Genomic DNA, 56117 nt, shown 5'->3' on the forward strand with positions numbered 1-56117 from the left:
CGCGAGCGCCTTCGCGTCGCTGCCGACGGCGACCTCGAGATCGTTGCCGAACGCGCGGCGCACTTCGGCGCGCTGCTTGCGCGGGATGGCGGCGAGTTCGGCCTCCTCAGTCGCGGCCAGCGGGCGGGCGAAGCCGACATAGGTCTGGTCGTCACCCGCCCAGCCGCTCGGGCCGGGGCCGCCGCGCAGCTCCACGGAGGGGCAGCCGAGCCGTCGCGCGAGCGCCCAAGCGGCGTCCGCGAGCTCCTCGACGCCCTCTCCTAACACGCCGCCGCCGACGCCGAAGGCGGTCGAGACCAGCGCACGGCCGAACAGGGGCGAGCGCATCTCGGTGAGCGGCAGGACGCCCGTGATCGCGCCACCGCGCGCGGCGAGAAGGTAGCGGGCGCGTTGCTTGCAGCCGGCTTCTACCGCGCGGCTCCAGCCGGTGAGGTGGAATGGGGTGGCGCCAGGGCTTCTACGGACGAAGGCATCAAGACGCGCGGCTTCGCTAACGTCCCGGAGGTTCCCTTCGCGGATGATGGCCGGAGCGGTGATCGGCTGGTGGATCACGCCGCCTCTTTCCGCTTCCCCGGCGAAGGCCGGGGCCCAGTTGCTACGAACTCGGTTGGTGGGGTTTGCCCTTCGTCACTCGGAAGCTCGCGACTGGGCCCCGGCGTTCGCCGGGGAAACGCCTGAGGCCGGGGAAGGTCGGCAACAACCTCGTCCACCCTGCCCCATTCATGGCGGGCGATCAGTTCACGCAGCTTGCCGGCCATCGCACCCAGCCGGGCATAATGGCGCAGGCGCGACTTGAGCGGCGCGTTCGTGACGCGCGGCTGGCCGGGGTCGATCTCCCATGGGTGAAAGTAGAACACCGCCGGCTGCCCCTCGCGGTTGACCTGACGCACCGCAAAGTCGGTCAGCGCCGCCGGGAGCAGGCGGAAGAAGCCGCCGCCCGTCGCCATGCGCCGCGCGCCGAACTGCGCCACCGTGACCGGTAACTCGATCAACTCCGCATCGGCGAGCGGCCGAAAAGCGTAGCGGGGCGCCTCCGGCCAGCCATAGTGGTCGTGGGCGAGCGGCGCGACGCTCGAGGAGTAGCGATAGCCCGCCGCCGCCAGCTCTGCGAAGGCCCAGGGGGTGCGCGCGTCTATTGAGAAGCTTGGCGCGCGATAGCCGGTCACGGCAACGCCGCCGGCATCCTCCAGCGCGGTGCGCGCACGCGCCAGGTCGGCGCGGAACTCGGGGGCGGTCATGGTGAAGACGCGCTGGTGGTCCCAGCCGTGGCTGGCGATCTCGTGGCCCGCATCGACGATGCGGCGGATCAGCGCCGGATAGCGGTGCGCCACCCAACCGAGCGTGAAGAAAGTCGCCTTCACGCCCGACCCGGCGAACAGCGCCAGGACCAGGTCGGTGTTGCGCTCGACGCGCGGCGTCAGGCTGTCCCAATCTGCCTTGTCGAGCGTGCGCTCGAACGCGCCGACCTGGAACCAGTCCTCGACGTCGACGGAAAGACCGTTGCGGACCGGATCAGGCGGCATGAAGCTTGGGCGCGTTGCCGGGGTCGGCCTCGACCCAGTCGACCAGCAGGGTTAGCACGCGGCGCAAGGCCGCATCCTGTTCCTCCAGGCGGGCCTCGAGCTCTGCGAGCCGCTCGGCCGTTTCCACGTCCGGAGCGGCGTGCCCTTCGGCGAGCTCAGCGCGGGCGGAGCTTTTGGCTTCTACCCTGCCCGGCAGGTCCGACGCTAGATCGGCTTCCACCGCGCGGACGACGTCACCGTCGATCAGGTCGGCGCCCGTCACCGCCGCATGGAGCATGACGCGGGCGGCAAGCAGGTTGAGCCGCCGCGGCACGCCGGCGCTGGCGGCGTAGAGCGCGGTGAAGGCGTTGTCGGCGAAATCCGGGCGCCCCTGCCAGCCGACCAGCTGCAGCCGATGCGCGATGTAATCTTCAACCTCGTCCTCGCTCATCGGATCGAGGTGATGGATGGCAACGATCCGCTGGCGCAACTGCTCCAGCGACTCGGTGCCGTTCAGCCGGTCGCGGAACTCGGGCTGGCCGAGCAGCACGATCTGCAACAGCGCGTGGCCGCCGGTCTGGAAGTTAGACAGCATCCGCAGCTCTTCTAGGCTGCCGACCGGCAGCGCCTGCGCCTCGTCGACCACCAGCAGCGTGCGCTTGGCGGTGCGCGCGACCGCGTGCAGCCCGCGTTCGATCGCGACCAGCAGCTGCGCCTTCTCCAGCCCGGCGGTGTCGACGCCGAGCTGCGACGCGACGACGCGCAGCAGGTCGGCGGGCTCGATCGCGGTGGAGACGATCTGGACGACGTGGAACGGAGTGCGGTCCATCGTCTCGAGCAGATGCCCGATCAGCGTCGTCTTGCCGGCCCCGATATCGCCGGTGATGACGATGAAGCCCTCTCCCTGCGCCAGACCATAGCCGAGATAGGCCATCGCCTTGCGGTGGGTCGCGGTTTCGAACCAGAAATACGGGTCCGGCGTCAGCTGGAACGGCTTGGCCGTGAAGCCGAAATGGGCCTCGATCACCGGGTCGTTCCTCCAAAGCTGTAGCGCGCGCCGAGCAGCGCCTGGGCGCGCCACGACGTGTCGATGCCGTCGCCGACGCGGAAATGATAGATGCCGAGCGAGGCGTTGGTGCTCAGCCGGCCGAACTGATGGCCATAGCTGGCGGTCGCGCCGGCCGAGAACACGTCCTCCGATCCGGCGAGGCCTGGCTCATAATAGTCGGCGAACGCCTGGACGTCGAAGCTCGATACCGGGCTCAGCGCGCGGCTGAAGAACGCCTGGGCGTAATAGCTGTCGTCCTCCAGCCCATAGATGGTGATCCCGGGGCGGTTGGGCGCGAACAGCTTCCGGTTGGCATACCCGGCGCCCACCCCGAACGACGTCGCGCCGCGGGTAGCGGAGACGACGGCATCGAGCCCGCGTGCGCGGTAGCTGGCCGTCGTCACGGCCTGGAACACGCCGTCGAGGCAGCCGCCGGGCGCGGAGCTGCTGGTGCCGAAGGTGCAGCCGTTGAACGCCTGAGCAAATTGGTCGCGCGTCGAGATGAAGCTGGTCGGCAGGTTGGCGATACCCTGTCGCAGCTGACGGCCGAAGGTGGTGACGGTGTCATAGACGCCGACCTGCACGCCGACGTCGGGGCGCGGCGCCCAGCTCGCGACGCCGGTGAAGCTGGTCGAGCCATAGCGCCGCCCGATATGCGCCTCCACCGAGGTGCGGCGGCTGGGACGCCAGACCACGCCGGCGTCGTAGTACACACCGTCGGTGCGATAGGTGACGCGACGCGCCGAGGTCTCGTCGAGGACGAAGCGGCCATTGGCATCGAGCACCGGTGCGCCGGTGGCGGTCAGCTGTGGCGCGCGCTCGCTGGTCTTGACCTCCTCATAACCCAAGCCCGCGGTCAGCGCGAGGTTGGGCGAGACCGGGAACAGCACGTCGTCGCGGACGAACCAGCTCTCATATCGCTGCCGCAAGGCGCCAGAGGTTTCGCGTTCCCACCCGGCGCTGCTGGTGAGCCCGACCGGGAGCTCGGTGCCCGGTGCCAGCGACGCGGTCAGGCCCGCAATCTGGCCGAGCGAGCTGTCGTAGAGGTCCAGGCGCGGCTGGCCGGCGACGATCGGCGAGAAGCCCGGCGTCTCCACCTTGGTGTAGCCGATCCGATAAAGGCCGCTGACTGCGACCGGGCCGAGCTGTTTGGACAGGGTCGGGCCGGCATACAAGCTATAGACCTGGCTGACATTGCTGTCCTCGGTGCCGAACACGCCGGGTGCCTCGCCGCGGATGTCGTAGCGGGTGCGGGTCGCGAGCGCGCCGCCCTCCAGCGACACGCCGGGCGTGACCCGGACCGTCGCCCGCGCCAGCCCCGAATGGATGCTGTCGTCGCCGTAATCGTCGTCCCAGCTGAAGCGATGCTCGTAGCGGTAGGATAGCTGCGCCGACGCCCGCGCGGTGTCGACGCTCACGTCCACCCCGGCGGCGGCCGACGTGTAAGTCAGCACGTCGCCGTTCTCGAGATCGGCGTCGAAGGTCTGGCTGACCTCGATATAGGGCTGCACCGTCGTGCGCGCGCGCTCCTGGGCGTGCGCGGGCGCGGCCAGCGCGGCAAGCGCGCAGCCGGCGAGGAGAGCTGGGTACTTCATGGGGTCAACTCCTGACCATAATAACTGCCAAAGCGGTGGCGATCGGGGACGAAGCTCACCGCGTTGAGGACGAGGCCGATATGTTCGCAGCCGTCGAGCAGCGCGACCGCGGCCGACACCTCGCTTTCCGGCGTCCGATCGGCGCGGACGACCAGCATCACCTGCCCGACCAGCATCGCCAGCACGGCCGCCGGCGACGCCGCGAGCGCCGGCGGTGAGTCGAAGATGACGATCCGGCGCGGATCCGCGGCGAGCAGCCGCGCGACGACGTCGCGGGTGCGGGCGCTGGCGAGCAGCTCGGTGTCCATCGCGGTCTTCTCGCCCGACGACAGCACCGACAGATGCGGCACGTCGGTGCGGACAACCAGCGCCTCGGGATCGATGCTGGCGTCGTACAAGGCGTCGAGCAGCCCGGGACCGGCCGGCAGCCCCAGGCGACGGCAGACGTCGGGCTTGGCGACGTCGGCGTCGACCAGCAACACCTCGGTATCGCGCTCGGCCGCCATCGAAAGCGCGAGATTGATCGCGCAGAAGGTCTTGCCGTCCCCGGGCCTGGCCGAGCAGACGAGCAAGGTGCGGCTCTTGTCGCGCTCGCCGCCCTGCTCCAGCCGGCGCCGGGTAACGAAGAGCTGGCGCTTGACCAGGCGAAACTCCTCGGCGAGCGGGCCGATCGGCGCGCCGGGCACGATCATGCCGGCCTCGGCCAACCGGCCACGGTCGATGATCGCCTCGTCCGGATTGGCGGGCGGCGGGGTAAAGTCGTCCGGATCGTCGCTACCGGCCAGGAACTGGGGCGGGATGGCGGCGAGCGTGTCCTGCCCTCCCCTCCCTGCAAGGAAGGGATCGGGGGTGGGTAGGTCCATGGGAACTCTGTCGTGAGTCACAGGACCCACCCCCAACCCGTTCCTTGCAGGCAGGGGAGCAGGAGGCGCGAACAGCGCCGCGCGCTCGAGCAGGCTCAACTCGCGCTTGGGTTTGGGATGAGAGCTCATATCGTTCACGCGGCGATCCCACGCTGGAGGAGCTCGACGCCGAGCAGCAGCGCGTACGCCGCGGCGAGGCCGCCGACGCCGCCGGCGAACAGCTTCAGCTTGCGCTGGCGCCGGTCGGCCTGGACGCGCGTGACCATCTCGCCGATCGCGCCCAGCACCGGCATCGCGGCGGCGCGCTCCAGCTTCAGGGTCGTCGCGAAGGTCGGGCGCAGCTGCCCCATCGCGAACGCGGCGCCGACGCCGGCGGCGATGCCCAACAGCAACACGCCGGACAGCAGCAGCATCCGATTGGGGGCGGCAGGCGTGCGCGGCGTGGTCGGCGGGTCGATCACGGAGAAGCGGACCTGCCCGGTCTGCGACTGCGCCGCGCCGCGCAGGTTGATCTGTTCGCGCTGTGTCAGCAGCTGGTCGTACTGATCCTTGAGCACTTGATAGTCGCGCTCGATCCGGCCCTGTTCGGCCGCGACCTGCGGGTCGATCGAGAGCTTGGCGTTGAGCTGGTCGAGGTCGCTCTGCAGCTGCGCCCGGCGGATGCGGAGCGACGCGACGGCGGCCTCCTTCTCGGCGCGCATCGTCTGCAGCGACATGTACATCGGGTTGGGCGTGCCGACGCCGGCGCCACCGCCGGTCAGCGGCTCGCCGCGCGCGGCGGCGTTGGCGGCGGCGAGTTGGCCGCGCAGGGCGATCACGTCGGGATGGTTCTCAGTGTAGCCGCGCGTACGCGCGTCGGCGAGCTGGCCGTTGATCGCCTGTAGCCGCGCGCGTGCCGGGCCGATGCCGGCGGCAGTGCCGGCGCCAGCAATCGTAGCGGGAGTGGATGCCATCTGACCCTGCACCGCCGCCAGCGCGGAAGACGCGGCGGCGAGATCGCCATCCACGACGCCGAGCTGCTGACGCGCCGCGCCGATCCGGTCGGCGACGGAGCCGGTGCCGGGCAGCGAGCCGAGATAGCGGTTCTGGAAATCGGCGCGCTTGGCCTCCGCATCGGCGAGCGCCTTTTGCCGCTGCTCCAGCTGCGCGTCGAGGAAGCGCAGCGACGACGCGGTCTGCGTCCGGTCACCGGCGAGGTTCGCCTCGACGAAGACGTCGATCAGCTTCTGCGTGACGGTGCGCGCCAGCTTGGGGCTGGTCTGGGTGGTGGTGATCTCGAACAGATTGTCCTGCTGCGGCGTCACCTTGATGTTGAGCATTAGCGCGGCGACCCGGTCAGCGACGTCGCGCTCGCTGGCGACGGTCGCGGCGAGATCGGTGCCGCGCACCACCTTTTCGAGGTTGACCGCGCTCACCAGCGTCTGGCGGATCTGGTCGCCGCCGTTGGATTGCGTCGGCATGCCGTTCATGGTCGGCGGCAGCAGCTGCTGCGACTGCACGAAAATACGCGCGCGGCTCTCATATTTGCTGGGGATCTGCGACACGATCAGCCAGCCGAGCAGGCAAACGCCCCACGCGACCGCCAGCGCCAGCCAGCGCCGCGTCCAGATGGAGTGCAGCGCCAGCCGCACCTCGTCATAGATGTTCCCCACTGGGCGTTATTCCTCAGAACATCGATTCGGGGATGATGATGACGTCGCCCGGCTCGAGGCGGACGTTCGCCTTGGAATCGCCCTTCTTCAGCAGGCGACCGACCTGGATCTGATACTCACGCTGCTTGCCGGTGTCGCGGTCGTAGCGGACCAGCTTCGCCTTGTTACCTGCCGCATATTGGGACAGTCCGCCGACCGCGATCATCGCGTCGAGCAGCGTCATGTTGGCGCGGAACGGGATCGAGGCGGGCTTTTCGGTGGCGCCGACGATGCGAACCTGCTGGCTGAAAGTGCCGGAGAAATTCTCCACGATCACCTGGACGATCGGATCCTTGATATATTCGCCCAGCGCCTTCTTCATGTCGTCGGCGAGCATCGCGGGCGTCTTGCCGACCGCAGGCATGTCCGCGATCAGCGGCGTGGTGATGCGGCCGTCGGGACGGACCTGGACCTTCGACGACAGCTCCGGATTGCGCCACACGAAGATGTTGAGCTGATCCAGCGGGCCGATCACATATTCCTCGCCCGGCCGCTCCTGACCCGCGACGTAGGACGCGGGCGGCAGCTCGGTGCGGCCACCGCTGGTGCAGGCGCTCAGCGCCGTCGCGGCGAGGCCGAGGATGAGGGCGGACCGGGCAACACGCATTCTTGACCTCCTCGCGGCCCCGAATGGGACCGACAGAACAGGCTCCCCTCTTGCGCGGGAGAGGTGAAGATCGGGTTAGCTTTGCCGCAGGAGGAAGCTCAGACACCTGAGGCTTCGTCACCCTGAACTTGTTGCAGGGTCCATGCGCGACACCCTCGACACGGGGCCGCCGTGAAAGGAGCGTACGTCGCGCATGGATGCTGAAACGAGTTCGGCATGACGGATGCTAACTAGCCAGAAACTCCACCGCCGGGGGATGCCCGAGGAACGTCGCCGGACTCGCGGTCGCGCCATAGGCCCCGGCCAGGAACACCGCGATCAGATCACCGGCCTCCGCCTTCGGCAGGCCAACATGGTCGCCCAGCCGGTCTAGCGGCGTGCACAGCGGCCCGACCACCGACACCTCCTCCGCCGCCGGCTCGCCCATCGCGCGGGCGAGCGCGAGCGGGTAGTTGCGGCGCACAACGGTGCCGAAATTGCCGGTGGCGGCGAGCTGGTGGTGGAGGCCGCCGTCGCAGACCAGGAATGTCTCCCCGCCCGACTCCTTCCGGTCGACGACGCGGGTCAGGTACACGCCCGCCTCGGCGACCAGCCACCGGCCGAGCTCGATCGCATAACGCGCCGGCCGGCCGGCGAGCGCGGCAGTCAGCGCGGCGCCGATTCGTTCGACGTCGAGCGGCGTGTCGCCGGCGAAGTAGGGCACGCCGAACCCGCCGCCCAGATTGACCAGCGGCGCGGGCGCCCCCGCCTCGTCCGACAGCCGGTCGGTCAGCGTCAGCGTCGCCCCGTGCGTGTCGATGATCGCCTGCGCGTCGAGCGCCTGGCTGCCGGCATAGACGTGCCAGCCGCGCCACTGTGCCCCCGCCGCGATAACACGCCGCGCCAACGCGCCGGCGCGCGCGGCATCGACCCCGAACGGCGACGGCCGCCCGCCCATCCGCATCCCCGAGCCGCGCAGCTCCACGTCGGGATTGATGCGGATCGCCAGGTGTGGGGTGACGCCCACGCGCGCGGCGGCTGCCAGCGCGCGATCCGCCTCGCCCTCCGACTCTAGGTTGAGCGTCGCGCCGGCCTCGATGGCGGCGGCCAGCTCCGCGTCGCGCTTGCCGGGGCCGGCGAAGCTGATCGCCGCCGCCGGCTTGACGTCGAGCGCGCGCCTCAGTTCGCCGGCGGAGGCGACGTCGAGACCATCGACCAGCGGCGTAATTGCCGCGAGCAGCGGCGGGAACGGATTTGCCTTGATGGCGAAGTGAAGATCGACGGAAGGGAACGCCTCGCGGAACCGGGCGATACGAGCAGCGACGACCGCCGGGTCGTAAACGAAGCAGGGAGCGCCGGCCTGCTCCGCCCAATGCGACGCAGAGCGCCCGGCGATGTGGAGCTCGCCCTGCTGGTGCGCAAACTCCGGCGGAATGGGGCCGGTGGGTTTCACGCGCTCTTCCGCGGCGAAGGCCGGGGTCCAGTTTCCGGATGCCGGGTTAGAATGTCCTCGCTCTTCAGGTCCATGGCAGCTGCGCCTTGGCCTTCGCCGGGGAGGAGCTTCGCGACGACTTCGTCCCGGATTGCCGCCCGATCGAGCTTGCCGTTGGCATTCCGCGGCAACGCCTCGCGCCACTCATATCGCTGCGGCTGCTGATAGCTCGGCAGCTCCGTCCGCAGCCGCGCGCGCAGGTCCACCTCGCGCGCCGCGTCGCCCGTCACCACCACCACGACCGCCTGCCCCAGCCGCTCATCCGGCACCCCCAGCGCCACCGCCTCGCGCACCTCGCCGCCCGCGAGCACGGCCTCCTCGATCTCCTGCGGACTGATGCGATTGCCGGCGGACTTGATCATCTCGTCGTCGCGACCGACGAAGCGGATCAGCCGGTCCGCGCCCGCGACGACCGTATCGCCTGACCACGCGGCCAAGCCGCCTGAAGCAGACCAAGCAGGCGCGGGGCGAAAGCGTTGGGCAGTCCGCTCCGCGTCCTGCCAGTAACCCTGCGCCACCAGCGGCCCGGCATGGACCAGCTCGCCCGGCTCGCCCGCGCCCGCCCGCTCGCCGTCGGCGCGCACCACCATCACCTCGGCGAACGGAATGGCGGTGCCGATCGATTCGGGATTGGCGTCGATCAGCGCGGGCGGAAGGTAGGTCGAGCGGAACGCCTCGGTCAGGCCATACATCGCGAAGAGATCAGCCTGCGGAAACCGGCTGCGCAAACTCCGCACCAGGCGTGGCGTCAAGGCACCACCCGTGTTGGTCAGCCGTCGCAACCGTGCCGCCGTGGCAGTCGGCCACTCCGCCTCCAACAGCTGTACCCATAGCGGCGGCACACCCGCCAGCGTCGTGGCTTCATACCGGTCCACCGCCTTAACCACGTCGCGCGGCGTCATATAGTCGAGCGGTGCCACGCTCGCGCCCGCGTACCAGGTCGAGAGCAGCTGACTCTGCCCATAATCGAAGGAGAGCGGCAGGACGGCGAGCACCCGGTCGGCCGGTGTCAGCTGCAGGTAATGGGCGACCGATACCGCCCCGAGCCAGAGATTGGCATGCGACAGCATCACCCCCTTGGGGCGACCGGTGGAGCCGGACGTATAGAGAATGGCCGCGAGGGATGCGGGATCGGCCGAGGACTTGGCCATACAACCCTGCCCCTCCATCCACCCCCGCAAAGGCGGGGGCTCAGTTGCGACGTCCTCTGAAGCGTCGCGCGCCCTCGCCAGCGCATCGCTCCTGGACCCCCGCCCCCACGGGGGTGGAAGTTGTGCTTCATCGACGACCGAACACCCGGTCGGCACATCGCCCGCCTCCATCGTCGCCGCCCGCGCGTCCTGTGTCACCACCAGCCCTGCGCCGCTGTCGCCGAGGATATGCGCCACCTGCGCGCGACGCAGCGCCGGGTTGACCGGCACATGCACCAGCCCCGCCCGCGCCGCCGCCAGTGGCATCAGGCAGGCGACCCGCGTCTTGGGCAGCCAGGTCGCGACGCGGTCGCCCGGCGCGAGCCTCGCCGCAAGCCACGCCGCCATTGCGCCGACCGCCGCCTCACCTTGCGCGAAGGTCATCGTGCCCTCGCGATCGATTAGCGCCACGTCATCCGCCGCGCCGCGCAGGACGTGGTCGAGCGGCCAGGGTGTCGGATCGAGCGGGACCATCGCACCCACCCATAGCGCGCAAGCGTTGCCCATTTCACCCCCGCCCGATAGAGCCGCGCGCACTTTCCCCGTCGAGGACGCGCCGCTTGATCCCTGAAGGTTCGCAAGAGGTCGCCGCCGCCGTGCGCGCGGTGCTGGGCGATGTCCTCGGCCTGTCGCCGGAGCGCACCGCCGCGTTTACCGCCACCACGCCGCTGTTCGGCGCGCTGCCGGAGCTCGATTCGATGGCCGTGGCGGGCGTGCTGACCGAGCTGGAGGATCGCCTGGGCATCACCATCGAGGACGACGAGGTCGATGGCGAGATGCTGGAGACGTTCGGCGCGCTGACCGCCTTTGCCGCGCGCAAGGCGCTGGTCTAACCTCGCGCCGGTGAGCGCCGGCCCCCGCATCGACAGCTATCAATGGAGCGGCGGCCGCGAGGCGATGCTGCGCTTCGGGCCGGAAAGCGGGCCGATGGTAGTGGCGGCGCTGCCGCTGCTCGAAGAGGCGAACCGGACACGCGCATTCGTGGTGACGATCCTGCGCCTGCTCGCGGAGGAGGGGATCGGCGGCGTGTTGCCCGACCTGCCGGGCACGGGCGAGAGCCTTGTCCCGACCGAGCGGATGCGCCTGCCCGACCTGCGAGCTGCGTTCGCGGCGGCGGCACACGCGGCTGGAGAGGGGGTGTTCGGTGTCGCGGTCCGTAGTGGTGCGCTGCTCGATGCGGATGCCGATCTTCTGGGTCGCTGGTGCCTCTCGCCGCAGTCGGGCAAGGAACTGCTGCGGGAATGGCGACGCGTCGCCGGCCGCGCCCTAGATGCCGAGCTAGTCGAAATTGGCGGCAATCTGCTCAGTTATCCACTTGTGGAGGACTTCGCCGGCATCCACCCGCGCGAAGGCCGGGGTCCAGGATCGGCGCACTCTGAGGGAAGCACGCCCTCCCCGATCCCATCGCAACTGGCCCCCGGCCCACGCCGGCTTGGGACCACACGGGTAGTGCGGTTCTCCAGCGATCCGCGCGACGCGGACCTGAAGGTGGACGGCTCACCGCTTTGGCGTCGCGGGGAGCCGGAGAACGATTTTCCTCTTGCCCAGGCACTTGCGGCCGATATCGCACGATGGATCGCAACATGCGGCGGCTGATTGCCTTCGACAGCAGCGGCGAAACGTTGATCGGAACGCTGGACCTCCCCGAGCAGCTCCCCACGATCGGCGTGCTGATCGTCTCCGGCGGCAACGAGGTCCGGCAGGGCGCGCATCGCGGCATGGCGATGCTGGCCGCAGAGCTGTCGTCGGCGGGGCTCGCCGTGCTCCGCTTCGATCGGGCCGGCATCGGCGACTCGACCGGCGAGAATGGCGGCTGGGCGGCCGGCGCGCCTGACATCATCGCCGCCGGCCGGCTGCTGACGACGGAGGCCGGGGTCGCGCGCGTGCTCGGCGTCGGCAATTGCGACGCCGCAGCCGCGCTGGCGACGTTCGGACGCCGGCTGGGCATCGACGCGGTGGTCCTCACCAATCCGTGGCTCGGATCGGAGGCCGACAGCCTGCCGCCGGCCGCCGCGATCCGGGCGCGCTATCGGGAAAGGCTGGTCGATCCCGATGCTTGGCGCCGTCTGCTTAGAGGGAAGGTTAGCCTGCGCAAGCTCGTCGCAGGGATCGGCAAGCTGGCCCGCAAGCCGCCGAGGCCCGAGCTCGCCGCGCGCATTCTCGACGGCATCGCCGCCTGGGGAGACGACGCCACGATCGTGCTGGCCAGCGGCGACGCCACCGCCATCGCCTTTGCCGACGCGGCGGCCACCCGGCCGTTCCGGACCCACCGGCTCGATACCGCGTCACACAGCTTCGCGGGGGCGGACAGCCGCGTGCACCTCTTGGGGATCGTCACGTCGGAAGCGTACCGGCTGCGCGCGGCCCGCATCGCCTAGCGGGTTACCAGGTCGCCTCGGCGTTCTCTTTCGGGCGCGCAGGCGCCGCGGCCGCGGCCTTGTCCGACTCATATTCGGCGTGCGCGAGGAACCGCTCCGCGTCGAGCGCGGCCATGCAGCCCGTCCCCGCCGCGGTCACCGCCTGGCGATAGATCTTGTCGGCCACGTCGCCGCACGCGAACACGCCGGGGACGCTGGTCCGGGTCGAGCCCGCTTCGACCGCGATATAGCCGTCCGCGTCGAGCGCCAGATGGCCGTCGAACAGCGCCGTCGCCGGATGGTGGCCGATCGCGACGAAGCCGCCGTCCACGTCAAGTCGGCTATGTTCGCCGGTCACCGTATCCTCCAGATCGAGCGCGACCAGTCCCGCCGTGCCGCCGCCGTCCACGAACTCGCGCACTTCCTTGTTCCACAGCACCGTGATGCCGGGATGCGCGTGCAGCCGCTCCTGCAGGATGCGCTCGGCGCGCAGCGTGTCGCGACGGTGGATCAGCGTCACGTCAGGCGAGTGGTTGGTCAGGTACAGCGCCTCCTCGACCGCGGTGTTGCCGCCGCCGATCACCGCGACCTTCTTGCCGCGATAGAAGAACCCGTCGCAAGTGGCACAGGCGGAAACACCTTTACCTTTCATCGCCTCCTCGGACTCGAGCCCCAGCCACTTCGCCTGCGCACCGGTGGCGATCACCAGCACCTCGCCCTCGTAGGCGTCGCCGCCGTCCCCGGTCAGGCGGAACGGGCGGCGCGAGAGGTCGACTTCGGTGATCGTATCCCACGTCATCGTCGTGCCGACATGCTCCGCCTGCTGCTGCATCTGCTCCATCAGCCACGGACCCTGGATGACGTCGGCGAAGCCCGGATAATTCTCGACGTCGGTGGTGGTGGTGAGCTGCCCGCCCGGCTGGATGCCCTGCACCACGATCGGCTTCAGCCCGGCGCGCGCGCCATAGATCGCGGCGGACAGCCCGGCGGGGCCCGAGCCGAGGATGAGCATGCGGGTCGTGTGAATGGTCATGCCGACGATCTAGGCTACGCGGCTGCGCTTTTCCATGGCACGGTTCCCGCCTGCCATCGTTGGAAAGCGTCATGAGCGATAAGGTCGAGATCAAGCCCTATACCGGTCCGGCGGGCGGCTGGGGCTCGGTGAAGAGCCTCGCCAAGATCGGCCTGCGCGAGCAGTCCGGGCCCGAGGTGCTGAAGGAGCTGACCCGGCAGAACAAACCGGACGGCTTCATGTGCGTCAGCTGCGCCTGGGGGAAGCCCGCGCATCACCACCCCGCGGAGTTCTGCGAGAACGGCGCCAAGGCGACGGCGTGGGAGCTGGCGCGCTTCCGGGTAACGCCGATCTTCTTTCAGAAGCACACGGTGCGCGAGCTGACGGCGTGGCGCGACCATGATCTGGAACAGGCCGGCCGGCTGACCCAGCCGATGCGATACGATGCGAGCAGCGACCGCTATGTCGCTGTCTCCTGGGAAGAGGCATTCGTGGACATCGGCGCGAAGCTCAAAGGCTACGACCCGGCCAAGGTGGTCTTCTACACCTCCGGCCGCGCCAGTCTCGAGACCAGCTATATGTGGCAGCTGCTCGCGCGCATGTACGGCAGCCACAATCTGCCCGACTCTTCGAACATGTGTCACGAGACCACATCGGTGGGGCTGAAGGCGTGCATCGGCTCGGCGGTCGGGACGATCCACCTCGAAGACTACGACCATTGCGACGCGATCTTCTATTTCGGGCAGAACCCCGCCACCAACAGCCCGCGCTTCCTCCACAATTTGCGGTCCTGCGCAAAACGCGGTGTGCAGATCGTCGTGTTTAACCCGCTCAGGGAGCGCGGGCTGGAGCGGTTCACCGATCCGCAGAATCCGATCGAGATGGCGACCGGCGGCGAGACCCGGATCGCGACGCAATATCATCAGGTCAAGGCCGGCGGCGACATCGCCGCGATGCTGGGGATCATCAAGCACGTCGTCCGGCTCGACGACGAGAGCGGCGGCGCGGTGTTGGACCATGCCTTTATTGCGCAGCATACCAATGGCTTCGGGGCTGTTGCGGACAAGGCGCGTGAAACCGACTGGGACGAGATCGAGCGCGAATCTGGCCTGACCCAAGGGGCGCTCGAGGCCGCCGGCGCGGTATATGCGCGATCGAAGGCGGTGATCTGCGTCTATGGGATGGGCCTGACGCAGCACCGTCACGGCATCACCAACATCCAGATGCTGGTCAACCTGATGCTGCTGCGCGGCAATGTCGGCAAGCCCGGCGCGGGCTTTGGTCCGGTGCGCGGCCACTCCAACGTCCAGGGCCAGCGTACCGTCGGCATCACCGAGAAGCCCGAGCTGATGCCGCTCGACCGCCTGGCGCGCCAGTTCGACTTCGAACCGCCGCGCGAACTCGGCTGGGACACGGTCGCGACCTGCGAAGCGGTGGTAAGTCGCGAGGCCAAGGCGTTCCTGGGATTGGGCGGCAATTTTGCCCGCGCAGCGCCGGACACCGACACCATCGAAGCCGCGTGGCAGGATCTCGACCTGGTCGTGAACATCGCCACCAAGCTCAACCGCACGCATCTATGGCCCGGCGAGACGACCTATCTCCTGCCCTGCCTTGGCCGCATCGAGCTCGACCGGCAGGCGACCGGCGCGCAGCTGGTGACGATGGAGGACTCTTTCAGCCGCATCTACCCGTCCCGCGGCCGGGCGACGCCCGCGGCCGAGACGCTGCTGAGCGAGCCCGCGATCGTCGCCGGGATCGCCAAGGCGACGCTGCCGCCGAACCCGCACGTCGACTGGGACGGCTGGGTCGGTGATTACGGGCTGGTCCGCGACGCGATCGAGGCGACCTTTCCGGACCTGTTCGCCCGCTTTAACGAACGCCTGGATATACCGGGGGGCTTTTGGAAGGGCGTCCCGGCGGCGCATCGCGAATGGCGCACCGACAGCGGCCGGGCGGAGTTCAACGTGCCCGAGGTGATGAACGCGACCGGCTTCGACGAGGTTGAGGGCCGGTTCCGGCTGGTGACGCTGCGCTCCAACGATCAGTTCAACACCACCGTCTATGGCTATGACGACCGGTTCCGCGGCATCAAAGGGACGCGCCACGTCGCGATGATGAACCGGCGCGACATGGCGGCGCTCGGCGTCCGCGACGGCGAGATGGTCAGCCTGGTGGGCGACTATCGCGGCGAGGGCGGCGACAATGCTGACAAGCGCATCGCCGGCCTGCGCGTTGTCGCCTATGACATCCCGCGCGGGTGCATCGCCGGCTATTATCCGGAGCTAAATCCGCTGATCCCGATCGCGCACCACGCGCTGGAGAGCCATGTGTTGGCCGCGAAGAGCATCCCCGTGCGGGTGGAGAAGGCCGCGTGATCCTCGGTGCGGTATTGATCGGCGGCCGCTCCTCCCGCTTCGGCTCGGACAAGGCACGGGCCGAGTGGAACGGGCGCGCGCTCGCCGATCATGCCGCGGCGGTGATCGGACAGCATGTCGATCGAGTCGTGCTGGTCGGCGGGGATAGCCTGCCCGACCTGCCGCGCCCGCACCTCGGCCCGCTCGGCGGCATCGCCGGCGCGCTCGACCATGCCGCGAGCCACGGCTTCGCGTCCGTACTGACGATCGGCTGCGACATGCCGAGTGTCTCGTCGGAACTGCTGACGGCTTTATTGCGCCGGGCACCCGCCTTCTGCGGCGACGCCCCCGTGCTCGGTCACTGGCCGGCGGCGCTCGGCGCGCAGCTGCTCGCCTGGGTCGAGGGCGAGGACCGCTCGGTGCGGGGCTGGGCCCGCCAGATCGGCGCCTTGCCGATCGCGTCCGAGGTTCCGATCGGCAACGTGAACCGGCCCGCGGACCTGATGGCGCTATGACGTCGTCGCGGGTCGAGCCCGCGCTGACGCTGCGGCCCGGCAGCACGGTCGAGGGAGAGCGACGGCTCGCGGTCGAAGCGGCGGTCGCGATCGAGGTGGACGGGCTCGGCTATGCGGTGATGATGATGACCCCCACCGACCTGGGCGCCTTCGCGGTCGGGTTCATGCTGACCGAGCGGCTCGCCGACACGGCTGTCGACGTGATCGACGTCGACGTCTTCGAGGGTGAAGACGGGTGGATCGTCCGGGTGACGCTGGCGAAACGCTGCGCCGGCCGCATCCACGATCGCGTCCGCCATCGCACCAGCGACACGAGCTGCGGGCTGTGCGGCATCGCCGGGTTGGAGCAGCTGCGCCGGCCGGTCCGCGCCCGCCCTCCCGCTCCGCAGGCGACTTCTGCCGCGCTGTTCGCCGCGCTGGGGCGATTGCGCGGGCACCAGCCGCTCAACGCGGAGACCGGTGCCGTCCATGCCGCCGCGGCATGCGATGCGGACGGCCACATCCTGCTCGCCTGCGAGGATGTCGGCCGCCACAACGCGCTCGATAAGCTGATCGGGACGCTGGCGCTGTCGGCGACGGCAGCAGACTTCCTCCTCGTGACCTCGCGGCTCAGCTTTGAGATGGTCGACAAGGCGCTGGTCGGGGGTGTGCCGATGCTGGTCGGGGTATCCGCGCCGACCACGCTGGCGGTGGAGCATGCGCGCGAACATTGCCTGACGCTGGTGGCGCTCGCCCGCGATGACGCCATGCTGGTGATGCATGATCCGTGGGCTCTTTTCGGCTAGAAAGCGGCGATGATTCGACTCGCCCTCGTCGCCCTCGCGCAGGTCTTTCCGACCATGCCCGCCCCTGCTCCCACTACCACGGTTGCCCCCGCGCCTAAGCCCGCGACCGTCCGCGTCGCGCTGACCACGACGCTCGGCCGCATCGTGCTGGAGCTGGAAAAGGAGCGCGCGCCGATCACCACTTCCAACTTCCTGCGCTATGTCGACGGCAAGCGACTGGACGGTATCACCTTCTACCGCACGGTAAAGGTACAGCCCGACTTCGGCTTCATCCAGTTTGGGGTGCAGAACGCGCCCAAGCGCGTGCTGCCGCCGATCAAGCACGAGCCGACCACGCAAACCGGTGTGCAGCATGTTGACGGCGCGATCTCGCTGGCGCGGCTGGCGCCGGGCACAGGGGCGGGCGACTTCACGATCAGCGTTGGCGACCAGCGGCCTTCGCTCGACGCCGATCCGAAGCGGCCTGGCGACAACCTCGGCTATGCGGCGTTCGGGCGCGTGGTGGAGGGCATGGAGGTGGTGAAGCGCATCCTCGACGCCCCCGTGGCGACCGGTGGGCACTTCAAGGGCGAGCAGATCGCGCAGCCGGTGGTGGTGACGAGCGTACGGCGGGTGGCGATGACGGCGTCGCCGGTGCCGGCCGCCGCGATCACTCCGGCTGCCGCATCCACCCCGGCGAAGGCCGGGGGCCAGGCACCACCCAGCCGGTAAGGGCGCGAGTACCTAAGTTACGCCGCGGCCCGAAACTGGACCGCGGCCGTTGCCGGGGTGGATGCTGCTGGCATCGCCGAGACCTTCTCCGCGTTGACATGGCATGCCAACCGCCGCTCCGCTCTCCCCGTCCCGCCTCTGGCTCCCCAAACGTCTGCTGGCCACCAAGTCCGCGCTGACCTGGGACCACGGCCGGGCCATGGCGGACCGGGCCGGCGCGCTCGGGGTGGACGTGGTCGAACTTCCCACCGACCGCCTCAACCTCGCCGTCTCCGACGACCCCCGCCGCGCCTATGCCGAAGCGAAGCGGACACTGGCGCTAGTGGTCGCCCCGCCGTCCAAGCGCCGCCTGCAGCCGATCGCCCCGTCCGCCGACTGGCGCGTCGATCTGGCGGAGGGGTGCCCGGCGCATTGCAGCTATTGCTACCTCGCCGGCAGCCTGAAGGGACCGCCGATCACGCGCGTTTACGCCAACTTGCCCGAGATTGTTGAGGAGCTGCCGAAGCATCTGGGTCTCGGTAAGGTCACCTCGCGGTCGCGTACGCGCGCACACGAGGGCACGACCTTCGAGGCGAGCTGCTACACCGACCCGCTCGGGATCGAGCATCTGACCGGCAGCCTTGCGGCGCTGATCGGCTTCATGGGCGCTTGGAACGCGGACGCGCAGCTTCGCTTCACCAGCAAGTTCGACGCCGTCGAGCCGTTGCTGGCGCTTCCGCACGGCGGCCGCACCCGGATGCGCGCCTCGGTCAATCCGCCACGCTTTGCTCGGTTCGAGGGGGGTACCAGCCCGGTGGCGCGGCGGCTGGCGGCGCTGCGTCGCATGGCACAGGCGGGGTACCCGGTCGGGCTGACGATAGCGCCGATCATTGCCGCCGAGGGTTGGGAGGACGCGTACGGGCAGCTGATCGTCGACGCCGGCAGCGCGCTCAACGACGTGCCGGGACTGGACCTGACTGTCGAGCTCATCACCCACCGCTTCACGCCGGGATCGAAGGCGGTGCTCGACAGCTGGTATCCGGGCTCCGCGTTGGAGATGGACCCCGCCGCACGGACAGAAAAGCGCACCAAGTTTGGCGGCGTCAAGCACGTCTATGACGCCGACATGATGCGGACGCTGCGCCGCTTTTTAGAGGCGGAGATCGTAAAGGCGCTGTCGACCGCGCGCATCCTCTACTGGACTTGAAGCTACGGCAGCAGCACCGTACTCCCCTGCGTACCGCCCTTCTCCAGCGCACGATGCGCCTCCGCCGCCTCCTTCAAAGCAAAGGTCTGGCCGATCTCCGGCCGGATCGCGCCGTGCGCCAGCATCGCGAACACGCGGTCGGCCAGCGCCTGCCGCTCCGCCGGCGTCACCGCATAGTCGAACAGCGTCGGGCGGGTGACGAACAGCGACCCGTGGCGGGCCAGGATACCGAGGTTGACGCCCGCCACCGGCCCGCTGGCATTGCCATAGCTGACGATCAGTCCCCGCCGCGAGGCACTCGCCAGCGCCGCCGGCCAGGTCGCCTGGCCGACACCGTCGAGCACGACGGGCACACCCGCGCCGCCGGTGATCTCGCGCACCCGCGCCGCGATGTCCTCGCCGCTCAGCAGCACATGGTCGGCCCCCGCCGCCTGTACGCGCAGCGCCTTGGCCTCGGTGCTGACCGTGCCGATCACGGTCGCGCCCGCTGCCTTAAGCCAGCCGACCAGCAGATGCCCGACCCCGCCGGCCGCGGCCGTCACCAGCACCGTCTGCCCAGGCCGGACGCGCGCGCACTGCTCGACGAGGAACGCCGCCGTCGCGCCCTTGAGCATGAACGCCGCCGCCGTGCGATCGTCCACCGCCTCCGGCAGGCGCACCAGCTGCTCCGCCGCGACGTTGCGCGCGGTGGCATAGGCGCCAAGCGCCCCGCTAAACACGCCCGCGCGATCGCCCAGGCGCCAGTCCGCCACGCCCTCACCCACCGCCTCGATCGTGCCCGCCGCCTCGATCCCCAGCCCGCTCGGCAGCTTGAGCGGATACAGCCCGCCCCGATGATAGGTGTCGATGAAGTTCAGCCCGACGGCGCCGTGCCGCAACCGTACGTCGCCTGGGCCGGGCGGCGACAGGTCCACCTCGTCCCAGCCGATCACCTCCGGCCCGCCGGTCCGGTCGATGCGTGCGACGTGCTCCATCGGCATACTCCGTTTCCGGTTGCAACGCTTCGGTGTGCAACGCATGGCGCTCCCAAACAAGGTTGGAGAGCGAGCATGAACAGCTACCTCAAGCACTATATCGCTGGCCAGTGGGTCGAAAGCGACGGCGGCCGGACATACCAGGTCATCAATCCCGCGACCGAGCAGCCGGTGACCGAGATCACCTTCGGCAGCGCCGCCGATGTCGACAAGGCCGTCGCAGCGGCGCGCGCTGCATTTGAGAGCTTCTCGCAGACGACGGTCGCCGAGCGCGCCGCGCTGCTCGGCCGCATCATCGAGGAGTACAAGGCGCGCATCCCCGACCTTGCCAAGGCGGTCAGCGAGGAGATGGGCGCGCCGATCGGCTTCGCGCAGGCGGCACAGGTGCCTGCGGGGCTGGGCTATTTCATGACCACGCTGAAGGCGCTGGGCGAGTTCCAGTGGGAGGAACGCGTCGGCAAGGCGCGCGTCGTGCACGAGCCGATCGGCGTCGTGGCGATGATCACGCCCTGGAACTGGCCGCTCAACCAGATTTGCGCCAAGGTCGCTCCGGCGATTGCGGCCGGCAACACGATGATCCTAAAACCGTCGGAGGAATGTCCCTCCTGCGCGGTGATCCTGGCGGAGATCATGGACAAGGCGGGCGTCCCCGCGGGCGTGTTCAACCTCGTCAACGGCGACGGGCCCACCGTCGGCGCGGCGCTGTCGGCACACAAGGATGTCGACATGGTCAGCTTCACCGGCTCGACCCGCGCGGGCGTCGCGGTGGCGCAGGCCGCCGCGCCGACCGTCAAGCGCGTCCATCAGGAGCTGGGCGGCAAGGCACCGAATCTGGTGCTGGAAGGTGCGGACCTGGCGCAGGTACTGCCGCCGACGGTGCAGGGCGTGCTCGCCAATTCGGGCCAGAGCTGCATCGCCCCCACCCGCCTGCTGGTCCATGCCAGCCAGCTCGATCAGGCGACTGCGGTGGTCAAGCAGATCATGGAAGCCGCACCCGTCGGGGACCCCTCCGAGATGGGCGCGCATATCGGCCCGGTCGTCAACAAAGCGCAGTTCGACAAGATCCAGGAGCTGATCCAGTCGGCGATCGACCAGGGCGCGACGCTCGTCACCGGCGGCCCCGGCCGCCCGGAGGGCCGCAATGCCGGTTACTACATCAAGCCGACCGTGTTGGGCGACGTGACGCCACAGATGCGGATCTGGCGCGAGGAGACGTTCGGCCCGGTGGCGACGATCACCCGCTACGACGGCGCGGACGAGGCGGTGCGGCTCGCCAACGACACCGACTATGGCCTGTCGGCCACCATCTCCGGCGATCCCGCCGAGGCGGCGAAGGTCGCGCCCAAGCTGCGCGCGGGACTGGTGTCGATCAACAGCTGGTCGGGCGGCGGCGGTACCCCGTTCGGCGGCTACAAGCAGTCGGGCAACGGCCGCGAGGGCGGGAAGTACGGCCTCGCCGATTTCTGCGAGCTGAAGACGATCGTGGGCGAGCCGGCCTGACGTTGCACGCCTCCGTGCTCACGCGTATATACGGGGGGGGGGCACGGAGGTCACGGCGATGGGCATTCACATCGATACGCGAACGTTCAAGAGCGGAAACAGCGTAGCCGTGCGTCTGCCTCGAGAACTCGGTTTTGAGGCCGACGTGGCGGTCCGATTGGAGAAGGTCGGCCGCAACATTCATGTGAAGCCGTTGCTCGATCCCGTCGAGGAGAAGCGACGCCTGCATCGGATGGTAGAACGGCTGCGGGCGATTGGACCACCTGATCCAAGCGGACCGCGTGAACCCATCGAGTTCCCGGATCGACCCGGCCTGTACGATTGACATACCTGCTCGACACGAGCGTCGCTATCCATCTGCGCGATCGGGAGCCGGGCACGCTAGACCGCCTGCTCGCGGGCGGTTCGGTGCCTTACGTTTCGCTCTTGACCTTGGTCGAGCTAGAAGGTGGTGTCACGGGAGCGGAGGATGAACAGGCCCGTAGAAGGACCAGCCTTGATGCGTTGGCGCTAGAATTGAGGATTATCGGTTTCGATGCAGAGGTCGTCGGTGCCTATCGAGAGATCATCGGTGCGATCGGGTTCTCCCGCCGTCGCGTCATCGATCGATTGATCGCAGCCACCGCGCTCGTTCACGACCTTACTATCATTACGATGAACGGTGCCGACTTCCGCGACGTGCCCGACCTCAAGCTGGAAATCTGGCCCGCGCCCGGTCAATAATCCCGTGACACCCGGACGTTGGCGCTCTGCCGCCCTAGGGTCGAGATGCTCGACAGCAGCGACAGCCAGCGGGTGACCTGGAACTCGACTCGGGTTGCGGAATAGCCCTGACCGTCGGTGACGATCTCCGCGTACAGGCGGCGCGTGATGTATTTGCCGGCCGCGATCGACGTCCCCTGCCCGGTCTGCGGATCGGCGGGCAGGATGCGCAGCCGGTCCAGCCCCGCCGCCCGCCGGACAGCGTTGATCGGGTTCAAGCCCTCGCCGCCATTCTGCAGCGCGGCGACCGCTGCGGCGAGCTGCAACGCCTCGGGCGCCGACAGGTTGGTGATCGAGGTGCCGAACAGCAGGCGCGACAACAGCTCGTCCTCGGGCAGCGCGGGGATGCTGCTGAAGCCGATCTCCGGCTTCAGCGCGTTGCCGGTGACGCGGATCGCGGCACTGATGCCGTTGCCGTCGGCATTGGCCTGGATGTCGAGCGCCGGGTTAGCGGGCACGTCGCCGGTGAAGCGGATGATGCCGCGTTCCAACTCGAAATCACGGCCGGCGAATTCATAGTCGCCCCGGACCAGCGTCGCGCGGCCGGTGATCGCCGGGTTGCGCGGCTCGCCGCCGATCTCCAGGTCGGCGGCCCATTCGCTCGACAGGCCAAGCCCGCTGACCATGACGCCAGTGGCCGCGCGCGCCCGCAAGGCCAGCCGCCAGGGCACGCGTGGCGCCAGATCTTCCTCGCCGCCGTCGGGCAGGTTGATCTCGCGGACGCGCAGGCGCGGCACGGCGGTCGCGGCCGTCGCCTGGCCGAGGCGATAGCGCGCGCGGTCGAGTACCACCTCACCGCCGATCGTGCCCCCGCGCCCGTCCGAGCGGAAGGTGAGCGGGCCGGTGACGGTCGCGCCGATATCGTCGCGGTTGATCATCACCGCGTTCCTGGCATCGACGCGAAGGTCGATGCCGATGCCGACGCCGCTGCGAGGCGCGAAGTCGAACTCGCCCGCGCCCGACACGCTACCGCCGCGCCCCGCTTGTGCCGCAAAGCGGTCGATCACCAGCCGCGAGCCGCCAAAACGGCCGGTCGCCTCGACGCCGGTGAGCACGGTGCCGCTGGTGGCGCTTTCGATCCGCGCGTTCTGCGCCCGCACCGCGCCGCGGATGACGGGTGCGGCAAGGGTGCCGTTCAGGTCCGCGCCGATCGCGACCGGCCCGGACAGGTCGAACAGCTCCACCCCCGTCAGCCGCCACAGCGTGTCCGCGGGCCCGGAATAGCGCAACTGCGCACGCATCGGCGCCTGGCGTAGCCGGGTGACGAGATCGCCACCGGCGAGCGGCGTCAGCAGCCCCTGCGCTCGCCCGATCGTCTTGCCCCCGGACGCGATCACCGCGCGCATGCCCAGCCGGTCGGCCGAGAGTACGCCGGCGATGCCGAGATCGACCGGTTGCGAGGTCAGCACCAGCCCCGAGCGGGACAGCCCGCGCACGGTCATGTCGAGCCGCCCGGTCGGCGCGGCGCCGGTCGCGGTCAGATAGCTGAGCGTGCCCGACGCCGTGCCTCCCAGCCCAAGCCCGGGATAGCCGATGTCGAGGATCGCGAGCGGCATCCGCGTCAGGCCGGCGTCGATCGCGGAGCGCTGGCCGGTGAAGCGCCCGCCGACCCGCGCCTCGCCGCCGGCGAAGCTCAGCCGCGTCGGCGACAGCCGCCAGCCGTCACCCTCCCGCGCGAACACCGCCGGTTCGAGCAGACGCAGCGGCCGGCGGTCGAGCGTGCCTTGCGCGGAGACCGCGTAGCGATCGGGGCCGACCTGCGTCACCGACTGTATGACGAACGCGCGCCCGCGCGTGCCCGCGACCGCCGCGCGCACCTCGCCGACACCGCTGACCAGCCGCGCATTGCCGGAGAAACGCGCGAGCCGCAGTGCCCCCCGCGCCAGGCCGGAGCCGGTCGCGGTCGCCTCCAGCCGGGTGCCGGCGGGGTCGAGCAGGGCGGTCAGCTCCAGCCGCCCGCGTCTGAGCGTCGCGGCCTCCCCGAGCCGCGCATCGGTCGCGTCGAGGCGCAGCTGCACCTGCTGCAACGCGCCCACCGGCTGCAGCTGCACCATCCCGGCAAGCCCGCCGCCGGCGACCTGCAGCCGCCCGTCGAAGCCGCCCGGCACGATCGCGAGCATGCCCGAGGCGCGGGTGCCGCTGACGTTGAGCGCGGCAATGTTGACCGCCGCCTGCCCGCCACGCGGCAGCAGGATCGCGCCACCGGCGGTGAACGGCCCTAGCCGCGAGCCGCCGGCCGCGCGAAAGGCGAAGCCCTCGGGCATCGGATCGAGATGCGCCCGCACGTCGCTCAAGCCCAGCGCCGCATTCGGCCGCGCGAAGCGAAGGTCGAGTGTCGGCCGCTCGATGCGGCCGTCGAGTACCAGCGTCAGCGGGCCATAACTCCGCTGCGTGCCGCCGCCCTCGAAGTGGAACGTCCCGTCGCGGCGCCGATAGCCGTCGCCGGTCAGACGCAGCGCGGGCGCGGTCAGCACCAGGTTGCGGAAGTGGAGAATACCGTCCGGCGTCCGCTCCAGCGCCGTCTCGATCCGCGGCAGGCCCCCGGCGAGGGTGCGGAAGAAGGCGTTGTCGAGCCGCAGCACCTGCGCGGTGCCGCGCCCGATGACGCGCGTGCCTCGTCCCGCCGGGTTGGGCACGATGCGCAAGGTGGAGCGCACGTCGACGATGCCGAGGCGGGGGATGAGATAGCGGTTGAGACCGCCGTTGAGATCGACCTGATAGCGGCCGGTGCGCAGGTCGACCTCCAGGTTCAACGTCCCGCTCAGCTTGTCCGAACTGAAGCGCAAGCCGTTGCCGATCGCCTGCGCCGCGGTGACCTTCAGCGCACCGTCCACGTTCAGGTTGCGCAGGATGCCGCCCGCGACGTCGCCGACGCCGGTCACCCGCGCGGCATTGAAGCGGACCGGCACCGTCACCGGCGCGCGCGACAGCCGCCCCCTGCCGCTGGCGAAGGCGTTCTCGAATCCCGTCTTGTCGAAGGCGAACCGCTCTGCCTCCAATCGGTAATCGAACCGCGCGGTCGCAAATGCGCCGTCGAGCACCATCCGCCCCCGCAGGTTGCGCGCGGTCATGTTGCCGAACAGCGCCGGCGGTTGCAGCAGGCTCGCACGCACCCGGACGTTGCGATAGGCCGACGTGGCGAGGTCGAGCGCACCTACCGCATCGAGCGCGATCGATGGCGTGCGCAGCTTCAGCGTGCCGTCGAGCCTGCGGTTCGCCAGTCCCGCTTCGCCATCGACCAGGATGCGCGGGGCGGTCAGCCGCTGGAGCTTGCCGCGCAGCAGCGTGGTCGGCGCGACCTGCCCGGTGAGCCGATAGCGTCCCGAGGTCGCGGCGAGCGCCAGGTCGATCACCGGCCGCCCGCCGAGCCGGCCCGTAGCGGTGCCGGCCCATTTGGTCCAACCCCCGTCACCGCGAATGTCGAGCGCCACCGGTCGCCCGAAGCCGGTCAGCTTCGCCAGCGCGCCGTCCGCGGCGCCGCGTGCGGCGACGTCGATGTCGAAGCTGTTGCGGTCGGGCTCCGCATCCAGCTTGACCCGCAGCCGGTCGCTGCCCGCCACGACGGCGGCGAGATCGACCAGCGCACGCCCGCTGCGGATGTCGGCGCGACCCTCCACCCGCGCGACCCGCTCGGTGCCGAGCACCGGCTTCGCCAGCACCAGTCGCCCGACGCTCAGGCGCCCGATGCGGACGTCGAAGCCCGGCAGGATCGGGCCGGGCTTGGCCGGCGGGCGGGTGCGCGGCGCTCGCAGCAGTGTCGCCTCGCCGATCTCCAGCACGCGCAGATCAAGTCGGTTACTCGCCCACGCAAAGGGCGACCAGTCGAGCCGTGCCCTAGGCGTATGGAAGACCAGCCCGCCCAGGTCGTACACGCGCACATCGGTGAGCGTCGCGTCACCATAGATCGAGCCGTCGATCCGCCCGATCGTGATCCGCAGCCCACTGTTCGTCTCCAACTGCGCGATGCGATCGGCGAGCCAGCGATGGCCCGGCCCGGTGTCCACCCCGACCAGCGCGGCGGCGATCAACAGCACCAGCGCCAGCAGTCCGCCCAGCAGCCACCGTAACGCTCGCCTCAAAACGCCTGTCCCAGCGAGACATAGACCGCCACGCGCGCGACGCCGGGCTGCGGGTTGATGGGCGTGCCGATGTCGACGCGGATCGGGCCGAAGCTGGAATAATAGCGCACCCCGACCCCAGCGCCATAACGCAGCCCCGACAGCTTCGGCAGTACGCCGGTGGCGATGTTGCCGGCGTCCAGGAACGGCACCACGCCGAACGCGCCGAAGGTCTTGACCCGCGCCTCGATCGAGAACTCGACCAGACTGCGGCCGCCGATCGGATCGCCGTTCACGTCGCGCGGTCCGATGTCCTGATAGCCATAGCCGCGCACCGACGCGCCGCCTCCGGCATAGTAGCGTCGCGAGGGCGCCACCTGATCGCGCGGTGCGCCCAGGATCGAGCCGACCCGCGTCCGTGCCGCCAGCACCGTACTGCCGAACGGCTGGTACACGCTGGCGTCGATCTGCGCGCGGGTATAGCCGAACGCCGAGCCCTGCAGCGACAGCTCGGGGCTGAGCCGCCCGCCCAGCCGAAAGCCGCGCTGCGGATTGAGCAGGTCGTCGGAGCCGTCATAGGTGAGGCTGGTCGGCAGCGCCCCGATCAGGAACGTCCGCCGCCGGCCTGCGCCGGTCGACACCACGACGTCACGTTCGTCGGACGCCAGCAGTTCGGCGCCCAGCGACCAGGTCCAGGTCTTCTGGAAGAAGATATTGGTCTGCCGCTCGAGCGACGCGCCGATCGACAGCGTGTCCGCCTTAAAGGCGTCGCGCTCCAGATGCGCGGCGGCGATCTGCGCGGTCAGCACCCGGTCGCGCCCCCGGAAATTGGCGCGGCGCAGGACGAGGCTGCCGAGCTGCTCGCGGGTGCCGAGCACCCCGCGCACAGTCAGCGCGCCTTCGGGCGGGAACAGGTTGCGGTGGGTCCAGCTCAGCTCCGCGCGCGCGCCCTCGCCGGTGCCGTAGCCGAGCTCGCCCGCAATCGTGCGCGGCGGCGCGGGCTCCAGCTTGACCGCGATGTCGACCGTGTCGGCGGTGGCGCCGGGCACGGGCGTGACCTCGACCGAGGAAACGAGGCTGGTCTGGATCAACGCGCGGCGCAGGTCGAGCAGGGCGGTGTCGTCATAGGGCTGGCCGGGGCGGAAGCGAGCGATGTCGGCGACGTGATCGGCGCCGAACACCCCGTTATCGGGATTGGTCGTGATCCGCCCGAACCGCCGCGCGCCGCCCGGCGCGACGGAGAGCGCCAGCGTCGCGGTGCGCGCGGCGCGATCGACGACGATCTCCGGCTCGCCCACGCGCGCGAAGGGAAAGCCCTCGCGCCCGATCGCGGCCCGCAGTGCCGCCTCGCCGTTCGCGACCGCATCGGCATTGACCGGATCGTCGACGCCGATCCCGAACGCGCCGCGCAGCGTCGCCGCCTTGTCGCCGGCCGCCTCGACCCCGGCGAGCGTCACGCCGTTGAAGCGATACAGCGCGCCCGGCGTCGCCTCCAGGACCACCAGCGGCCGCGCGTTCGCGGGCGTCGGCGGCTCGATCCGCGTCGCCACGCGCGCGTCGTAATAGCCTTCGGCACGCAGCAGGGTGGTGAGCAGCTCGGCGTCCTCCCGCGCGCGCCGGTCGAGCTGTGCTGCGTTCGCCTCGTCGCCGTCATTCGCGTTGAGCGCGGAGAACTGGTCGAAACGCTGGCGCAGCACGTCGCCCGCGATCCCGTCGACGCCCTCTAGCCGCCAGGCGTAGCGGCGCTCGGCGGCCGCGTCGGTCTGCGCGTCGGCGGGGGTGGCGGGTTCCGCGGACAGGTCCGGCCAGTCGACGCCGATGCCGGGCAGCTCGGCCAGCGGCGCGGCCGGGTCGAGCGGCGCTTCGGGCGCGGGCGCGGTTTGAGCCAGCGCCGGCTGGGTCATGAGGACAAGCAAGGACGCAGCGGCCGCCGTCGCGGGCCGCCCCACGCGGTACACCATTACAGGTGCTTAGCCGCGCTTGCGCGCGCGCGACAGGGGCTAGTGGATGGTGCCCGTGACGCTGGTGCAATCCAGCGCACTCAGCAACCGGCCGACCTGACGCCACCTGCAGAAGTGAAGGTGATTGCCGACCCGGCGGCTCTGCTCCGCGCGCGCGGCGGCCTCGGCTCCGGCGGTAGTACCGAAGGCGGTCAGGAGGTGTGCCGCGTCATCGTGCGGGCGGGTGTCGGCGAGATAGGGGATCGATGTCACTCGCAAGGCCCTAGCCGAACGATCCGCCATTTTCGCCAACGGAGAAGGTAAACCGGACGACAGCCTTGTTTCGCGCCGTTGCCGACGCTGGCGCCGCGGGCCCGGACATGGCACGGCGGCGCACATGCCCGCCCACCGTCCCACTGCCGCCGGCGGCGCTCCGCTCGCGCTCGGCGCGCTCGGCGGCGCCGCGGTCGGCTTCGCCATCGGTCAGCCAACGATCTGTTTCCTGATCGGCTTGACGCTCGGCATCGTCGCGGCGCTGCTGATCTGGTGGCGCAGCCGCTGAGCTGACCGGGCGCTAGACCGGCTTGCGCATCTGCCAGACCGCGCGGCCGACGATTGCGGTCGGGCCGTCCGGCACCGGCGCTGCGTCGGGATTGTCGCTGCTCACGCACAGTCGCTTGCCGTTCACGCGCACCCGCTTGACCATCAGCGCGCCGTCCAGCCGTAGGACATAGACGCCGCCCCGCGCGTCCGGGGCACGGCTGGCCTGGTCGATCAGCAGCCGGTCGCCGTCGAGCAGCCCTGGTGCCATCGAATCGCCGGTCACGCGCACGATCGACGCCTGCCCCTCGCGCAAGCCCAACGATCGCGCGAACGCCGCCGTCACAGTGTCCAGCCCCAGTACCGTCTCGTCTTCGACCGCGGCGCCCGGGCCGGCGGAGGCGGCGACGTCCAGCCGCGGAATGCGCCATTCGGTGGGCATCGCCCGATCGGCGCCGAGCGTTTCTTCCGAGACACCGAAGAAATCCGCGAGCACCCGGCGGTCACGCTCCGCCAGCCGGCGTGGCGTGCCGTAGCGAACCCATTGCTGCAGATAGGCCGGCCCGCGCCCCAGCATGCGCGACAGCGCGGCCAGGCTGGCGTCCGCCTCCTTGCTGAGCGCCTCCAGCCGAGCGCGAGGATCGATCACCGTCACGCAGCAACCGTAGCGTACGATTTTCCATAGACAAGTTGGATTTTGGAACAGAACTAGAACAACAGTGTCAATCGGAGTCGGGGATGGCCCATGTCGCTGTTGTACGAAGTCGACCGTTATCTGCGCCGGACGGGAATGCCGGTCACCAAGTTCGGCCGCCTGGCCGTGAACGACCCGCGGCTGGTCGGCGACATGCGTCGGGGCCGTCAGCTGGGTGCACGCAACGAGGCACGGGTGCGCTCGGCGATGCGCGACGAGCGGTCATGAGCGTCGATCCCGCCCGTCACCTACTACGCGCGCTCCGCCGGTCCGCAGCCGCAGCCTGCTGCGAAATCGTGCTGGCGCACGAGGCGCTCGATCCATGGTCGAGCGTCACCTTTGTCGGCGCGCGGCACCGGGTGGTGGTGCGGGGCACGGGCATGGCGTCATGGCTGGCCGAGTTGCCTGAACTCGACCTGCCGATGTCCGGGTGCTTCGTCGCCGGTTGCGACGTGGAGTGGGCGGAAGACGGCGCGGTGCTGACGATCCTGGTCCTGGAGGAGTAGGCGTCATCGCTCCGGTCGATATCGTCGGCTCCACCCCCGCGAAGGCCGGGTGCAGTTGCCGCGTACCCCCTTGCTAGGCTGCGTCGCTCAACCACATTGACCTGCGCGCCTGGGCCCCGGCCATCGCCGGAGGAGAGGCAAGGAGAAGGGCAGACCCTCGATCCGATGCCGAAGTGTTACTGCGATGCGCCCAACCGCGCCGATACTGTTTGATATGATATTACACAACGACTAGGCGCCGGGCATTAACCCTGCCAGACGAGTCGTATCCCTGATGAAGCTCCTCCTCCTCACCTCCGCTGCCCTGCTCGCCACGCCCGTCTTGGCGCAGACCAGCGAGGCCCCCTTGCCCGGCAACGCCGTTTCCGCCCAGCCGCGCGATGTGATCGTCACCGCGCCGGTGCAGACCAGCGAGCGCGACGTGCTGCAGGGCACCTCCGTCCTGTCCGGCGAGGAACTCGCGCGCGAACTGAGGCCCACGATCGGCGAGACGCTGCAGCGCCAGGCCGGCGTTTCGGCGACCTCGTTTGGCCCGTCCGCCTCGCGGCCAATCCTGCGCGGCTTTCAAGGCGAGCGCATCCGGGTGCTGACCGACGGCATCGGCTCGATCGATGTGTCCAACACCAGCGTCGATCACGCCGTCATCATCGACCCGCTGCTCGCCGAGCGCGTCGAGGTGCTGCGTGGCCCGTCGGCGCTGCTGTTCGGATCGTCCGCCGTCGGTGGCGTGGTCAACGTCATCGATCGGCGTATCCCGCGGAGCCGGCCGGCCAACGGCTACCGGTTCGACGCGATCGCCAACTACGGCTCCGCCGCCAACGAACGCTCCGGCGCCGTGGCGGGCGACGTGGCGATCGGCCGCAACCTCGTCCTCCACGCCAACGGCTCGTACCTGAAAGCCGACGACCTGCGGATCGGTGGCTTCGCGCTCTCGCCCGCCGCGCGCGCCGCAGCACTCAGCCAAGTCGGACTGCCGCAGGAGGTCGAGGACGGCGAGGAGCCGATCGACTTCGCCGCCAACGCCGCCGTGCGCGGTCGCCTGCCCAACACGGCGGCGGAGACCTGGACCGCCGGAGTCGGAGCCTCAATCATCACCGACACCGGTTCGCTCGGCGTCGCCTACAGCCACTACGACAGCCTCTACGGCATCCCGATTCGCTTCGCGACCGAGGTTGGTCAGGAGCAGGAGGCCCCGCGGCTCGACGTGGTGCAGGACCGCTGGGATCTGCGCGCCGACGTTCAGACCGGCGGCGGTTTCCTGGAGCGGGTGCGCGCACGCGGCGGCTATGCCAAATACCGGCATTTCGAGCTGGAGCCGGACGGCGCGGTCGGCACCGCCTTCTTCAACAAGGGCGTCGAGGGCCGGCTGGAGCTGATCCAGGCGAAGCGTGGCGCGTGGCTCGGCGCGTCCGGCGTGCAGTATTTCAGCCGCGAGTTCGACGTCGAGGGCGAGGAGGCGTTCCTGCCGCGCAACTCCACCGAGCAGACCGGGCTGTTCACGCTTCAGCAGCTCGACCTCGGCGGCTTCAGGGCGGAAGGCGGCGTCCGCTACGAATTCTCCGACTTGCAGGCCAAGAACCCGCTCGACGACCCCCGGTTCTTCAACGGCCGCCGACACTTCGAGGCGTTCTCCGGGTCGCTTGGTGGTTCCTGGGGCAGCGATGCCTTCCGGGTCGGCCTGAACGGCTCGCGCACGACGCGCGCGCCATCAGCCGAGGAGCTGTTCGCCAACGGCGCCCATGCCGGGACGCAATCCTATGAGCTCGGCAATCCCGACTTCCGGGTGGAGAAGAGCTGGGGGCTGGAAGCGACGGTCCACGCCCATTCGGAGCGGTTCGACTTCGACGCGTCTGCTTATTACAACCGCTTCTCAAACTACATCTCCGAGAACCAGGTCGATCAATCCGTCTGCGAGGCGGCGGCCGCGCCGTCGGGCCGCGAGGTCGATCTGCCCTGCTTCCAGTATCAGCAGGGCGATGCCCGTTACTACGGAGTCGAAGCCGAGCTGTCGGGCCGGCTGCTGACGCTCGGGTCCACCCGGATCGTTGCGGACGTGCTCGGCGACTATGTGCATGCGACGCTGGTCGGCGGCGGCCCGGTGCCGCGCATCCCGCCGCTGCGTCTGCTCGGCGGCATCGAGGCACAGGGCGACCGCTTCACCGCCCGCGCGGAGGTCGAGCGCGTCTGGGCGCAGAACCGCGTCGCCCAGTTCGAGACCCGGACGCCCGGCTATACCTTGGTCAACCTGACCGCGAGCGTGAGGCCGTTCGGTGCCGAAAACCGCACGACCCTGCTGGTCAGCGCCAACAACCTGCTGGACGTGACCGCCCGGCGCCATTCGAGCGTCCTCAAGGACTTCGCGCCCCTGGCAGGTCGCGATCTTCGTGTGACCTTGCGCGTCGGCATCTGACCTTCGCCTCGTCTTCCCGGCCTTGAGCCCGGGTCCCGCTTCTTCTAGCGCGGGGCGAGGCAGCGGGACCCCGGCTCTGCGGCCGGGGTGACGAGGCGAAGGAGCAGATGTGATGGCCGGCATGGGACGTTTCGACTGGGCCGATCCCTTCCTGCTCGACGAGCAGCTGACCGACGACGAGCGCATGGTCCGCGACACCGCGCGCGCCTATGCGCAGGACCGCCTCGCACCGCGCATCGTCGAGGCGTTCCAGCACGAGCATACCGATCCCGAGATCTTCCGCGAGATGGGCGAGCTCGGGCTGCTCGGGCCGACCATCCCGGAGGAATATGGCGGCGTCGGCGCGGGCTATGTCGCCTATGGCCTGGTGGCGCGCGAGGTGGAGCGCGTCGACTCAGGCTATCGCTCGATGATGAGCGTCCAGTCGTCGCTGGTGATGTACCCGATCCACAGCTTCGGCTCCGAGGCGCAGAAGCGCAAATACCTGCCTAAGCTCGCGTCGGGTGAATGGATCGGCTGCTTCGGCCTGACCGAGCCCGACGCCGGCTCCGACCCCGGCGGGATGCGCACGGTCGCGAAGAAGACCGCCGACGGCTATGTCATCTCGGGGTCCAAGACGTGGATCTCCAACTCGCCGATCGCGGACGTGTTCGTGATCTGGGCCAAGACGGAGGACGGCGTGATCCGCGGCTTCGTGCTCGAAAAGGGCATGCAGGGCCTCTCCGCGCCCAAGATCGAGGGCAAGCTGTCGCTTCGGGCGTCGATCACCGGCATGGTGATGATGGACGAGGTCGCGGTGGGCGACGGCGCGCTGCTGCCCGACGTGCAGGGGCTTAAGGGGCCGTTCGGCTGCCTCAACCGCGCCCGTTACGGGATCAGCTGGGGCGCGCTCGGCGCCGCCGAGTTCTGTTTCCACGCCGCGCGCCAGTACGGCCTCGACCGCCACCAGTTCGGCACCCCGCTCGCAGGCCGCCAGCTCTTCCAGAAGAAGCTTGCCGACATGGAGACGGAGATCGCGCTCGGACTGCAGGCCAGCTTGCGCGTCGGCCGGCTGATGGACGAGGGCCGGTTCGCGCCGGAAATGGTGTCGATCGTCAAGCGCAACAATGTCGGCAAGGCGCTGGACATCGCCCGGATGGCCCGCGACATGCACGGCGGCAACGGCATCTCGGGCGAATATCAGGTCATGCGCCACATGATGAATCTGGAAACGGTGAATACCTACGAGGGTGCGCACGACGTCCATGCGCTGATCCTGGGCCGCGCGATCACCGGCATCGCGGCGTTTTAAGCTCCACATGAGGGGCTTGAACGCTCATCCACCTTGGGTCCGCATCCTACTTGCACTGGCCTGCTTGGTAGCGGCCGCCATCGTACAAGACGGGCTCATAACTCTCATGCTTGTCGTGCTAGGAGTGGGTTTGATCATCCGAGGGCGCAACGCTCCTATGGACGTAGAGTGAAAGGCCCCCCGCTCACCGGCCTCAAGGTCGTCGAACTCGCCCGCATCCTCGCCGGCCCCTGGGCAGGTCAGGTGCTTGCCGACCTCGGCGCGGAGGTGGTCAAGGTCGAGGCGCTCCAGGGCGACGACACCCGCACCTGGGGCCCACCCTTCGTCGACGAGCCGGACGGCTCCCGCACTGCCGGCTATTACCACGCCTGCAACCGCGGCAAGCGCTCAGTCGTCGCCGACTTTACCACCTCCGAGGGACAGGCGATCGTCCGCGACTTGGTCGCCGACGCCGACGTGCTGATCGAGAACTTCAAGGTCGGCGGCCTCGCCAAATACGGTCTCGACTACGCCGCCTTGAGCGCGCTCAACCCACAGCTGGTCTATTGCTCGATCACCGGCTTCGGTCAGGACGGTCCCTACGCCGCGCGCGCGGGCTATGATTACATCGTTCAGGGCATGAGCGGGATCATGGACCTGACCGGCGAGCCCGACGGTCAGCCGCAAAAGGTCGGCGTCGCCTTTGCCGACATCATGACCGGCCTTTATTCGGTCATCGCGATCCAGGCGGCGCTGACGCAGCGCGAACGCACCGGGCGCGGCCAGCAGATCGACATGGCGCTGCTCGACACGATGACCGGCGTGCTCGCCAACCAGGCGATGAACTGGTTCCTCTCCGGCCAGACCCCACCTCGGGTCGGCAACGCGCACATGAACGTCGCGCCCTATGCGGTCTTCCCGACCGCAGACGGCTGGTTCATCCTCGCGGTCGGCAACGACGCGCAGTTCCGCCGCTTCTGCACCGTGATGGGCCTGCCCGACCGCCCCGAATGGGCGACCAACGCCGGCCGGCTCGAACACAAACCCGCGCTGTTCGCCGCCATCGAGGCGCTGACCGGCAAGTGGCAGCGCGACGACCTGCTCGCGGCCCTCGAAGCCGCCGGCGTTCCGGGCGGCCCGATCAACACCGTCGAGCAGGCCTTCGCCGACCCGCAGGTGATCGCGCGCGGCATGCAGATCGAGGTCCGCCGCGAGGATGGCAGCGTACTGCCCGGCCTGCGCACCCCGATCCGCTTCTCGGACGCCGACCTCGCGCTCGGACGCGCCGCCCCGCTACTTGGAGGATCATGAATGGCCGACGCGCCGCTGAACGGCATCCGCATCGTCGAACTCGCCGGCATCGGCCCCGGCCCCTTCGCCGGCATGATGCTCGCCGACCACGGCGCCGAGGTGATCCGCATCGACCGCCCTGGCAGGGGCGGGATCACGATCGACGCCAAGGACCCCCTGCTCCGCTCCCGTCGCTCGGTCGCGCTCGACCTCAAGAAGCCGGAGGCGATCGCCGCCGTCCGCCGCATTGTGGGCCAAGCGGACGGGCTGATCGAGGGCTTTCGCCCCGGCGTCACCGAGCGCCTCGGGCTCGGCCCCGACGTGCTGCTCGCCGATAACCCGCGCCTCGTCTATGGGCGCATGACCGGCTGGGGCCAGACCGGTCCGATGGCGCACGAGCCCGGCCACGACATCAACTATCTCGCCATCTCCGGCGCACTCCACGCCTTCGGGCGCGCCGGCGAGAAGCCGACGCCGCCGATCAACATGGTCGCCGATTTCGGCGGCGGCGGCATGATGCTCGCCTTTGGGATGCTCGCGGCACTGCTCCACGTGCAGCGCACCGGCGAGGGCCAGGTCGTCGATGCGGCGATGACCGACGGTTCGGCCCTGCTGATGAGCATGATCTGGGGGTTTCGCGGCATGGGCCGCTGGTCCGACCGGCGCGGCGAGAACCTGCTCGATACCGGCGCCCACTTCTATGACACCTTTGAGTGTCGCGACGGCAAGTGGATCTCGCTGGGCGCGATCGAGCCGCAATTCTATGCCGAGTTCCGAGCGGTGATGGGCCTGGACGCGCCAGAGTGGGACCGCCAGATGGACCCGCGCAGCTGGGGTCCGCTCAAGGCCGAGCTGGAACGCCGCTTCCGAGAGAAGACCCGCGATGAATGGGTTGCCGCCTTCGCCGGCCACGAAGTCTGCTTCGCCCCCGTGCTCGGCTTCGACGATGCGCTGGCCGACCCACACAACCGCGCGCGCGGCACCTTCGTCGAGGCGGGCGGCGTCACCCAGCCGGCACCGGCGCCGCGCTATTCGGCCAGCGCGACGGTAGCCCCGACGATGGCCGGCGAGCGCGACGACGCGGGGGTACTGCGCGACCTCGGCTTCGCCCCGCAAGAGATCGCCGCGCTAGGCCACTGACCATGAATGTGCGATAATCGAACCAACGTCAGCCCAGGAGAGACCCGATGGCCACCGCCCTCCGCCAGCCCCAGATGTCTGCCCATGAGTGGGAGGCGCGCCAGGAGCTCGCCGCCTGTTACCGCGTGTTCGACATGCTCGGCTGGTCCGAGATGATCTACAACCACATCACCGTGAAGCTCGATGACGAGCGCGGCGCGTTCCTGATCAACCCCTTCGGCCTCCACTTCTCGGAGGTGACCGCGTCGAGCTTGGTCAAGATCGACCTCGACGGCAACAAGCTCGCCGACAGCCCCTACCCGGTCAACCTCGCCGGCTTCGTCCAGCATGCGGTGTTCCACCGCAACCTGCCCGACGCGCACTGCATCATGCACACCCACACCACGGCAGGCATGGCGGTGAGCTCGGTCGAAGGCGGCTTGCGCCCCACCAACTTTTACGCCTGCAACTTCGCCGGGCAGATCGCCTATCATGACTTCGAGGGCGTCACTGTCCGCTCCGAGGAAGGCGAGCGGCTGGTCGCCAATCTCGGCAGCAAGCGTGTCATGTTCCTGCGCAACCACGGCATCCTGGTAATGGGGCGGACGCTGCCGGAAGCGTTTATCAAGCACTGGTCGTTGCAACGCGCCTGCGAGATCCAGCTCGCTACGATGAGCATGGGCACCCCGCTCGAGGTCGCGCCCGAAGTCGTTGCGACTCACCAGCGCGACCTCCACAAGGCGAGCGTCCCCGGCGGTGCCGGCAAGGCCGACTTCGCGGCGATGGTGCGGCTGGTGGATAAGCAGGACACCAGCTGGCGCGAGTAGCCCAGCTCCCTTCCCGCTCGCGGGAGGGGTTACTCGACCTCCCTTCCCGCTTGCGGGAGGGGTTACTCGACCTCCCCTCCCGCTTGCGGGAGGGGCTGGGGGAGGGCATGTCGGCCTGGTGAAGCAACAACCCCTCCCAACATGCGGTGAAGCAGCCCCCGGCTGCTTCAGCTCGTCCGGGGGACGAGCGACCGCATGTTCCCTCCCGCAAGCGGGAGGGGAGATCAGGTGGTGCCTCCCGCAGGCGAGAGGGAAGCAATGCGCCTGACCGTCAACAACCAGCCCGTCGAATACCGCCTCGATCCCGCCACGCCGCTGCTGTGGGCGCTGCGTGACGCGTCCAACCTCACCGGCGCGAAGTACGGCTGCGGCACCGGCCATTGCGGTGCCTGCATCGTCGATATCGACGGCGCGGCGGTCCCGTCGTGCCAGGTCCCGGTCGGACGGATCGAGGGCAGCTACGTCACCACCATCGAGGGCCTGTCGCGCGAGCGCAGCCATCCCGTCCAGCTCGCTTTCCTGGCCGAGAACGTGACCCAATGCGGCTTCTGCATCCCGGGCATGATCATGCAGGCGAGCGTTCTGCTCAAGAAGACGCCCAACCCGTCGGAGGAGCAGATCCGCGCCGCCATCACCGTAATCTGCCGCTGCGGCGTCTATCCGCGCGTGGTCGAGGCGATCGGGCGCGCCGCCCGCGCCGCGCGTGGCGAGGAGGTCATTCCCGCCGGCTTCCGCCCCGGCATCGACCCGGCCGACGCGGCGCGACAGGTGCCGGCGCTGGTGGCGCCGGGGCGACCCTGATCGTTACGAAAGCTTTCTGATCGCTGACGGACGAGTTCAGCTTCGTCTCACCCTGCGCGCCGCAAAAGGGCTCCACCATAGGGGTCGGCTCGTGCGCCGGCAGGAACAGGAATACGGCCATGAAGAAGTGGTTGATCGGTGCATTGCTGGCGGCGACCGCTGCCGTGCCCACCATCGCGACGGCACAGGACGACCCGGGCGGCGACGCGCGGCGCGCGGCGCGGGAAGAGCGGCGTGCTCAGCGGCAACAGGCGACGCCCGAGCAGCGCGCCGAGCGCCAGCAGGCGCGCCAGGAACAGCGCCAGCAGCAGCCGCGCGCTGAGGTCAACGCCCAGGCGCAGGTGCAGGCCGCGCCGGATTGGCAGGGTCAGCGTCGCGAGCGCAACACCGAACAGCCGCGCGTCCGCGCGCAGGCCCACGCCGACTGGCAAGGTCAGCAGCAGGCTGCCCCCCGTCAGGCCGAACGCTTCGAGCGGCGCCAGGAGCGCCAGGCCGAGCGCAATGCCGCGCCCGTGGTGCAGCTGGACCGTCGCAACCCGAGCTACGACCCGGCGCGTGGCGATCAGCCTCGCCGCCGTGACGACCGTGCGCAGTGGAACGACCGTCACCGCGATGACCGTGCCCAGTGGAACGATCGTCAGCGCGACGACCGCAACCAGTGGAACCGCAACGACCGCGACAACCGCCAGTGGGATAACCGCAGCGGCTGGAACGATCGCGGCCAGGCCAACCGCAACTGGAGCCGCGAGTGGCGCCGGGACGGCCGTTACGATTGGAACCGCTATCGCACCGGCAATCGCAACCTGTTCCGGCTGCCGCGCTACTACGCGCCTTATGGCTGGGATCGGGGTTACCGCCGCTTCTCGATCGGCGTGACGTTGTCGCAGGTGTTGTGGGGCCAGAACTACTGGATCCAGGATCCCTGGGACTATCGCCTGCCGGAGGCTTACGGCCCGTACCGCTGGGTGCGCTACTATAACGATGCCCTGCTGGTCGACCTCCGCTCCGGCCAGGTCGTCGATACGGTATACGACATCTTTTATTGAGCGAGCGCCCTCGGCTTGGGTCAGCAAGCCGAGGAGTCGCTGCGGCGGGCAGCGGAGCCGGCAACGCCGGCTCCGTCTGACGGCGCAGCGTTGCCATTGATGCAAACTCCAGACCCTTGCATTGCGGCCAAAGACCAGGCCAAGAGCACCGCCGTCATGGGTTTCTTCTCCCGCACATCCTCTTCGGGCAACGGCGCGTCGAAAGTCCGCGCGCTCGCCGGTTCGCACGTCGCGCAATGCCTCGACGCCAATCCGGCCGTCCAGCGCGCGCAGATCGACGCCGCGCAATTCTATTATCATCCCGAGTTCCTGAGCCCGGCCCAGTGCGACCAGCTGATCGGGCTGATCGACACCAACCGGCGCCCGTCGACGCTGTTGTCCGACAACCCCGACGCCAATTTCCGCACCTCCGACAGCTGCGACATGGACCGCTGGTCGCCGCTCGTCCGCCCCATAGACGAGTCAATCGCGGCGCTGCTCGGGGTCGATCCGTCGCACGGCGAGACGATGCAGGGTCAACGCTATGCCCCCGGCCAGCAATTCCGCGCTCATCACGACTATTTCCACCAGGGCGAGAGCTATTGGCCCGAGGTCAGCAAGCAGGGCGGGCAGCGCACCTGGACCGCGATGATCTATCTCAACGACGTGACTGAAGGCGGCGCCACCTGGTTTCCGCAGGCGGGCATCAAGGTCGCCCCCAAGCGTGGCCTGCTGCTCGCGTGGAACAACATGAACCCCGACGGCAGCCCCAACGACAAGACGCTGCACGAGGGCATGCCGGTCGTGCAAGGCGTGAAGTACATCGTCACCAAGTGGTTCCGAGAAGGCAGCTGGATGGCCTATTGAGAAGCCGCTGTCCTACAAGCAGGCGATCTGCCACGCTCGTTTCGTGACCCGTAAGTCGGCCTTTTGCACCCTCCCCGGCGAAGGCGGGGGCCCAGTCGCCACGAACGTCGATGGGCGACCCATGTCTCGCGGCGTCTGGATTCTGGGCCCCCGCCTTCGCCGGGGAAGCGGTGGGGAGCGCGATGGCGCACTCAACATTCTCAACATTCGCTCTCAACATTCACCGCACCGCCGATCACCGGACGTGTTTATCCCTCAACTTCCCCTCAACTTCCGCGCATGACCGTCCTCGGCGTCACCGCCTCCATCCTCGGCCAGCCCTGGCGCTGGCGCGCGCTGGCCGCCGATGCGCGCGACGGTTGGGGCGCGGACGACCTCGTCACGCAGCTGCTGCTCGCCCGCGGCTGCCCGCGCGAGGCCTTGGATCAGCACCGCAGCCCGTCGATCCGCGGCTTCATGCCGGACCCTTCCGTGTTCCGCGACATGGACCGCGCCGCCGACCGGCTCGCCGACGCGGTGATGGGCGCGGAGCAGGTCGCGATCTTCGGCGACTATGACGTCGACGGCGCCACCTCGGCGGCGCTGATGGTGCTGATCCTGCGCGATCTCGGGCTGGCGCCGCGTGCCTACATCCCCGACCGCATCGAGGAGGGCTACGGCCCGTCGGGTCCCGCGCTGGTGCGGCTGGCGCGTGAGGGCGCGTCGCTGATCCTCACCGTCGACTGCGGCGCCCAAGGGTTCGACGCGCTGGAGGCGGCCCGGGTCGAGGGCGTCGACGTCATTGTCGCCGACCACCACCAGTGCGCCAGCACCCTGCCCCACGCCCATGCAGTCGTGAATCCCAACCGCCTCGACGAGGAGGGTGGGCGCGAGCATGGCCATCTGGCCGCGGTCGGCGTCTGCTTCCTGCTCTGCGCCGCGCTGATCCGCACCTTGCGCACTCGCGGCTTCTTCGCCGGCCGCGCCGAGCCCAGGCTGCTCGACCATCTCGACCTGGTCGCGCTCGGCACCGTCGCCGACGTGGCGCAGCTGCGCGGCCTCAACCGCGCCTTCGTCGCGCAGGGGCTGAAGGTGATGGCGCAGGGCCGCAATCCCGGCATGGCGGCGCTGATCGAGGCGGCGCGGCTGACCCGCGCGCCGACCTGCAGCGACTTGGGTTTCGCGCTCGGCCCCCGCATCAACGCCGGCGGCCGCGTCGGCCGCGCCGATCTCGGCGTGCGCCTGCTAACCACCACGGATCCGGCCGAGGCCCGCGCCATCGCGCTCGAACTCGACACGCTCAACCAGGACCGCCGCGTCATCGAGGCCGGCGTGCAGGAGGCGGCCGAACTGCTGGCAGGCAGCGACCGCCGCGTCGCGATCGCCGCCGGGCTCGGCTGGCATCCCGGCGTGATCGGCATCGTCGCCGGCCGGCTCAAGGAGAAGCTCGGCAGGCCGGCAATCGTCATCGCGCTCGACGCGGCGGGCGTGGGCAAGGGCTCGGGCCGTTCAATCCCCGGCGTCGATCTCGGCCAGGCGGTGCTCGCGGCCAAGGAAGCGGGCATCCTCATCGCCGGCGGCGGTCACGCGATGGCGGCGGGCCTGACGGTCGCCGCCGACCGCATCGCCGACCTGAGCAATTTCCTGGAGGAGCGGCTGGCGAATGCGGTGGAGCAGTCGAACGAAGGCCGCGCGCTGCTCGTCGACGCGGTCCTAGCGCCCGGAGGCGTCCACCCGGAGTTGGTGACCGCGATGGAAGCCGGCGGCCCGTACGGCACCGGTTGGCCCGCCCCGCGCCTCGCGGCCGGGCCGGTGCGGGTGATCCGTGCGGACATCGTCGGCACCAACCATGTCCGCTGCGTGGTCGCGGGCAACGACGGCCGCAGCCTCAAGGCGATGGCCTTCCGCCACGCCGAGACCGCGCTCGGCCTGGCGCTGCTCGGCGCCGCGCCGCACCGCAAGCTGTGGCTGGTCGGCCGCGCAAAGCTCGACGACTGGGGCAGCAAGCCCGCGGCCGAGCTCCACGTCGAGGATGCGGCATGGGCGGATTAGCAAACCCGTCGCCCCGGCTTGGGAGCCGGGGCCCCGCTCCTTCTTGCGCGCAGGATGTGAGTTAGGTCGAGCATAGCTCTCGCGTCACCAGAATACAGAAGACGCGCCCCGCGCGTCTTCTGTCTGGTGACCCCTACGGGGCTCGAACCCGTGTTTCAGCCGTGAAAGGGCCGCGTCCTAACCACTAGACGAAGGGGCCGTGCGCGCCCGCCTAGTCCGGCCACCCCGGACTGGTCAAGCCGGTGCGCGCGCGCCGGCGCGACTCGCCATCCGATTGACAACCTGCCGCACCACACGTTTGATGTGGTTCAAGAGGGAGGAACCCACGACATGGCGACCACAGCCTGGGCCGATCCGCCGCCGCTACGCGCGCGCACCGACCGCTACACCCGCGTCGCGATCGTCCTCCACTGGGTGATCGCCGCCGCCATCATCTACAATCTCACCTCCGGACTGCTCCGCGACCAGCTGCCGCGTGGCTTCTTCGCCCTGCATATCTCGTCGGGCCTCACCATCCTGATCCTCAGCGTCGTGCGCGTGGTGTGGAAGCTGATGCACAAGGGTCTGCCCTTCCTGCCCATGGCGGGCTGGGAGCGGTGGCTCGCGCGGATCACGCATTTCCTGCTCTATGCCGCCATGCTGTTCGTGCCTTGGACCGGCTGGGTGATGATCTCCGCCAACCCGCCCGCGGGCTCGGCAGGCGCCGCCTATGCCCAGGCGCAAAGCGCCCAGGCGGCCACGGCCGCCGGCAAGCCGGCGCCGGTGCCCCGCAAGCCGTCGCTGTTCTGGGGCCTGGTGGAAGTACCAAAGATCGGCCCCGTCGCCGACCTCGGCCGCGAGCCCGCCGGAGTCGCCGAGCAGCGCGCCTTCCACGAACAGATGGAGGAAACCCACGGCACGGTCGCGATCATGCTGCTGTTCCTCCTCGTCCTCCACGTCGGCGGCGCGCTCAAGCACCAATTTGTCGATCGCCAACCCGAGCTCGCGCGCATGGGCATCGGTCGAGGGCGCGGCGGGAGCGGATAGCCGCGCTTTGCCCGGGGGCTCACCTTCGTCGCCGTTCGTGCTAAGGGCGGAGGGGGGGAACGGCATGGCGATCGCCGCTGCGCAGGGGGAAACGCGTCAACCGCAACTGCTTGCGGCCCCCGACTCGCGTGCGCCGGACGCCGCGTTCCGGACGCTGGCGGCGATGCTGCCCGGCTTGTGCTGGACCGCCGACACGGCCGGGCGCCCGGTTTGGACCTCCCGCCCCGCCGCGCCGCTGCCCCGCGATATCCAGCAATGGTCCGCCGGTCTCGCGGCGCAGGATCCGTTCGAAGCCGTACTGCGGATCGACGGCAAGGATCGCCCTTGCCGCCTCTCGCCATTGCGCGACGCCGCCGGCGAAGTCGCCGGCTGGTGCGGCACGGAGCTCGACCCGGCGCACGCCCGCTGCCGCGATGCGCTGGCGGAAAGCGAGGCGATGCTCGCCGCCTTCATGACCCATGCGCCGTTCGGCATGCACCTGAAGGACGCCGACGGCCGCTACCTCAAGGTCAATGACGAGCTGGCGGCGGTGATTGGCGAGTCGAGGGACGCGATCATCGGCCGCCATCCGGCAGACCTGTTCCCGCCGCCCATCGCCGACCGGATCGTCGCGATGGACGCGGCTGCGGCCACCGGCGCGATCACGGAGGAGTTTGCGATCGAGCCGCGCGACCGCTACGCCTCCGTGCTGGCGATCAGCTTTCCGACGCCCGGCGGCCGCTCCGTCCGCACCGGCGGCTTCACCATCGACCTGACCCAGCGCAAGGAAGCCGAGGCCGCGCTGGAGCGCTCCCGCGATGCGCTGTTCCAGTCGGAGAAGCTGTCCGCGCTCGGCTCACTGCTCGCGGGTGTCAGCCACGAGCTCAACAACCCGCTTTCGATCGTCGTCGCGCAAGCCGTGATGATGGAGCGGCAGGCGACCGGCACCGAGCTCGCCGACCGCGCGTTCAAGATCCGCAAGGCCGCCGATCGCTGCGCGCGCATCGTCCAGACCTTTCTCGCCATGGCGCGGCAGAAGACGCCCGAGCGCACCGCGGTCGATCTCAACGCCGTCGCCAACGGCGCCATCGAACTGGCGAATTACGGCCTGCGTTCCGACGGCGTCGGCATCACCCGCGCCTTCGCCGCACGCCTGCCGCGCATCTCGGCCGACAGCGACCAGCTCCATCAGATCGTCACCAACCTGATCGTCAACGCGCAACAAGCGATGGCGGCGGAGCGGTCGCTGCGCTGGCTGGAGGTCCGCACCGCGCTGGGACCGGAGCCCGGCACGGTCGTGCTCGAAGTCTCGGACTCCGGCCCCGGCATCTCACCCGAAGCGCGCCGTCGCATCTTCGAACCCTTCTACACCACCAAACCGCAAGGCGAAGGCACCGGCGTCGGCCTGAGCTTCAGCCAGGGCGTGGCCGAGGCGCATGGTGGCCGGCTGACGCTGGTGCCGTCCGAACGCGGCGCGACCTTTCGCCTGACGCTGCCGATCGACCCCAGCAAGACCTTGCCACGGGTTGAGCCGATCGCACCTGCGCCGCCCACCGACGCGATCCGCCGCGCGCTGATCGTCGACGACGAGGAGGAGATCGCCGCTTCGCTCGCCGACTTTCTGGGTGTCGAAGGGTTCGAGTGCGAGATCGTCGTCGGCGGCGCGGCGGCGCAGGCGCGACTGGTGGCCGGAGGGCTTTATGACCTAGTGATCAGCGACATCCGGATGCCCGACATCGATGGTCCGGCGCTCTATTCATGGATCACCGAGCACCGGCCCGATCTCGCCAAGCTCACCGCCTTCACCACGGGTGACACGCTCGGCTCGCACGCGGCGCGCTTCCTGGCTGACGCCGCGCGACCGGTGCTGGAGAAACCCTTCACGCCGGACTCGGTGCGCCACTTCCTCTCGGAGGCCGCGATCGGATGAACACGCCGCCACATATTGTGCTGGTGGATGACGAGGAGGATTTGCGCGAGCCGATCGCCGCCTATCTCACCGATAACGGCCTCGATGTGTCGGAGGCGAGCGGCGGCCCCGCGCTCGACCGGGTGTTGGCCGAGCGGTCCGCGCAGCTCGTCGTCCTTGATGTCTCGATGCCCGACGAGGACGGCTTCTCGATCGCCCGGCGGCTGCGCGCGCGGCCCGATCCTCTGGGCATCATCATGCTGACCGCGCGTCGCGACGTCGACGGCCGCGTCGAGGGACTGGAGATCGGCGCCGACGATTACGTCATGAAGCCCTTCGAGCCGCGCGAACTGCTCGCCCGCATCCGCTCGGTCCTCCGCCGCGTGGGCGAGCAGCCCCCGCTCGCGCCCGAAGCTCCTGGCCCTCCCGCCACCGATTATGCCAGCGAGTTCTGGATCCCCACGGGTCGCGGCCAGATCTGCGTGCCGATCGAGGCGATCGAGTGGATCGAGGCGGCCAAGGACTACGCCCTGCTTCATACCGCCGACCGCGCGCATATGCTGCGCGTGACGATGGCCGCGCTCGAAGGCTCGCTTGCCCCTGCGGACATGATCCGCGTCCACCGCTCCGCTTTCGTCAGCCCGGCCGCGATCGTTTCGATCAGTCAGGTCGGGCGCAACATCACGCTGGTGCTGAAATCGGGCACGAGCGTACGGGTCGGGCCGCAGCACGCCGACGAGGTGCGGCGGAAGCTGAAGCGGTAGTTGACCGGAACGCTGCGTCAGGTCGACAAGCTGCCATGCTCCGCTTCGCCCTCCCCGCCCTCGCCCTGCTCACCGCCGCCGACCTGCCCAAGAAGGGCGAACCGCCGCTGACCGTTCAGACGATGCGCTCCGGCGGCGCCGTCGATCCCGAACAAGCCAAGCTCCGCTTCGACGCCGCCGACCTCGCGTTCGAGATCATACCCGAAACCCGCCGGCTCCACGGCGTGGCGACGTTGACCTTCTCCGCAAGGACACCGCTGTCCGCCCTCACGCTCGATCTCGACCGTAACCTGCCCGTCACCGCAGTCACGGTGGATGGGGCGGCGCTCCCAGCGGCAAGCTGGTCGAACCCTCAAGGCCGGCTCGTCATCCGGCTTCCCCGGCCCCTGCCCGCGGGCAAGGCGGTCACCGCGCGCATCACCTATGCCGGCACCCCGCACATCGCGGTCAACGCGCCATGGAACGATGGCGTGGTCTGGTCAGCCGCGCCCGACAAGCGGCTGTGGTTCGCAACAACTGCGCAGGGCTATGGCTGTGACCTGTTCTGGCCATGCCTCGACTTCCCGACGGGTGAGCCCGCGACCGTCACCTTGCACATCACCATACCCAAGGGGCTTAAGGCGCCCGGCAATGGCGTGCTGCTCGGCGTGGACTCACTGCCGGACGGCCGGACGACATGGCACTGGCGCGCGCGCCAGCCCAATACCTATGCCATCGCACTGCAGGTCGGACCCTATGATGAGCTGCGGGATACCTATCGCAGCCGCTACGGCAACACGATCCCGCTCCATTTTTGGCACCTGCCCGGCAAGCCGGCGGAGGCGCGGGCGCTGCTCGCGGAGTTCGCGCCCACCCTCGACTTCTTCGAAGCCGTGATCGGCCCCTACCCCTTCGGCGACGAGAAGGTCGGTGTCGTCGAGACCCCGCATCTCGGCATGGAGCATCAGACCATCAACGCTTATGGCAACGCTTATGCCAAGGCGCCCGAGGGCTTCGACTGGCTGTTCCACCACGAGTTCGCTCATGAGTGGTTCGGCAACCAGCTGACCGCACGCGACTGGGACGATTATTGGCTGCACGAGGGCTTCGCCACCTACATGCAGCCGCTCTACGGCCGCTGGCGCGAGGGCGAGGCCCGCTATGCCGCCATGATGGCGGCGCAGCGCGACAAGATCGCCAACAAGGCGCCGATGGTCCGCGACCGCGCCATGTCCGGCGACGATGTCTACGAGGAGGCGCGCGGCGGTCCCGGCGGCGACATCTATTACAAGGGCAGCTGGATCCTCCACACCCTGCGCGGCCTGATCGGCGACCGCGCCTTCTTCAGCGCGACACGACTGCTGGTCTATGGTCGGACGGACCCGGAGCCGGGGAACTTCACCCCGCGCTACGGCTCGACTCGCGAACTACAGGCGGCGGTGCGGCGGGTCACAGGCGATGACTATGATTGGTTCTTCGACGCCTATCTCCGCCAGCCGGGGTTGCCGGAGTTGGTGGAAGCGCGCGTCGGTGACAGGTTGAGCCTCCGCTGGCAGGTCACGGGCGGCAAGCCCTTCCCGATGCCGGTCGACGTCCAGGTCGATGGGCGAACCCAGCGCCTGGCGATGAGCGACGGGACCGGCTCGCTGGTGCTGCGCGCCGGCAGCCATGTCGTGGTCGACCCCTGGGCCAAGATCCTCCGCCGCTCGGTGGCGATCGAACGGACCCACGCCTGGCGCGCGAAACCCAAGCCCTGACGATCAGGGATACGGTCGACGGGTCGAGTGTTTAGCCGACCATGACCGACACCACCCCGGCCTTGGCCCTGAAACGCACCGGCGAGATGTGCGCCATCTTCATGATCGGCAACGGCATCATCGGCCTCGCCCAACCGCAGCGGCAGGTCAGCCTGTGGCGCTCCCACGTGAAGCCGCTGGACCTGTTGGTCCGCCGCTTCGATGGTCGCCCGGGCAAGCGCCGCCTGCAGGGAGCGCTCCAGCTCGCCGCCGGCCTCCTGCTCGCCTCGCGGCTGCGTCGCTAGCCCGTCAACGCGGTCAGCCGAGCTTTGAGTGCGCGATCGGCCGCGATCTCCTGCGCGTAGTTGGCCTGCACCGCGGCGGAGAGCGGCTCGTCCGCCAGCTCCGCCGCCAGCACGACGGCGGTCTCCGACGACACGATCTCCGCCGCCTTCGCCTTGCGGACCGCGCCGATCAGCGCAATGTCGAGCAAGCGGCCCGGCTGGGTCGACCGACCGTCGCGATCGGCGTCGTCCAGAATGCCCGACATCCACAGGTTCTCCGGCCCGCCGGTGTCGAGCCCCGTCGCCTCCAGCCGTGCCGCCTGCTCCGTCGCGCGCTCGGCTTCCGCCAACAGGATCGCCCGCAGCCCCATGTCACTCGCCAGTGCCGCAATGCCGGGCAATCGCTCGGCCGCCTGCCGCTTGCCGTCATGCAGGTCCTGCGCCGCGGCATGGAGCAACGACGCCGCCGAGCCGATCTGGGTCAAGCGGCCCCGCCGGCATGCAGCGGCGGCAGCTGCGAGTGCTGCACCACTAGCCAGTCCTCGTGGCCGCGCCGGCGGATCGTGGTGGTGCACCATGCCTTGTACGCCTCGCCCCCACTCTCCTTGGCGCGGCTCGCCTCCGCCTGATAGGCAATGACGATCAGCCCCTCCTCGGGCCGTTGCACCCGTCGCTCGGTGAAGCGCACCTCCGCCCAGCGCGGCGTATGGGCCACCGCTTCGATCGCGGCGGCGGCATCGAACACATGCGGCGCGGCGGGCAGCACCATCACGCACTCACCGTCGATGAGCGAACGGTAGGTCTCAGCATCGCCTAGCCACAACTGCTCCTCGAAACGCCAAAGCCGATCATCGTCCATAGCCGAGCTCCTCTTGCCTCGGGACAATGGTGGGGCGGGATCTTCGTTCCGCGACCGTGCTCAGCGCAGGAGCAGAAACGCGATGATCGGGCTCGCATTCTGCAGCGCGTGGATCGCGAAGACGATGCCGACCGCGCGCCAGTAGCCCGCGCCGCGGCAGGTCAGGTACGCGATCGAAAAGATCAGGAACGGCCACCAGATCACCAGCCCCCAACGCGCGGCCAACAGGCTGTGGGCCACCGCCCACAACACCGCACTGCCCACGGCTGCCCAGACCGGCCCCGCCCGACGGCCGAGCCGCGCCATCGGGCCGGTCATGATGATGGTCTCGATCAGCGGGCTGAACACCACCACGCCGACGAACAACAGCCAGCCCGGCCCGCCGCCCAGCTCCGGCGCCGCGAGCCCTGGCGCCAAGCGCGAGGCGAGCAGACCGAACAACAAGGACGGAAGCGCCACGATCGGCCAGGCGAGGAGAACGTATCGCCAAACCGGTATATCCGGATCAAACAGGAACCGGGGCAAAAAGGCAAAAGCGCGCGGCCGACCATTCGGCCACGCGCCCGCCCGGGCCGGCGTCACGCCGCGCTCTCGGCCTTTTTCTCGGCATAGACGCGGATCGGCTCCTTGCGGCCCTCGATCACGTCCTTGTCGATCATCACCTCGTCGACACCCTCCATACCGGGCAGGTCGAACATGGTGTCGAGCAGCACGCCTTCCAGGATGGAGCGCAGGCCGCGCGCGCCGGTCTTGCGCTCGATACCCTTCTTGGCGACCGCGACCAGCGCGTCGTCGGTGAAGCCCAGCTCCACCTCCTCCATCTCGAACAGCTTCTGATACTGCTTCACCAGCGCATTCTTGGGCTGCTTCAGGATCTTGACCAGCGCCTCGACGTCCAGGTCTTCCAGCGTCGCGATCACCGGCAGGCGACCGACGAATTCCGGGATCAGGCCGAACTTGAGCAGATCCTCCGGCTCGGTCGATCGCAGGATCTCGCCCGTGCGCCGCTCCTCGGGGCTCGCGACATAGGCGCCAAAGCCGATCGACTTGCCTTGGAGGCGGTCACCGATGATCTTCTCCAGCCCGCTGAAGGCGCCGCCGCAGATGAACAGGATGTTGGTCGTGTCGACCTGCAGGAACTCCTGCTGCGGATGCTTGCGCCCGCCCTGCGGCGGCACCGACGCGGTGGTGCCCTCCATCAGCTTGAGCAGCGCCTGCTGCACACCCTCGCCCGACACGTCGCGGGTGATCGAGGGATTCTCCGCCTTGCGGCTGATCTTGTCGATCTCGTCGATATACACGATCCCGCGCTGCGCCCGCTCGACGTTATAGTCAGACGCCTGGAGCAGCTTGAGGATGATGTTCTCGACATCCTCGCCGACATAGCCCGCCTCGGTCAGCGTTGTCGCATCCGCCATCGTGAACGGCACGTCGAGGATGCGGGCGAGCGTCTGCGCCAGCAGCGTCTTGCCGCAACCGGTCGGCCCGACCAGCAGGATGTTCGACTTGCTCAGCTCCACGTCCGCGCCCTTGGCGCCGTGGTTGAGCCGCTTGTAATGGTTGTGCACCGCGACCGACAGCACCCGCTTCGCGCGCTGCTGGCCGATCACATAGTCGTCGAGGACGTTGCAGATTTCCTGCGGGGTCGGCACGCCGCCGTCCTTTTTCGAGACGAGCGCCGACTTGGTCTCCTCGCGGATGATATCGTTGCACAGCTCGACGCACTCGTCGCAGATGAACACGGTGGGACCTGCGATCAGCTTGCGCACCTCATGCTGCGACTTGCCGCAGAACGAGCAGTACAGCGTGCTCTTGGATTCTCCACCGGTCAGCTTGGTCATATCAACGCAAATCCCAAGACCCTTCGGGTCGATGTGTCATTGTAAGCGGCGGTGGCAGCGAGCCGCAACCGCTATCGCGTCCCGAGACCGCCACTTGCCGCTCGCCGACGGGTATGCCACGCAACGCGCGGGGAGCAAGCGACGGTCCAGGGGAACGCATGAACAATAGTGCCGCGCCGATCGCTTTTCCAGACCGGCGAGCCGGATGGCGGGCATGGATCGACACGGCCCCGTCCTCCCCGGCCGCTTTGGCGATAATCCTGATCGTCGCTCTCGCGTTGGTTCCCATTCCTTACGGATGGAACGGCAACGAGGAGAATTACCTACTGCTTGCCTATCGGTGGTGGGCACCGCTGACGGCCAGCCCTTTTGACGCAGTCGTCGATCACGGTGCGAGTGGCGGCAAGTTCCTGGCCTTCAGCCTGTTCGGCTTGGCGGTATCGCTGTTGGGGTTTGAGCTAGGCCGGCTGGCGCTGACGGTGCTGCTGATCGGACTGCTCGCCTGCGGCCTCACGCGTCTGTCCCGCGCCTTCGGTCTTTCGGCGATCCAGGCACTGACGGCGTTGGCGCTGTTCTGCCTGACCCGCCAATCGGTGATGGGCGGCGAGTGGATCCTCGTCACGGCCGAGGCCAAGAGTTTCGCCTATGCGTTCGCGATGTTGGCGCTGGCGAACGCCGTCGAGCTCCGGCCCGTGCGGACGACCGTGTACGCGGGGGTGTCATTTTACCTGCTCTTTCTGATCGGCGCGTTCTGGTTCGCGGCCGCGCTGGTTGGCTTTGTGCTCGCCGGGGGGAGATGGCGTGTGGCGCTGGCGATGGTCGCGGTGTTCATGATCGCCGCGGCGCCGCTGCTCCTCACGCTGATCGATGTACAGCGGCAGTTTGCCTCGACACCCGCACCGTCCGGCTTGCCTCATGCCGACTATATCTACGCTGCCCTGCGCGCGCCCCATCATCTGGCGCCGTTCGCTGCCGAGGGCGGCTGGGGAGCCTTGCGCATTGGCGCGGGTGTATTCACCTCCGTCGCGATGGCAGCGATCGCCGCATGCGCTTGGTGGCGGGCCCGGAACCGGCGCGAACAGGCGCTGGCAGTGCTGACCGGCCTGCTTTCCCTCTACCCTCTCGTCGCGCTGGCAGTGAGCTGGTTAGATCGTGAAGACCTGGTGCTGGCGAAACTGTACCTGTTCCGGCCGCTCAGCCTCATCCTGCTGCTCGGGCTCATGCTCTCCATGTGGTTGTGGCCCCGCCTGCTCTCCGCATGGGCGCAGCGTTGGCCGATCGCGGGCCGGGGATGGGTCAAGAACCTGCCCGCGTTCGTGGCCGTGCCCGTCTTCTTGGCATTCGCGCTTGCCGGCGCGTTGACCGGGCAAGCACCGTCGATATCGCCCGCCACCATGCGGATGATCGCGACGGTCCGCCAACTCACGCGCCCAGGCGATGTGATCTTTGCCGAGCCCGCGACGGATCAGACGATCAGCCTGGAGCGGCGGCTGGAACGCCCGACGCTGGCAAATTGGCAGTTCGTGCCCACAAACCCCGCCGACTTGTATCGATGGTGGCAACTGGTGGAAGACCGCAACCGCGTCTTCGCCGGCGATTGCCACGCGATTCCGCAACGCGTGAACTATCTGCTGGTAACGGCGGCGACAGCCGCCCGGGTGGTCGGCTGTGGTCGCGTCGTATGGCGCGACGCGAATTATAGCTTAGTCGAACCCGCTCTCCGCTGACGATCAGGCCGCCCTGGCCATGTCCTCGGTCGGCTGCGGACGCTTGTCGAAAACCTCGTCGATCAGCCCGAACGCCTTGGCTTCGTCGGCTTGGAGGAAAGTATCGCGGTCCATCCGGCGCTCGATTTCCTCGATCGGCTGGCCGGTGTATTGCGCATACAGCTCGTTCATCCGCGCGCGGATGCGCAAGATCTCCTTGGCCTGGATCTCGATGTCCGACGCCATGCCCTGTGCCCCGCCCGACGGCTGATGGATCATGATCCGCGAATTGGTGAGCGCGACGCGCATGCCCTTCTCGCCTGACGCCAGCAGGAAGCTGCCCATCGACGCCGCCTGACCGATGCACACCGTGCCGACGCGCGGGCGAATATACTGCATGGTGTCATGGATCGCCATGCCCGCCGTGACGACACCGCCCGGCGAGTTGATGTACATGAAGATGTCCTTTTTCGGGTTCTCCGATTCCAGGAACAGCAGCTGCGCGGTGATCAGCGAGGCCATGCCGTCCTCGACCCCGCCGGTGACGAACACGATCCGCTCGCGCAACAGGCGGGAGAAGATGTCGAACGACCGCTCGCCGCGGTTCGACTGCTCGATCACGATCGGCACCAGTCCGGCCTGCGTCTGCTGGAGACCGAGGCCGGCCTGGGCGAAGGGCTGCGCGAAGTCGCCGGACTCGAACGGATTGTGCATCGAAAAACTCTCTTGTGCCCCGTGTGAACACCCTATGTCGCGCGGCCACGAAGCGACTTCAAGCCCCGTGTCGGGTTTGCCCGGGTGCCTCGGTTCCCGCCTCAGCTGCCGGGGGCGGGATAGGCCAGGTAGGCCAGCCGCCGCACCTCGCGCCGCCCGCGTACCACGGTGTCCAGGATCAGCCCGGCGGTGAAACTGAGCGCCGCCAGGATCACCAGCCCGGTGGCCCCCACCGCCGTCGGAAAGCGCGGCACCAGCCCGGTGCGGGCGAAGGTAAGCGCCAGCGGAAACGCCAACACCAGCGCGAACACCGCTAGCGCCGTGCCGATTGCGCCGAAATACAGCAGCGGCCGTTCGATCCGGTACAGCGTCAGGATCGTCGTCAGGATGCGCCAGCCATCGCCATAGGTGGACAGCTTTGACTCCGAACCCTCCGGCCGCGCGAAATAGGGGGTGTCGACCTCCGCCACCGGCATCCGCAGCTCCAGCGCGTGAACCGAGATGTCGGTCTCGATCTCGAACCCCGTGGACAGCGCCGGATAGCTCTTGACGAAACGCCGCGAGAATACCCGATAACCACTGAGGATATCAGTGAAACTGCGCCCGAACAGGCGCGCCAGCATGCCGGTCAGCAGCGTATTGCCGAACCGATGCCCGCGCCGATACGCCTCGGCTGCTTCATGCACCCGCGCGCCCACCACCATGTCGAGCCGCTCGTCGAGCAGCCGCGCCACCAATCCGGGCGCCGACGCCGCGTCATAGGTCGCATCGCCGTCCGCCATCACATAGATGTCGGCATCGATGTCGGCGAACATCCGCCGCACCACGGCGCCCTTGCCCTGCACCCGCTCATGCCGGACCACTGCCCCGGCTGCTCTCGCAACCTCGACGGTGCGATCGACAGAATTGTTGTCGAAGACATAGACCGTGGCGTCCGGCAGCGCAGCGCGGAACCCCGCCACCGTCTGCGCGATCGCCGCCTCTTCGTTATAGCAGGGGAGCAGGACGGCGATGGTGGGTGTTGTCATCGCCGCCTCCTCATCCACCCGTCACCCTGAACTCGTTTCTAGCTTCATGCGACACAGCCCACATCGCAAAAACTGGCTGATGGTTCGCATGGAAGCTGAAACAAGTTCAGCATCACGACACCGGTTCAACCCTCCGCCGTTTTCTTCGCCCGCGGCTTCTTCGCCGGCGCATCGGCAGCCTGTGTGCCCGCCGCAGCCTCGGCGACGGCCGGCGAGCTCTCCAGCACCTGCGTCTCCGCCTCCACCGGCGCGCCCAGCTTCTTGGCACGCGGCTTCTTGGCCGCAGGCTCGGCCGCTGCCTCCGCGGCCGGAGCCTCTACTCCGGCATCGTCGGTCTTGGCCGCAGGCTTGCTGCGCGGCTTCTTGACTGCAACTGCCGGCTCGGTGGCGACCTCCTCGGCCGCCGGAGCGCCTGCAGCCTGGACGTCGACCTTCCTTGCGCGCTTCGCCTTGGGCTTGGGCGCGTGGTCATGGTCGTGGTCGTCGTGATGCTCGTGGACGTGCGTCCCGGTCGCGAAGCCGTCCTCGCTCTCGATCGCCGCCTCCAGCTCCTCGCGCGTCGTCTCGCGCTCGGTCACCTCGGCCTTGCCGAACAGGAAGTCGACGACCTTATCCTCGTACAACGGCGCCCGCAGCTGGGCGGCTGCCATCGGCTCCTGGCGGACATAGTCGATGAAGCGCTGACGCTCCTCCGGCCCATATTGCTGTGCCGCCTGCGCGATCAGGCCGTTCATCTCCTGCTGACTGACCTCGACGCCGTTCGCCTGGCCGATCTCCGACAGCAGCAGGCCGAGGCGCACGCGGCGCTCGGCGATGCGGCGGTAATCGTCGCGCTCGCTCTCCATCTCGGCGCGCGCGGCCTCGGGATCGGCCTCGTGCGTCGTCTCATGCTCCAGCTGCTGCCAGATCTGGTCGAACTCGGCGTCCACCATCGACGGCGGCACCTCGAAGTCATGTCCCTGCGCCAGCTGATCGAGCAGCTTGCGCTTCATATGGGTACGCGTGAGGTTGCTCGACTCCTGCTCCACTTGCCCGCGGATCAGGCCCTTGAGCTGCTCCAGGCTTTCCAGCCCCAGGTTCTTCGCCAGCTCCTCGTCGACCCGCGCTTCGGCGGCGGTCTTCACCGACTTGATGGTGAGGTCGAAGGTGGCGGACTGGCCGGCGAGATCCTTGGCCTGGTAATCCTCCGGGAAGGTGACGGAGATCTGCCGCTCCTCGCCCGCCTTGGCGCCGACGATCTGCTCCTCGAAGCCCGGGATCAGCCGCCCGGTGCCGATCTCCACCGCCATGTCGGTGCCGGTGCCACCAGGGAAGGCGACGCCGTCGGCGGTCTTGCCGACGAAATCCATCGTCACCAGGTTGCCCTGCTCGGCGGCCTTGTCGCCGGCGTCGTCCCAGTGCTTCTGGGCGTTGGCGAACTTCATCAGCTGCTCGTCGATCTGGGCGTCGGCGACGGGTACCGTCAGCCGCTCCAGCTTCAGCCCCTCGATCGCCGGCGTCGGCACCTGCGGCAGCACCTCGAGAGAGACGGTCAGCTCGACGTCCTTGCCCGGCTCATAGCCCTCGCCCAGCGCGACCTGCGGTTGCGTTGCCGGGCGCAAGCCCTGCTCGGCGATCAGCGCCTGGATGCCCTGCTGGATCGAGCTGTTGAGCGCGTCCTGCATCAGCGCCGGGCCGTGCATCTTGCGCACGAGGTTGGCGGGCACCTTGCCCGGCCGGAACCCCGGCATCTTCATCTGCGGCGCGACGCGCTTGATCTCGGTCGCGACCCGCGCCTCGATCTCGGCGGCGGGGATGGTCAGGGTAAAGCCGCGCTTCAGCCCTTCGTTCAACGTCTCGACAGTCTGCATGATCAGCCTTTGGCTAGAATTCGGTCCCGCGGTTCCGGACGCTGCTCCGTGGCGGGCTGGTGCGGGCGAAGGGACTCGAACCCCCACATCTTGCGATGGCAGGACCTAAACCTGCTGCGTCTACCAGTTCCGCCACGCCCGCTTGCACCCGGACCCGCCCAGGAAATCCCGGGTGGGCGCCGCCTATAAGCGAGGGCGGCCCTGCGAAGCAACCGCGCGCGTACCCGGCGCGTTGAACAGGGCGAAGGAGATTACTTGATGGCGAGCCAGCCCCCATCCGAAGCCCCCACACCCTCCCCGCAGCCGGTCGACCCCGGCGGCCCCGCGCCGGAGATCACTCCGCCCTCGCCGGACTTCGATCAACCGTCGCGGACCATGCCGTCGACCGATCCGGGCACGCAGCAGCCGCCGGAGATGATGTGATGACGAACGGCGCCGGCAATGAGCCCACCGAGATCGTCCCCCCGGGGCACAAGGATGATCCCCGCTCCGACATCGAGCAAGCCGTGGAGGCCCGCTCCGACGCGCTCGAACGCGGCGAAGGCGGCGCGGGCCGCGGGCCAGAGGGTGCGATGATGACCGACCCGGGCGAGTTCAGCGGCAATCTGGGTACGGGCGGCGAGGTGCGTAATCAGGACATGGACGCGCAGTAGCTGAGTCGACGTTGCCGAAAGACACGAACTTCGGGCGAGCGGGACGCAATCACCGAGCGGAAGTGAATGCAGTCTTGCTCGCTTTTGCGCACGACTGGCCCTAAGGGGTAGCTAGTCCGTTCAGCTCAGCGGCAACAAGGAGCGCACTAGCCACGATCGTTGTTCGGACAAGCGAGGGCAGGTCGTTGGTGGGGTCGGCAGGCGCCAGCGCCTGCGTGACTTCCCTTACCCATGCGGCCCGGCCGGGCTCAGCGGCAACCCGCCAGCGCAACGTCAGAAAGCCTTCCG

General features: G+C 69.1%; 54 protein-coding genes and 2 tRNA genes (2 of these 56 only partly in view). 31 read left to right on the forward strand and 25 right to left on the reverse strand.

Annotation, left to right across the window (positions count from 1 at the left end; all coding sequences use genetic code 11):
• From VFQ64_RS03400 to VFQ64_RS03440, 9 genes are all read right to left on the reverse strand, one after another.
• Positions 1–552, reverse strand: partial view of a FemAB family XrtA/PEP-CTERM system-associated protein gene (locus VFQ64_RS03400; protein ID WP_414712855.1) — the 5' portion only. The gene continues 495 nt to the left of window position 1, outside the view; only the first 552 of its 1047 coding nucleotides appear in the window; it begins with the start codon at positions 550–552; its stop codon lies beyond the left edge, outside the window.
• On the reverse strand, positions 549–1523 hold the full coding sequence (locus tag VFQ64_RS03405) for an XrtA system polysaccharide deacetylase (RefSeq protein WP_325101891.1): 975 nt from the start codon (positions 1521–1523) through the stop codon (positions 549–551). The genes VFQ64_RS03400 and VFQ64_RS03405 overlap by 4 nt, the downstream gene beginning before the upstream one ends.
• Positions 1513–2529 carry an ExeA family protein gene (locus VFQ64_RS03410; protein ID WP_325101892.1) on the reverse strand — a complete coding sequence of 339 codons (1017 nt, stop codon included), beginning with the start codon at positions 2527–2529 and terminating at the stop codon, positions 1513–1515. Before VFQ64_RS03410 ends, VFQ64_RS03405 begins: the two co-directional genes overlap by 11 nt.
• The gene (locus VFQ64_RS03415) at positions 2526–4145 is read right to left on the reverse strand and encodes a hypothetical protein (protein WP_325101893.1); all 1620 of its coding nucleotides are present in this window, start codon (positions 4143–4145) and stop codon (positions 2526–2528) included. The genes VFQ64_RS03410 and VFQ64_RS03415 overlap by 4 nt, the downstream gene beginning before the upstream one ends.
• Entirely contained in the window at positions 4142–5008 is an 867-nt protein-coding gene (locus VFQ64_RS03420; RefSeq protein ID WP_325101894.1) for an AAA family ATPase, read from the reverse strand. The genes VFQ64_RS03415 and VFQ64_RS03420 overlap by 4 nt, the downstream gene beginning before the upstream one ends.
• 134 nt (positions 5009–5142) lie before the next feature.
• Positions 5143–6660, reverse strand: a complete 1518-nt coding sequence (locus VFQ64_RS03425) for an XrtA system polysaccharide chain length determinant (RefSeq protein ID WP_325101895.1) — start codon at positions 6658–6660, stop codon at positions 5143–5145.
• Positions 6661–6673: 13 nt separating this feature from the next.
• The gene (locus VFQ64_RS03430) at positions 6674–7306 is read right to left on the reverse strand and encodes an XrtA/PEP-CTERM system exopolysaccharide export protein (protein ID WP_325101896.1); all 633 of its coding nucleotides are present in this window, start codon (positions 7304–7306) and stop codon (positions 6674–6676) included.
• Between the two features lie 226 nt (positions 7307–7532).
• Positions 7533–8738 (reverse strand): pyridoxal-dependent decarboxylase, exosortase A system-associated, encoded by a 1206-nt coding sequence (locus VFQ64_RS03435; protein ID WP_325101897.1) that lies wholly within the window; start codon positions 8736–8738, stop codon positions 7533–7535.
• On the reverse strand, positions 8735–10441 hold the full coding sequence (locus VFQ64_RS03440) for an acyl-CoA ligase (AMP-forming), exosortase A system-associated (RefSeq protein ID WP_325101898.1): 1707 nt from the start codon (positions 10439–10441) through the stop codon (positions 8735–8737). Before VFQ64_RS03440 ends, VFQ64_RS03435 begins: the two co-directional genes overlap by 4 nt.
• An 86-nt stretch (positions 10442–10527) precedes the next feature.
• Between VFQ64_RS03440 and VFQ64_RS03445 the strand changes: the two genes are divergently transcribed.
• Genes VFQ64_RS03445 through VFQ64_RS03455 form a run of 3 tightly spaced genes read left to right on the forward strand, consistent with a single transcriptional unit; the run spans position 10528 to position 12345 of the window.
• Complete coding sequence (locus tag VFQ64_RS03445; protein ID WP_325101899.1) at positions 10528–10800, forward strand: acyl carrier protein; 273 nt, start codon at positions 10528–10530, stop codon at positions 10798–10800.
• A gap of 10 nt (positions 10801–10810) precedes the next feature.
• Positions 10811–11563, forward strand: a complete 753-nt coding sequence (locus VFQ64_RS03450; protein WP_325101900.1) for a hypothetical protein — start codon at positions 10811–10813, stop codon at positions 11561–11563.
• Positions 11551–12345: a hydrolase 1, exosortase A system-associated gene (locus tag VFQ64_RS03455; protein WP_325101901.1), complete on the forward strand. Its 795-nt coding sequence runs from the start codon at positions 11551–11553 to the stop codon at positions 12343–12345. The genes VFQ64_RS03450 and VFQ64_RS03455 overlap by 13 nt, the downstream gene beginning before the upstream one ends.
• 4 nt (positions 12346–12349) lie before the next feature.
• On the opposite strand, the gene trxB is transcribed toward VFQ64_RS03455, so the two are convergent.
• On the reverse strand, positions 12350–13357 hold the full coding sequence (trxB, locus tag VFQ64_RS03460) for a thioredoxin-disulfide reductase (protein WP_325101902.1): 1008 nt from the start codon (positions 13355–13357) through the stop codon (positions 12350–12352).
• A 71-nt stretch (positions 13358–13428) separates the two neighbouring features.
• Between trxB and VFQ64_RS03465 the strand changes: the two genes are divergently transcribed.
• The 5 genes from VFQ64_RS03465 to VFQ64_RS03485 all read left to right on the forward strand — a co-directional run bounded on the left by VFQ64_RS03465 (position 13429) and on the right by VFQ64_RS03485 (position 18887).
• Positions 13429–15711, forward strand: coding sequence for an FdhF/YdeP family oxidoreductase (locus VFQ64_RS03465; protein WP_325101903.1), 2283 nt, complete (start codon positions 13429–13431; stop codon positions 15709–15711).
• Positions 15708–16205 (forward strand): molybdenum cofactor guanylyltransferase, encoded by a 498-nt coding sequence (locus VFQ64_RS03470; RefSeq protein WP_325101904.1) that lies wholly within the window; start codon positions 15708–15710, stop codon positions 16203–16205. Before VFQ64_RS03465 ends, VFQ64_RS03470 begins: the two co-directional genes overlap by 4 nt.
• On the forward strand, positions 16202–16990 hold the full coding sequence (gene fdhD, locus VFQ64_RS03475) for a formate dehydrogenase accessory sulfurtransferase FdhD (protein ID WP_325101905.1): 789 nt from the start codon (positions 16202–16204) through the stop codon (positions 16988–16990). The genes VFQ64_RS03470 and fdhD overlap by 4 nt, the downstream gene beginning before the upstream one ends.
• 9 nt (positions 16991–16999) lie before the next feature.
• The gene (locus VFQ64_RS03480) at positions 17000–17701 is read left to right on the forward strand and encodes a peptidylprolyl isomerase (RefSeq protein WP_325101906.1); all 702 of its coding nucleotides are present in this window, start codon (positions 17000–17002) and stop codon (positions 17699–17701) included.
• Positions 17702–17804: 103 nt separating this feature from the next.
• Positions 17805–18887, forward strand: a complete 1083-nt coding sequence (locus tag VFQ64_RS03485) for an SPL family radical SAM protein (RefSeq protein WP_325101907.1) — start codon at positions 17805–17807, stop codon at positions 18885–18887.
• Positions 18888–18889: 2 nt separating this feature from the next.
• Here the strand turns inward: VFQ64_RS03485 and VFQ64_RS03490 are convergent, their stop codons facing one another.
• Positions 18890–19861 (reverse strand): quinone oxidoreductase, encoded by a 972-nt coding sequence (locus VFQ64_RS03490; protein ID WP_325101908.1) that lies wholly within the window; start codon positions 19859–19861, stop codon positions 18890–18892.
• Between the two features lie 75 nt (positions 19862–19936).
• Here VFQ64_RS03490 and VFQ64_RS03495 point away from each other — a divergent pair, with 75 nt between their 5' ends.
• Genes VFQ64_RS03495 through VFQ64_RS03505 form a run of 3 tightly spaced genes read left to right on the forward strand, consistent with a single transcriptional unit; the run spans position 19937 to position 22084 of the window.
• Entirely contained in the window at positions 19937–21361 is a 1425-nt protein-coding gene (locus tag VFQ64_RS03495) for an aldehyde dehydrogenase family protein (RefSeq protein WP_325101909.1), read from the forward strand.
• Between the two features lie 58 nt (positions 21362–21419).
• Positions 21420–21686, forward strand: a complete 267-nt coding sequence (locus tag VFQ64_RS03500) for an AbrB/MazE/SpoVT family DNA-binding domain-containing protein (RefSeq protein WP_325101910.1) — start codon at positions 21420–21422, stop codon at positions 21684–21686.
• Positions 21683–22084 carry a PIN domain-containing protein gene (locus tag VFQ64_RS03505; RefSeq protein ID WP_325101911.1) on the forward strand — a complete coding sequence of 134 codons (402 nt, stop codon included), beginning with the start codon at positions 21683–21685 and terminating at the stop codon, positions 22082–22084. The genes VFQ64_RS03500 and VFQ64_RS03505 overlap by 4 nt, the downstream gene beginning before the upstream one ends.
• On the opposite strand, the gene VFQ64_RS03510 is transcribed toward VFQ64_RS03505, so the two are convergent.
• The 3 genes from VFQ64_RS03510 to VFQ64_RS03520 are packed head-to-tail and all read right to left on the reverse strand — an operon-like array spanning position 22078 to position 28394.
• Complete coding sequence (locus tag VFQ64_RS03510) at positions 22078–26202, reverse strand: translocation/assembly module TamB domain-containing protein (protein WP_325101912.1); 4125 nt, start codon at positions 26200–26202, stop codon at positions 22078–22080. The two genes, VFQ64_RS03505 and VFQ64_RS03510, sit on opposite strands and share 7 nt — an antisense overlap.
• Positions 26199–28142 carry an autotransporter assembly complex protein TamA gene (locus VFQ64_RS03515; RefSeq protein ID WP_414712857.1) on the reverse strand — a complete coding sequence of 648 codons (1944 nt, stop codon included), beginning with the start codon at positions 28140–28142 and terminating at the stop codon, positions 26199–26201. Before VFQ64_RS03515 ends, VFQ64_RS03510 begins: the two co-directional genes overlap by 4 nt.
• A 39-nt stretch (positions 28143–28181) precedes the next feature.
• Entirely contained in the window at positions 28182–28394 is a 213-nt protein-coding gene (locus VFQ64_RS03520; protein ID WP_414712858.1) for a hypothetical protein, read from the reverse strand.
• A 124-nt stretch (positions 28395–28518) separates the two neighbouring features.
• Between VFQ64_RS03520 and VFQ64_RS03525 the strand changes: the two genes are divergently transcribed.
• Entirely contained in the window at positions 28519–28683 is a 165-nt protein-coding gene (locus VFQ64_RS03525; RefSeq protein WP_325101914.1) for a hypothetical protein, read from the forward strand.
• Positions 28684–28695: 12 nt separating this feature from the next.
• Here VFQ64_RS03525 and VFQ64_RS03530 read toward each other — a convergent pair whose 3' ends face one another.
• Positions 28696–29316 (reverse strand): S24 family peptidase, encoded by a 621-nt coding sequence (locus VFQ64_RS03530; protein WP_325101915.1) that lies wholly within the window; start codon positions 29314–29316, stop codon positions 28696–28698.
• A gap of 90 nt (positions 29317–29406) precedes the next feature.
• Here VFQ64_RS03530 and VFQ64_RS03535 point away from each other — a divergent pair, with 90 nt between their 5' ends.
• The 11 genes from VFQ64_RS03535 (at position 29407) to recJ (ending at position 41501) form a co-directional block, all read left to right on the forward strand.
• Complete coding sequence (locus tag VFQ64_RS03535) at positions 29407–29583, forward strand: hypothetical protein (protein WP_325101916.1); 177 nt, start codon at positions 29407–29409, stop codon at positions 29581–29583.
• Positions 29580–29861, forward strand: coding sequence for a hypothetical protein (locus tag VFQ64_RS03540; RefSeq protein ID WP_325101917.1), 282 nt, complete (start codon positions 29580–29582; stop codon positions 29859–29861). Before VFQ64_RS03535 ends, VFQ64_RS03540 begins: the two co-directional genes overlap by 4 nt.
• A gap of 274 nt (positions 29862–30135) precedes the next feature.
• Positions 30136–32271 (forward strand): TonB-dependent receptor, encoded by a 2136-nt coding sequence (locus tag VFQ64_RS03545; RefSeq protein ID WP_325101918.1) that lies wholly within the window; start codon positions 30136–30138, stop codon positions 32269–32271.
• A 112-nt stretch (positions 32272–32383) separates the two neighbouring features.
• On the forward strand, positions 32384–33562 hold the full coding sequence (locus VFQ64_RS03550) for an acyl-CoA dehydrogenase (protein WP_325101919.1): 1179 nt from the start codon (positions 32384–32386) through the stop codon (positions 33560–33562).
• 168 nt (positions 33563–33730) lie between these two features.
• Positions 33731–34852, forward strand: a complete 1122-nt coding sequence (locus VFQ64_RS03555; RefSeq protein WP_325101920.1) for a CaiB/BaiF CoA-transferase family protein — start codon at positions 33731–33733, stop codon at positions 34850–34852.
• Entirely contained in the window at positions 34853–35971 is a 1119-nt protein-coding gene (locus VFQ64_RS03560; protein WP_325101921.1) for a CaiB/BaiF CoA-transferase family protein, read from the forward strand.
• A 47-nt stretch (positions 35972–36018) separates the two neighbouring features.
• A complete protein-coding gene (locus tag VFQ64_RS03565) occupies positions 36019–36777 on the forward strand; it encodes a class II aldolase/adducin family protein (RefSeq protein WP_325101922.1) in 759 nt (252 codons plus the stop codon).
• 258 nt (positions 36778–37035) lie between these two features.
• Positions 37036–37578, forward strand: coding sequence for a (2Fe-2S)-binding protein (locus VFQ64_RS03570; protein ID WP_325101923.1), 543 nt, complete (start codon positions 37036–37038; stop codon positions 37576–37578).
• A 119-nt stretch (positions 37579–37697) separates the two neighbouring features.
• Positions 37698–38624: an RcnB family protein gene (locus tag VFQ64_RS03575; RefSeq protein WP_325101924.1), complete on the forward strand. Its 927-nt coding sequence runs from the start codon at positions 37698–37700 to the stop codon at positions 38622–38624.
• A 156-nt stretch (positions 38625–38780) separates the two neighbouring features.
• Positions 38781–39470 (forward strand): 2OG-Fe(II) oxygenase, encoded by a 690-nt coding sequence (locus tag VFQ64_RS03580; protein WP_325101925.1) that lies wholly within the window; start codon positions 38781–38783, stop codon positions 39468–39470.
• A 279-nt stretch (positions 39471–39749) separates the two neighbouring features.
• Positions 39750–41501 (forward strand): single-stranded-DNA-specific exonuclease RecJ, encoded by a 1752-nt coding sequence (gene recJ, locus VFQ64_RS03585; RefSeq protein ID WP_325101926.1) that lies wholly within the window; start codon positions 39750–39752, stop codon positions 41499–41501.
• 124 nt (positions 41502–41625) lie between these two features.
• Here recJ and VFQ64_RS03590 read toward each other — a convergent pair.
• Positions 41626–41700: transfer RNA gene (locus VFQ64_RS03590), tRNA-Glu, on the reverse strand.
• A gap of 131 nt (positions 41701–41831) precedes the next feature.
• Between VFQ64_RS03590 and VFQ64_RS03595 the strand changes: the two genes are divergently transcribed.
• The 5 genes from VFQ64_RS03595 to VFQ64_RS03615 all read left to right on the forward strand — a co-directional run bounded on the left by VFQ64_RS03595 (position 41832) and on the right by VFQ64_RS03615 (position 47199).
• On the forward strand, positions 41832–42527 hold the full coding sequence (locus tag VFQ64_RS03595; RefSeq protein ID WP_325101927.1) for a cytochrome b: 696 nt from the start codon (positions 41832–41834) through the stop codon (positions 42525–42527).
• A 64-nt stretch (positions 42528–42591) separates the two neighbouring features.
• Entirely contained in the window at positions 42592–44436 is a 1845-nt protein-coding gene (locus VFQ64_RS03600; protein WP_325101928.1) for an ATP-binding protein, read from the forward strand.
• Positions 44433–45179 carry a LytR/AlgR family response regulator transcription factor gene (locus tag VFQ64_RS03605; protein ID WP_325101929.1) on the forward strand — a complete coding sequence of 249 codons (747 nt, stop codon included), beginning with the start codon at positions 44433–44435 and terminating at the stop codon, positions 45177–45179. Before VFQ64_RS03600 ends, VFQ64_RS03605 begins: the two co-directional genes overlap by 4 nt.
• 35 nt (positions 45180–45214) lie before the next feature.
• On the forward strand, positions 45215–46915 hold the full coding sequence (locus tag VFQ64_RS03610) for a M1 family metallopeptidase (RefSeq protein ID WP_325101930.1): 1701 nt from the start codon (positions 45215–45217) through the stop codon (positions 46913–46915).
• Positions 46916–46956: 41 nt separating this feature from the next.
• A complete protein-coding gene (locus VFQ64_RS03615) occupies positions 46957–47199 on the forward strand; it encodes a hypothetical protein (RefSeq protein ID WP_325101931.1) in 243 nt (80 codons plus the stop codon).
• Here the strand turns inward: VFQ64_RS03615 and VFQ64_RS03620 are convergent.
• The 4 genes from VFQ64_RS03620 to clpX form a co-directional block, all read right to left on the reverse strand.
• The gene (locus VFQ64_RS03620) at positions 47196–47663 is read right to left on the reverse strand and encodes a DUF892 family protein (protein ID WP_325101932.1); all 468 of its coding nucleotides are present in this window, start codon (positions 47661–47663) and stop codon (positions 47196–47198) included. The genes VFQ64_RS03615 and VFQ64_RS03620 overlap by 4 nt on opposite strands.
• Positions 47660–48037 carry a DUF4440 domain-containing protein gene (locus VFQ64_RS03625; RefSeq protein WP_325101933.1) on the reverse strand — a complete coding sequence of 126 codons (378 nt, stop codon included), beginning with the start codon at positions 48035–48037 and terminating at the stop codon, positions 47660–47662. Before VFQ64_RS03625 ends, VFQ64_RS03620 begins: the two co-directional genes overlap by 4 nt.
• A gap of 60 nt (positions 48038–48097) precedes the next feature.
• Positions 48098–48496, reverse strand: coding sequence for a type II CAAX prenyl endopeptidase Rce1 family protein (locus VFQ64_RS03630; RefSeq protein WP_325101934.1), 399 nt, complete (start codon positions 48494–48496; stop codon positions 48098–48100).
• Positions 48497–48615: 119 nt separating this feature from the next.
• Positions 48616–49878 (reverse strand): ATP-dependent Clp protease ATP-binding subunit ClpX, encoded by a 1263-nt coding sequence (gene clpX / locus VFQ64_RS03635; RefSeq protein ID WP_325101935.1) that lies wholly within the window; start codon positions 49876–49878, stop codon positions 48616–48618.
• Between the two features lie 248 nt (positions 49879–50126).
• Between clpX and VFQ64_RS03640 the strand changes: the two genes are divergently transcribed.
• A complete protein-coding gene (locus tag VFQ64_RS03640; protein ID WP_325101936.1) occupies positions 50127–51605 on the forward strand; it encodes a hypothetical protein in 1479 nt (492 codons plus the stop codon).
• Between the two features lie 3 nt (positions 51606–51608).
• Here VFQ64_RS03640 and clpP read toward each other — a convergent pair whose 3' ends face one another.
• The 4 genes from clpP to VFQ64_RS03660 all read right to left on the reverse strand — a co-directional run bounded on the left by clpP (position 51609) and on the right by VFQ64_RS03660 (position 55318).
• Positions 51609–52298 carry an ATP-dependent Clp endopeptidase proteolytic subunit ClpP gene (clpP, locus tag VFQ64_RS03645; protein ID WP_325101937.1) on the reverse strand — a complete coding sequence of 230 codons (690 nt, stop codon included), beginning with the start codon at positions 52296–52298 and terminating at the stop codon, positions 51609–51611.
• A 101-nt stretch (positions 52299–52399) separates the two neighbouring features.
• Positions 52400–53326 (reverse strand): glycosyltransferase family 2 protein, encoded by a 927-nt coding sequence (locus VFQ64_RS03650; RefSeq protein WP_325101938.1) that lies wholly within the window; start codon positions 53324–53326, stop codon positions 52400–52402.
• Positions 53327–53451: 125 nt separating this feature from the next.
• A complete protein-coding gene (gene tig / locus VFQ64_RS03655; RefSeq protein WP_325101939.1) occupies positions 53452–55176 on the reverse strand; it encodes a trigger factor in 1725 nt (574 codons plus the stop codon).
• 57 nt (positions 55177–55233) lie between these two features.
• Positions 55234–55318, reverse strand: a tRNA-Leu gene (locus VFQ64_RS03660).
• A gap of 116 nt (positions 55319–55434) precedes the next feature.
• Between VFQ64_RS03660 and VFQ64_RS03665 the strand changes: the two genes are divergently transcribed.
• Positions 55435–55599 carry a hypothetical protein gene (locus VFQ64_RS03665; protein ID WP_325101940.1) on the forward strand — a complete coding sequence of 55 codons (165 nt, stop codon included), beginning with the start codon at positions 55435–55437 and terminating at the stop codon, positions 55597–55599.
• The gene (locus VFQ64_RS03670) at positions 55599–55829 is read left to right on the forward strand and encodes a hypothetical protein (RefSeq protein WP_325101941.1); all 231 of its coding nucleotides are present in this window, start codon (positions 55599–55601) and stop codon (positions 55827–55829) included. The genes VFQ64_RS03665 and VFQ64_RS03670 overlap by 1 nt, the downstream gene beginning before the upstream one ends.
• A 100-nt stretch (positions 55830–55929) precedes the next feature.
• Here VFQ64_RS03670 and VFQ64_RS03675 read toward each other — a convergent pair whose 3' ends face one another.
• Positions 55930–56117: the end of a hypothetical protein gene (locus VFQ64_RS03675; protein ID WP_325101942.1), read on the reverse strand. Its footprint extends 310 nt past the window's final position; only the last 188 of its 498 coding nucleotides appear in the window; the start codon falls outside the window, past its right edge — the gene reads right to left on this strand; it ends in the stop codon at positions 55930–55932.

It is taken from the genome of Sphingomonas sp. (assembly GCF_035714405.1).
Lineage (GTDB): Bacteria > Pseudomonadota > Alphaproteobacteria > Sphingomonadales > Sphingomonadaceae > Sphingomonas.

Coding starts and splice junctions, on each gene's coding strand:
- VFQ64_RS03405 (WP_325101891.1), bottom strand. CDS start 1,523: ATGCCGCCTGATCCGGTCCGCAACGGTCTTTCCGTCGACGTCGAGGAC.
- VFQ64_RS03415 (WP_325101893.1), bottom strand. CDS start 4,145: ATGAAGTACCCAGCTCTCCTCGCCGGCTGCGCGCTTGCCGCGCTGGCC.
- VFQ64_RS03420 (WP_325101894.1), bottom strand. CDS start 5,008: ATGGACCTACCCACCCCCGATCCCTTCCTTGCAGGGAGGGGAGGGCAG.
- VFQ64_RS03430 (WP_325101896.1), bottom strand. CDS start 7,306: ATGCGTGTTGCCCGGTCCGCCCTCATCCTCGGCCTCGCCGCGACGGCG.
- VFQ64_RS03440 (WP_325101898.1), bottom strand. CDS start 10,441: ATGGTCCCGCTCGATCCGACACCCTGGCCGCTCGACCACGTCCTGCGC.
- VFQ64_RS03455 (WP_325101901.1), top strand. CDS start 11,551: ATGCGGCGGCTGATTGCCTTCGACAGCAGCGGCGAAACGTTGATCGGA.
- trxB (WP_325101902.1), bottom strand. CDS start 13,357: ATGACCATTCACACGACCCGCATGCTCATCCTCGGCTCGGGCCCCGCC.
- VFQ64_RS03465 (WP_325101903.1), top strand. CDS start 13,429: ATGAGCGATAAGGTCGAGATCAAGCCCTATACCGGTCCGGCGGGCGGC.
- fdhD (WP_325101905.1), top strand. CDS start 16,202: ATGACGTCGTCGCGGGTCGAGCCCGCGCTGACGCTGCGGCCCGGCAGC.
- VFQ64_RS03480 (WP_325101906.1), top strand. CDS start 17,000: ATGATTCGACTCGCCCTCGTCGCCCTCGCGCAGGTCTTTCCGACCATG.
- VFQ64_RS03485 (WP_325101907.1), top strand. CDS start 17,805: ATGCCAACCGCCGCTCCGCTCTCCCCGTCCCGCCTCTGGCTCCCCAAA.
- VFQ64_RS03490 (WP_325101908.1), bottom strand. CDS start 19,861: ATGGAGCACGTCGCACGCATCGACCGGACCGGCGGGCCGGAGGTGATC.
- VFQ64_RS03495 (WP_325101909.1), top strand. CDS start 19,937: ATGAACAGCTACCTCAAGCACTATATCGCTGGCCAGTGGGTCGAAAGC.
- VFQ64_RS03500 (WP_325101910.1), top strand. CDS start 21,420: ATGGGCATTCACATCGATACGCGAACGTTCAAGAGCGGAAACAGCGTA.
- VFQ64_RS03515 (WP_414712857.1), bottom strand. CDS start 28,142: ATGGTGTACCGCGTGGGGCGGCCCGCGACGGCGGCCGCTGCGTCCTTG.
- VFQ64_RS03525 (WP_325101914.1), top strand. CDS start 28,519: ATGCCCGCCCACCGTCCCACTGCCGCCGGCGGCGCTCCGCTCGCGCTC.
- VFQ64_RS03535 (WP_325101916.1), top strand. CDS start 29,407: ATGTCGCTGTTGTACGAAGTCGACCGTTATCTGCGCCGGACGGGAATG.
- VFQ64_RS03540 (WP_325101917.1), top strand. CDS start 29,580: ATGAGCGTCGATCCCGCCCGTCACCTACTACGCGCGCTCCGCCGGTCC.
- VFQ64_RS03545 (WP_325101918.1), top strand. CDS start 30,136: ATGAAGCTCCTCCTCCTCACCTCCGCTGCCCTGCTCGCCACGCCCGTC.
- VFQ64_RS03550 (WP_325101919.1), top strand. CDS start 32,384: ATGGCCGGCATGGGACGTTTCGACTGGGCCGATCCCTTCCTGCTCGAC.
- VFQ64_RS03560 (WP_325101921.1), top strand. CDS start 34,853: ATGGCCGACGCGCCGCTGAACGGCATCCGCATCGTCGAACTCGCCGGC.
- VFQ64_RS03565 (WP_325101922.1), top strand. CDS start 36,019: ATGGCCACCGCCCTCCGCCAGCCCCAGATGTCTGCCCATGAGTGGGAG.
- VFQ64_RS03570 (WP_325101923.1), top strand. CDS start 37,036: ATGCGCCTGACCGTCAACAACCAGCCCGTCGAATACCGCCTCGATCCC.
- VFQ64_RS03575 (WP_325101924.1), top strand. CDS start 37,698: ATGAAGAAGTGGTTGATCGGTGCATTGCTGGCGGCGACCGCTGCCGTG.
- VFQ64_RS03580 (WP_325101925.1), top strand. CDS start 38,781: ATGGGTTTCTTCTCCCGCACATCCTCTTCGGGCAACGGCGCGTCGAAA.
- recJ (WP_325101926.1), top strand. CDS start 39,750: ATGACCGTCCTCGGCGTCACCGCCTCCATCCTCGGCCAGCCCTGGCGC.
- VFQ64_RS03595 (WP_325101927.1), top strand. CDS start 41,832: ATGGCGACCACAGCCTGGGCCGATCCGCCGCCGCTACGCGCGCGCACC.
- VFQ64_RS03600 (WP_325101928.1), top strand. CDS start 42,592: ATGGCGATCGCCGCTGCGCAGGGGGAAACGCGTCAACCGCAACTGCTT.
- VFQ64_RS03605 (WP_325101929.1), top strand. CDS start 44,433: ATGAACACGCCGCCACATATTGTGCTGGTGGATGACGAGGAGGATTTG.
- VFQ64_RS03610 (WP_325101930.1), top strand. CDS start 45,215: ATGCTCCGCTTCGCCCTCCCCGCCCTCGCCCTGCTCACCGCCGCCGAC.
- VFQ64_RS03615 (WP_325101931.1), top strand. CDS start 46,957: ATGACCGACACCACCCCGGCCTTGGCCCTGAAACGCACCGGCGAGATG.
- VFQ64_RS03625 (WP_325101933.1), bottom strand. CDS start 48,037: ATGGACGATGATCGGCTTTGGCGTTTCGAGGAGCAGTTGTGGCTAGGC.
- clpX (WP_325101935.1), bottom strand. CDS start 49,878: ATGACCAAGCTGACCGGTGGAGAATCCAAGAGCACGCTGTACTGCTCG.
- clpP (WP_325101937.1), bottom strand. CDS start 52,298: ATGCACAATCCGTTCGAGTCCGGCGACTTCGCGCAGCCCTTCGCCCAG.
- VFQ64_RS03650 (WP_325101938.1), bottom strand. CDS start 53,326: ATGACAACACCCACCATCGCCGTCCTGCTCCCCTGCTATAACGAAGAG.
- tig (WP_325101939.1), bottom strand. CDS start 55,176: ATGCAGACTGTCGAGACGTTGAACGAAGGGCTGAAGCGCGGCTTTACC.
- VFQ64_RS03665 (WP_325101940.1), top strand. CDS start 55,435: ATGGCGAGCCAGCCCCCATCCGAAGCCCCCACACCCTCCCCGCAGCCG.
- VFQ64_RS03670 (WP_325101941.1), top strand. CDS start 55,599: ATGACGAACGGCGCCGGCAATGAGCCCACCGAGATCGTCCCCCCGGGG.